The organism is Taibaiella koreensis (genome assembly GCF_003545715.1).
In the GTDB taxonomy this organism is placed as follows: domain Bacteria; phylum Bacteroidota; class Bacteroidia; order Chitinophagales; family Chitinophagaceae; genus Taibaiella; species Taibaiella koreensis.
Genome location: NZ_QVNU01000005.1, coordinates 288357 through 343835 on the forward strand (window position 1 = coordinate 288357; position 55479 = coordinate 343835).

Here is a 55479-nt window from a genome sequence, read left to right on the forward strand (position 1 = left end):
GCGGAAATCATGTGCAGGGAAAACCAGGGAGATCATAAGCAAGGATACGAAGATCAGGTCAAAGAAGCGCTCAATATACTACAACGGGCTAGGCCAGGGACTGCATCCGCAGCATATATTTGCCCAAAATATCAAATTCAAGATTGATATCGTCGCCTGCCTGCAGCGCCGCAAACGTAGTATGCGCCAGTGTATAGGGAATGATCGTTACAGAGAACGTATCGCGCCCTACCCCGAAAGCAGTGAGGCTGACACCATTAATGCAGATGGACCCCTTCTCGATCACGAGCGCGGTGAAGGCATCGGGAAAAGCAAACCGGAACAGATGGCTACCTTCCAATGCCTCCCTGCTGAGACAGGTTCCTTTGGTATCCACATGTCCCTGAACGATATGGCCGTCCAGCCGGTCGCCCAGCTTCATTGCCCTTTCCAGGTTGACGGTACGTCCTTCCTGCCATGAGGCGAGGTTGGTTTTTTTCAGCGTTTCTTCGACTGCCGTCACCGTATGTTCCTTATCATCACAGGCTACTACCGTGAGGCATACCCCATCGTGTGCCAAAGACTGGTCTATTTTCAGCTCTTTGCTGATATCGCTTGCTACGGTGAAATGAATATTGGTCCCCTCACGGCTTACCCGGGTTATGGTACCGAGCGTTTCTATTATTCCTGTGAACATCAGGATCGGTTATACTTAAACAGTGAACAATAAAGATCAGGGCCGCACTGCGACTCCCTTGTGATATAGTGTGCTTCCGGCATTGGTGATGGTAAAATCGATCAGTAACGTATCGTTACCCTGGCGCAGGCCTCCGCTCAGCGTATCGGTGTTGTTGCAGATATATTGGCCCGGCGAACCTACCAACAGTGTGTCGACAACAGCCTTCTTATACTTGTCGGCAGTGACCAGGAAGGGCATGGTATTGCCGCACCAGCCGGAAACCGACAGATGCCTCTTGACGGTATCTTCCGTGGATGTGAACACCAGGTTGCGGGTCTGTGATCCCTGAACCGTACCGTCAGGAAAGAATGCTGTATCGGTAAGCACCCAGGCGCCCAGGAAAGAATCTACCGGGTAAGTACAGATGGTACTATCGGGTGTACCCGGAAAGCCCCAGTTGTAATTGACGGCAAGCGGATCGTTGCAATAATGTCGCTTTTTCAGCTCATCGTTGGGCACTCCCGGAGGCGGGTCCTTATACTTGGAGCAGGCATAAAAGAAGGCGGCCATTCCCATAGCCAGCAGCAACAGCGTTCCTTTTACTTTTGTAGACATCATAATGATAACGCAAAGATCAATGTAAAATTTTGTTTGGCCATATAGTTTTTGTGATGCCCGCCCCTTAAGCTTATAGACAGATTTTATGGATGTAATAAAATGAGAATTAAAAAATATTTTTTAAGTGTTGTTGTCAACTTGGAGAATTTAAAAGTATAGTTAAATTTGCATTCTGTTAAGATAGTCTTAGAAATCCTGCTGTCTTTGCTTTAAAATCCACCTTATCCCATGAGAAAAACCTTTACGGTTATGTGTTCCCTATGCCTGGGAACTATGGCTGCGCGGGCACAAAGTATTGGCCCTAGCACAATAAATGCCACCGGAGGTAGCACTGCGATTGCCGGCAACACCTACGAATATGCTATAGGCGAATTGCTGCCCGCTACCCTGAGCGGCCCCGGTATCGTCATCACACCGGGCGTATTGCAACCCAATAAGAAGACAGTCGGCATCGACGATAAACAATTCTTTGCCGGCGCCCTCGACATTTATCCCAACCCTGCCGAAGAAACGATTTTCCTTCAGCCCCGTTTCACAACAGGCGGAACGCTTTCTTATGTCTTGTATGATGTGCTGGGCCGTATGATGCAGCGTAAGGATTGCCCCCTTTCATCCGGCAAGGAAAAACAGTCCATAAGCCTGAGGAGCCTTGCCTCCGGCACCTATTCGCTTGAGGTCAGCTTCAATCAGAAAGGAAAGCTGTATCGCAACGCTTATAAGGTCCAAAAAATCAATTAGTGGCGAACAACCGGTTCTCTAATGCTTTTGCCCTTGGCAGAAGGCGCATTTGTTTGTCTCAATCCCACATTATTTCAATTACTTATCCATTCTATCAAAATGAAAAAACTCCATATTCTCATCCCGCTGCTGGCCCTTTCGCTGCTTTCTACGCGAGGCGCTATGGCACAGGCTCCGGGCAAATTCAACTATCAGGGTATCGCCCGTAACGCCAGTGGCGAGCCACTTTCCGGCCAGGCTATCGCGCTGCGTATTTCAATTCTGGATGGTTCTGCCTCCGGTACCGTCGAATATAGTGAAACCCATTCGGTGAACACCAATACTTATGGCCTGTATAATGTAGCCATCGGTGGCGGCACCGCAGTTTCCGGCGCTATGACCGATGTCGATTGGAGCCTCGGTAATAAATATGTGAAAGTAGAGATCGACCCTGCCGGCGGCAGCAACTATACCGACCTGGGCGCTGCTCAGCTGCTCAGCGTTCCTTATGCCTTATATGCACAAACAGGGGCAACGGGTCCCCAGGGGCCTGCCGGCGCTACCGGTCCTGCTGGCGTCGATGGTGCCAATGGCGTTGATGGCGCTACGGGTCCTGCCGGACCTGCCGGTATAGCAGGTCCTGTTGGTCCCACCGGCCCCGCTGGTCCTGCGGGTACCGCAGGTACCATTGGTCTTACAGGTCCTGCCGGACCCATTGGCCCGGTGGGTGCAACAGGTGCTATTGGTCCCGTAGGTCCTGCGGGCGCTACCGGTGCTGCTGGTCCTGCCGGTGCTACCGGTGCCGCCGGCCCCATTGGCCCTGTGGGCCCAGCCGGTGTGCAAGGTGTAACCGGTCCAGCCGGTCCCGTTGGTCCCGCCGGTCCTCAGGGGCCTATAGGTCCTTCCGGCGGTCCTGTTGGTCCCCAAGGCCCTGCCGGTCCTGTAGGTCCTGCTGGTGTTGCGGGTCCGCAAGGCCCTGCAGGAGCTGTGGGTGCTGCGGGTACTACCGGCGCTATCGGTCCTATAGGCCCTGCCGGAGCACAAGGTCCAGCCGGACCTGTTGGTCCCGCCGGCGCTACGGGCGCCACTGGTTCTATTGGTTTGACAGGGGCTGCAGGTGCAGCCGGTCCCCAGGGTCCCGTTGGTCCCACTGGTGCTACCGGCCCGGCCGGGCCTACAGGTTTGACCGGAGCTTCTGGAGCTGCCGGACCTCAAGGGCCTGTTGGCCCCGCCGGTGCTACAGGTGGCCCAGGAGCTGCCGGACCGCAGGGTCCTGCCGGTCCTGTTGGTCCGCAAGGCCCCGTCGGTCCCGATGCACAGACGCTCAGCATCAGCGGCAATACCCTCACCATTTCCAATGGTAACAGCGTACCGCTACCCTCCGGTGGTGGTGGTAGCGTGAACGGTACTGCAAATTATATTCCGAAATTTACCAGCGCTACTGCTGTAGGAAACTCCAGCATGTATAACGTTAACAACAGTATAGGCATAGGCACTACTACCCCTGGCGCCAAACTGGATATCGTCGCCACCGACACCATCCCTGTTATGACAACATTTAACAGCAGTCTGTACTTTCCAAATGGTGTGATCAGGGCGTTTGACAATACCAATGGCGGTGTGGGGCTCTGGGCCCAGTCGGCTCCGGCGGCAACCAATACCACTACAGGTACCGGCATCATGGGTGTAGGCGGCAATATAGGCGTGCGTGCCTATGGCGAATCCAGCGCCACAGGTACCGTATTCGGTCTCTTTGGCAACTCCTTTTCCGCCGATACCGGCATTGCTGTTTGCGGTCTGGCTACTGTTTACGATCCTAGTTTCCCCGTGCTGGGTGGTGTCAAATATGGCGTCTATGGTCTTGCTGAAGGCGGCGATATCAACTATGGCGTTTATGGTGTGAGCGGTGCAACCAGTACCTTTGGAGTTGGTTATGCCGGTTACTTTGACGGCGATGTGCAGGTAAACGGCAGTCTGGCCAAATCGGCGGGTACCTTTAAGATCGACCACCCGCTCGATCCCGCCAACAAATACCTGTACCACTCCTTCGTGGAAAGCCCCGATATGATGAACGTATACAACGGCAATGTGACTACCGATGCCAGCGGTTATGTTACCGTAACCCTGCCCGACTATTTCGAAGCGTTGAATAAGGATTTCCGTTATCAGCTGACCGTAATCGGCGGCACCTTCGCACAAGCTATCATCAGCAAAAAAGTATCCGGCAATAAATTCCAGATCCGTACCAGCGAGCCCAATACCGAAGTAAGCTGGCAGGTAACTGGTATCCGCCACGATGCTTATGCCGATGCGCATCGCGTAAAGCCTGAAGTGGAAAAAGAAGCGAACAACAAAGGCAAGTACCTGAATCCGGTTGAACTGAAGAAAGACCCGGCGCTGAAGATCAACAAGGCGCCTGTGAATGTAAGAAAGGAAAACCTGTCGAAGACACCTGCGATGATGCGTCGATAAGCTATAGACAATACAAAAAGAGAAGTCAAGTTTTGAAAACTTGACTTCTCTTTTTGTATCAGGTTAATGCTTCTTGGGACATTTCTTACATCGCCTGCCCTCCTTGTACTTTTTACAGCATTTCTTGAATTCGCAAAGCCGGGCACACATCAGGAAAGGTTGCTGCTCCATCTCCCCTGTTTCCATCGCCGGCAGCTCCTTTTTGCTTTCTGCACGCATCGCTATTTATGTTTAAATGATCAATCCAAAACCGGCAACACCCTATGGCTTTTCCCGCTCACGGTTGCCGGATCTGTTCGGAATAATATGTTATTGTTGTCTTTCGACAAGCTCAGAGACCGGTTTAATGCGCATCCAGCCAGTTGCGCCCGGTACCCGATTCGGCCACTACCGGCACATCGTTGGGCAAGGCCAAAGCCGATTGCATATTTTCCAGCACGATGGTCTTCACCTGTTCGATCTCCTGCAAAGGTACGTCGAATACCAGCTCATCGTGCACCTGGAGGATCATACGGGATTTCACACCCGCATCTTTGAGCGCGCGGCCTATTTTGATCATCGCCAGCTTGATCATATCAGCGGCTGAACCCTGGATAGGGGCATTGATCGCTACCCTTTCGGCAAAGCCCCGCACCGTTTGATTGGAGGAATTGATATCGGCCAGCCGTATCCTGCGTCCCATAAGGGTTTTCACATAACCATGCTGCTTGGCGAAGGCTATGGAATTATCCATATACTGCTTAATGGAAGGGTACTCTTTGAAATAATTCTCGATGATCTCTTTCGCTTCAGAACGGCTGATGCCCAGGTTATCGGCCAGGCCGAAGGCAGATTGCCCGTAAATGATGCCGAAGTTGACCGCCTTCGCGTTGCGCCGCTGCTCAAAGGTCACTTCTTCTTCTGTTACGCCATAAACCTTAGCTGCTGTAGCCCGGTGAATATCTTTATTGTCACGGAAGGCTTGTATCATGCCTGTATCGCCGCTGATGGCAGCCACCACGCGCAGCTCGATCTGCGAATAGTCGGCCGAAAGCAATACATGGTCCTCATCACAGGAAATAAAAGCCTTGCGTATCTCACGGCCCCTGTCGGTACGGATGGGAATGTTCTGCAGGTTCGGATTGTTACTGCTCAGACGGCCCGTCACCACTACGGACTGGTTGAAAGAAGTATGGATGCGCCCCGTCTTCGGGTTGACCATCAGCGGCAGGGAATCGGCATAAGTCGACTTCAGCTTGCTGTATTCGCGGAATACCAGGATGCTGTCGACGATCTCGTGCCGGGCACGCAGCTTCTGCAGCACATCTTCGCCTGTTGCATATTGACCGGTCTTGGTCTTTTTCGCTTTCTCGTCGAGCTTCATTTTCTCAAACAGTACTTCGCCCAATTGCTTGGGCGAGGCCAGGTTGAATTCCACACCGGCCAACTGGTATACTTTCCTTTCCGCTTCCCCGATTTCCCGTCCCAGCTCTTTGGAATATTCTTCCAGGAAGCCGACGTCGATCCCCACACCTTCAAATTCCATATCGGCCAATACCGGCACCAGGGGATTTTCTACTTTTTCAAACAACTCCGTCGCACCTGATTGCTCCAGCAATGGTGCGAAAACACCCTTGAGCTGCCAGGTAATATCGGCATCCTCGGCGGCGTATTCCTTGATCAGTGGTAAGTCCACATCACGCATATTACCCTGCCCTTTTCCTTTTTTACCAATAAGCGTTTCGATGCTTACGGGTTGGTACTGCAGGTATTTCATACTGAGCAGATCCATACCCCGCTTACCTTCCGGCTCCAGGCTATAGTGTGCCAGCATGGTATCGAAATGCCGGCCTCTGAGGCCGAGGCCGTAATTTTTCAGCATCAGCAGATCGTATTTTACATTCTGGCCAATCCACAACACATCTTCCCGTTCCAGCAAAGGCCGCAGCTGCTCCAGCAAGTCCTTTAGCTGTTGCTCGTCGGCGCTGCAGGGGATATAATATCCTTCGCCCTTCTTCCAGCTGAAGCTAAAGCCTACCAGTTCGGCGCGCATAGCATCGGTACCGGTAGTCTCCGTATCAAAGCATATTTCATTTTGTTGCTGCGCCGCTGTCAGGAACTGTTGCAGCGCCTCCGGCGTATTGACCAGGTGGTATTCGTGCTCGGTATTCTCTATGGTATTAAAGCCCTCGAGGGAAGCAAACAGATCGCCCTGGCCGGGATCGGGCTGCGTGGCCGGCAATGTAGTCACATCATTACCAAAGAGATCTTTTTGCCCGCTGGCAATAGCCGGGTCGCCCATAGGACGGGCCTCTCCGAAGATACGCTTGCCAAGGGTACGGAATTCCAGCTCGTTGAATACCTCGGTCAACTCCGGTTCGTTCCATTCTTTCAGCCGGAAGTCTTCCTCATGGAATTCGATCGGCACATTAGTAATGATCGTAGCGAGTTTTTTGGACATGATAGCGCTTTCGCGGCCATTGCGGATCTTTTCGCCAAGGGCGCCTTTGATCTTATCGGCATTGTCAAGCACATTTTCCAGGGTATCGTACTCGGCCAGGAGCTTGGCAGCGGTCTTTTCACCAATACCGGCAATACCGGGAATATTATCCACCGCATCGCCCATCAGGCCCAGGATATCGATTACCTGCGCTACCCGGGAAATACCCCATTTCTCGCATACCTCTTTTTCACCTAGTATCTCGAAAGTGCCGCCTTTGTATCCCGGCTTATATATAAATACGTTTTCCCGCACCACCTGGCCATAATCCTTATCGGGTGTGACCATATAGACTGTGTAGTCCTTTTCTGCAGCTTCCAGCGCCAGCGTGCCTACGATATCGTCGGCCTCATAACCATCGAGCTCGAGGCAGGGAATATTAAACCCTTTGACGATACGTTTGATATCGGGAAGCGCGTCCAACAGGTCTTCCGGCGCTTCCTGGCGGTTGGCTTTATAATCGGTAAAATCGGTATGCCGCTCGGTAGGCGCATGCGTGTCCCATACCACAGCCATATGTGTGGGTCTTTCTTTCTGGATAAGATCGAACAGGGTATTGGTAAACCCGAACTGGGCATTGGTATTGCGGCCTTTGCTGGTGAGCCGCGGACTGCGGATCAGGGCATAGTAGGCCCGGTACACCAGGGCCATGGCATCCAGGAGAAAAAGTTTTTTAGGGTTATCCGGCATATGTAGTTGTCTTTTTTGAAGGCTTGCAAAAATACGAAGAAAAGGAACGCGCGGCCGGTTGCCGCTGCCATCATTCATGGTAATTAAGTTTAGCTTTGCGATCACACCAAAACAACCAGAATGATGAAAAGGCACCCTATGAAAACCTGGCTGATCCTGAGCTATATCGGCCTCGCTTCCTGCGCCAGCTACCAGCGCAGCGACCTCTACTTCGGCCGGGATATTCCCGGTGGCGGACAGGTGAGCGAGCAGGAATGGAAAGCATTCAGCGACAGTGTTATCAGCCATTACTTCCCTGAAGGCTATACCGAATGGGAGGCCAAAGGTCGCTGGAAAGACACGAAAACCGGCGAGACCATCACCGAACCAACCAAGGTAGTCACCTTTTTTGGCAAAGCCGGCAAGCAAAGGAGTAACGCCATCGACAGTATTGCGCAGCAATACCTGCGCCGTTTCCGGCAACAGAGCGTGTTGCGTTCAGACATGCGTTCAGGCGTACATTTCCTGAACCAGACACCTTAACACGATTAAAAACGAACAAGCATACGGAACCATACCGTATGCTTGTGTCTATTGAATAAATACCGGAAAGCGCAGGCGGAAGCAACGCTCCGCCGTGGCTACAGATCCAGTGTTGGCCTTATTTTTTCATTGTAATCATTCACTGCGTGCTGGAAGATCTTTTTGGCCAGCTTGGCGCCCTGGAATTCTTCGATCTTCACTACTTTTTTCTCGAGCACTTTATATTCTTCAAAGAACTGGCGTACTTCAGCCAGGAAGTGGGCGGGCAGTTCGTCGATGTCGTTAATGTGTGCTACGCTCATGTCGTTGGCGCACACGGCGATCAACTTATCGTCGGCCTCACCCTGGTCGAGCATCCGCATTACGCCGATGATCTTGGCCGGTACCATGCACAGTGGTTGTATCTCTATCTGCGACAGGATAAGGATATCCAGCGGATCGCCATCATCGCAATAAGTCTGAGGAATAAAGCCATAATTCGCCGGGTAGTATACAGAGGAGTACAGCACACGGTCGAGCATCAACATGCCCGTTTCCTTATTCAGCTCATATTTTGCGCGGGAGCCTTTGGGTATTTCGATGATACCATTGACAAGGTCGCCGGAGATATCACCATAACTAACTGTATGCCAAGGATTAAACTGCATATGAAGGGTATTCTGGGTCAAAGAATCTAGCATAGATGCGTAGAGGTATTTTTTTGAGGCTGCAAAGATAAGGTATGCGGGCAAAGGAAATGATAAAAAAGGCAAAAAATAACCGTTATCTCATTTTCAAAAGGTAAAAAGCCCCTAAACCTGAAGGCCAGAGGCTGTTGATTGTATTTACAGAAGCAAGCGGTATCACGGCTTCAGGGCAACAGGAGAATGGGCGTACCTACGGCGACATAGCGGTACAGCTCTTCCACCTCTTCGTTAGAAACGGCAATACAACCCCAGGTCCAGTCGTGGTAGAGATAGTCCTCAGTGCTGTAGCGTGGCTGATTGGGTAAGCCATGGATCTTGATATCGCCGCCGGTGTCGAGCCCGTGTGTGCGGGCATAGCGGCGGTCGGCAGCATTGGGATAGGAAATGCCCAGGTTGCGATGATAGCTGCTGGCACCGTTTTTGCCATCGATATAATAGAGCCCTTCGGGTGTTTTGTTATCGTTGCGCATACGCTTTGCCCCTTCCGGCGCCGATCCGAGCGATACGATATAGGTCTTTACTTTCTGTCCCCTGCGAAACGCAATCATTTCCCTGTTGCCTTTATAGACCACAAGGCTGTCGACCGGGCCGCGCAATGCCGGTTGGCTGCCTTTAAGCGCTTGCCGCTTCCGTTGCTGAAGCGTTGGTTTTTCATCGGCGCCGGAGGCCTGACAGGAATACAGGAAGCAGGCAGAAGCGAGGCTGCTGAAGAAAATTATTCTTTTGAATGCCTGGGAAAAAGTGGATTTTTGTACCATATCGCTGCTTGTTCTTTAAAGATTATGTACTCCCGTTCACGTATGCCCTTCAAAAAAACAGAGACGCCCGACCTGGATTTTTTCCATAAACTTTTATCGCCTGCACGTGTGCTGACGGACAAAGAGCATATCGACCGGTGTGCCTCCGACGAAACAGAAGACCTGTATTTTCCGCCCGAGATCGTACTGCAGCCCGAAACTACTGAGGAGGTCAGCCGTATTATGGCCTATTGCCACGAGCATCACATTGCCGTTACCCCCAGGGGCGCCGGAACCGGTCTCAGCGGCGGTGCCCTGCCCGTGCATGGCGGCGTGTGCCTGGATATGGGCCGGATGAACCGCATCACCCATATCGATACCGAAAATTTCCTGGTGACCACCGAACCCGGCGTCATTACAGAGGTGCTGCAAAATGCTGTGATGGAAAAAGGCCTGTTCTATCCGGTAGATCCTGCCAGCCGCGGCTCCTGCTTTATCGGCGGCAACGTAGCCGAGAACAGCGGCGGCCCCAGGGCCGTAAAATACGGCACCGTGAAAGATTATGTGCTTAACCTGGAGATCGTGCTGCCCAATGGCGAGATCTTATGGACAGGAGCCAATACGCTGAAAAATGCCACCGGCTACAACCTGACGCAGCTGATCGTGGGCAGCGAAGGCACGCTGGCCGTAGTAACCCGTATCGTGCTGAAGCTGCTGCCCTACCCTGCAGAGAACCTGCTGATGCTCATCCCTTTTCATAATGCAGGCGATGCAGCCAAAGCCGTAAATCAGATCATGCTGGCCGGCTACACACCCTCGGCGCTGGAGTTTATGGAGCGGGATGCGCTCACCTGCGCGCAGCGCTACCTGGACGACAGCAGCATTGTCATTCCCGAGGCCGTGCAGGCACACCTGCTGGTCGAGGTAGATGGCAAAGACAAAGCGGTATTGTTCCGGGAAATGGAGGGCATAGCGGCGCTTATGGAAGGGTTTGATACCGGCGAACTGCTGCTGGCTGAGGATAACAGTCAGAAGGCCGCGCTATGGCGCTTACGCCGGGTCGTAGGTGAGGCGGTGAAGAGCGGCTCGATCTATAAGGAGGAAGATACCGTAGTACCCCGGGCCTGCCTGCCAGAGTTGCTGAAGGTGGTGAAGGATACAGGCAATAAATATGGGTTTTCCTCCGTTTGCTATGGACATGCCGGGGACGGCAACCTGCATGTGAATATCGTAAAAGGAACGCTTTCCGATGATTTCTGGCACAATGGATTGCCGGCCGCCATCCGCGAGATCTTTACTTACGTACATTCAGTAAAGGGAACACTCTCGGGCGAGCACGGCATAGGCCTGGTACAGCGCCCGTATATGGATATCGTGTTCAACGAAGTACAAATGGCTCTGATGCGACAGATCAAGACGTTGTTTGACCCTACGGGCATCATGAACCCGGGAAAAGTAATCTAGGCGAATCCCGAATTCCTGTACCTTTGTACTGTATAACAGACCAAAATACGTTTATGAAAAAGATCGTTTTACTGGCGCTGCTGTTTACCGGCTGGATGACGGCACAAGCCCAGGAAATATACAACAGCACCGGTAAGTCCGGGCAGGCTAAGTACAAGGAAAACCAGCAGAAAAAAGGCTTCGACTTCAACCGTATGGTATTTGGCGGTGGGCTGGGATTGACCTTCGGTACCATTACCAATATTTATGTGGCGCCTTCAATAGGTTACCGCATTACGGATAAATTTGCCGCCGGCGTCACGCTCGGGTACAACTATTACCGCCAGAAAGATGCGTTCCTGACCCAGAACCTGTATACCAGCGAGACCAAATACCTGCCCCTGTCGCAGTCTATCTACAGCGGAAGCATATGGGGCAAATACATTATTATACCCAATATTATGGTGCAGGCCGAATTTGAGCTGAACAACCTCAGCTATTATGATCCGACCATGGGCTACCCGGCCGACAAGGACGGATGGCCTATGCCCGTGAAAAAAAGAGTGACCGTTCCCAGCCTGCTGCTGGGCGCCGGCTACCGCCAGCCGATCGGCGAATACTCCTCTATATTCATTATGGCATTCTATGATGTGTTGCAGGACCTGCCCGGTAATACCCGCACCGATCAGAATGGGGAAAAATACTCGATCAGCCCTTATGCCGATCGCGTCGATTTCAGGGTAGGCTTCACCATAGGTTTTTAAAAGACAATCTATTTTGTTTGGGTCCGCAGCTAACGGTTGCGGACTTTTTTATTAACGGTGCACAAAGCAGCACCGGGACCGGCAAAACCCAGTTGCCGTTCAAACACTTTACACGCCATCAGGCTTATCACACCTATGGTCCGAGTCTTCCGTTTAAAACTTAACCATTACATTTGCTGCTGTCAAGCATTAATTTTAATACGGAATGAACCATCAGCAGATCCTGCTCACGATTATTCTCGCCTATTTCCTGTTGTTGCTGGGCGTGGCCTTTTATACGGCCCGGGGCAGCAACAACGAATCCTTCTTTGTCGGCAACCGCAACAGCAAGTGGTGGCTGGTCGCCTTCGGTATGATCGGCACCTCGCTTTCCGGCATGACCTTTATCAGCGTACCAGGTACCGTGGGCGCGGGCGCCTTCGGCTACTTCCAGGTGGTGATCGGCTATTGGCTGGGCTATTTTATTGTCGCCTATGTGCTGCTGCCGGTATACTACAAAATGCAGCTGACTTCTATTTATACCTACCTGGAGAAACGGTTAGGCGTAAATGCGCATAAGACAGGGGCCTTCTTTTTTATCCTTTCACGCACATTGGGCGCTACCTTGCGGCTATACCTCGTGATCAAGGTGCTGGAACTCTTTGTACTCAAAGACCTGGGGATCTCTTTCGAAGTGACGGCTGTGGTGATCCTGGGACTGATCCTTCTGTATACCTTTAAAGGAGGCGTTAAAACCATTGTATGGACCGATACCCTGCAGACAACCTTTATGCTGCTGGCGCTTATCGTAAGCCTGTTTTACCTGGCCGGAAAGCTCGACTTTTCCCTGGGACAGGCCTGGGCTGCCGTATCGGCAAAAGGAATGACGAAGATTTTTGCCTCGGATCCCCTGCCCGGCAATTTCTTCCTGAAGCAGATCCTGGGCGGCGCTTTCATTACCATTGCCATGACCGGGCTTGACCAGGAAATGATGCAAAAGAATATTAGTGTCAGCAACCTGAAGGATTCGCAAAAGAATATAGTAGTGATGGGTACGTTACAGATGCTGGTCGTCTTTATTTTCCTCTTCCTGGGCGGCGTGCTGGTACTGTATGCATCGGCCAACGGCATCGCGGACAAGGGGGACAATCTTTTCCCTGCCATTGCCTTGCAAAGCCAGCTTCCCTTCTTCATTACAGTTTGCTTCGTGATCGGGCTCATCTCCGCCTTATTTCCCAGTGCCGACGGTGCACTCACGGCCCTAACCTCGTCGTTTTGCATCGATATATTGGGCATGCAGAAAAAGGGACAGGCCGGCAGTAAAGAGAGCCTGGAAAAGAGACAGACCCGGACCCGCCTGATCGTACATAATGTCTTTGCGTTGATTTTCCTCGTGTGCGTGTTTTTCTTCAGGGAAGTTGACAATGGGTCGCTCATAGACATCCTGCTGAAGCTGGCAGGCTTTACTTATGGTCCCCTGCTGGGCTTATTCGCCTTTGGAATCCTTACCCGCCGGACCGTAGCACCCAAATCGCCGCTGATCGTTTGCCTGCTGGCCCTGTGCCTGACCCTGGTGATCGATGTGGTGAATAATTACCAATGGTATGCTCCTAAAATAGGTTTGTCTGAAGAAAGCAAACTGGGCCTGCAGCACTTTTCCGAAAGCATTTTTGGCCAGTATAAGATTGGTGTGGAGCTGCTGATCGTCAATGCGGCCATCACCTTTTTGTTGCTGTTGGCGGCCTCACGTCGTACACAAGAGAAAGGAATTCATTCTCAGGCGGTGGTTGCCTGAGCGATGGAAAGAAAAGGATACGAATAAAAAAGACGCGGTCTGGTTCCGCGTCTTTTCAATTATCTATAGTGGAGTTGATCCCTCTGTCGATCATAGCCTCACACATTGGCCTCAGCGTATCAAAGTCGCCTCGTTTTACTGCGTATTTTCCCTGGTAATGGATCAGCAATGCGCATTGCTCGGCCTGCTCCTGCGTATGGGAACAGATGTCTATCAAGGACTCGATCACCCAGTCAAACGTATTCACCTCATCGTTCCATACGATAAGATGATGCAGCTGCGCATCCAGCACATCGGTATCGAACTCTTCCTGTTTCCAGGGGTTGAATTCCGACATGGTTTTTTGATACGGTTCCATAGTAACGGTCTTTTGCGTTAACGTAAATTGGTTTTTTACGATTTCCGGTACAAAATTAGCAAACAATATGTTTCCCCCGCAACATTTCTTTTCTTTGCAGGCTATGGATTTACCCGCTTTTGTTAAAAAGAGCATGACCGAGCTCAACCGGGCACAACCGGGCGACCCGGCAGCCGCTTCACGGTTCCCGGTACAGGTGGTGCTCGACGATGTGCGCAGCATGCATAATGTAGGCTCAACCTTCCGCAGCGGCGATGCCTTTCACGTACAAGGCATTACACTTTGCGGCTATACACCGCGACCGCCTCATCGTGATATTCATAAAACGGCGCTTGGCGCAACAGAAACAGTTCCCTGGATCTATGAGGAGCAAATAACCACAGCCCTTGAACGGCTGAAAGCCGATGGGTACCGGATATGGGCAGTAGAGCAGCTTCATAACAGTACCTCTCTGCAGGATATTGCTTTTGCAACAGATGAGAAAGTGGCACTGGTATTCGGCAATGAAGTCAGTGGTGTAAGCGAGGCAGCCCTTTCGCTTTGCGACGGCGGTATCGAGATCCCGCAATGGGGCGCCAAGCATTCCCTGAATATTTCGGTTACGGTAGGTATTGTACTATGGGAAATAGCGAGAAGGCGACTGGTGTAAGCTTAAATGTTGAGTTGGCAATTGGCAAAGAACAAGTTGGTATTTGCCTACTGCAAACTGCCAACTTTAAAACTCCTTGGAGCAATAGTTGGCAATGGGCAAAGAACAAGTCGATCATCGCCTACTGCAAACTGCCAACTTTCAACTCGTAGGGAGCAATAGTTGGCAATGGGTAAGTTGGCAATGGGCAGGGAACGGGCTGATCATGCCTACTGCAAACTGCAAACTTTCAACTCGTAGGGAGCAATAGTTGGCAATGATTAAAATTGGCAATGGGAAGGGAACGGGCCGATCATGCCTACTGTCAACTGCCAACTTTAAAATTCCAAAATCTCAATACCCAATACTCATATCTCACACCCCAAAATCACATCAATTCACCGGTACGACAAAATTCTCTATTGCCGGTGGCAGGCACATTTTATCGTTGCAGGTTTGGTATTGTACAGCGCCTTTGATCTTATCACCATGCTTCCCTTTGAAATCGCGGAAAAAGGTAATATTCTTTTCATGCCAGCGAATCGCGCCTTCGATAAACTCCAGCTTTTGGGTCTTCGGCTGCGCATTTTCTTTCCAGTCGCCTACCCATCCGCCCTGTACAGCTTCGGCTGTAAAGCTGGTGGGGATCAGCGAGCCATCTCCGCCCGGGTCTTGGGCCCAGATGTGGTAGCCCGCATCCAAGGTTGCTTTGGCTTCGAAACGATACAGGTCATTGTCCATTTTCTTTACGGAAAATTGCCAGTGAACAGGATTAGGGGTCGATTGCGCTTTCCCGGCAAATGGCATAAAAATCAGGGCAGCCAGCACCGATAAGATCAGTTTCATATCATTTTTTTTAGTCAAAAGATGTTTTTGATTTCTGCTATACCTATAGACGAAATTAGACGCCAATACCCCGGGGTCCGTTTAACACCGGCATAGAAAAAACCCGCCTGGAACAAGCGGGTTCGTCCTATAGCATATTTTGTTTGCAGTCTATTTGGCCGGAGCTTGCTGGCCTTCGCCCTGTTGCTGCTGCCCACCCTGCTGTTGCTGTTGGGTCTTTTGCTGCTCCTTGGCCGCTTTGGCAGGACTGATGATATCGAGTGAGAACACGGTAGCGATGCACAGCACAGCAATGATCGTCATGGTGTACCAGGTGCCTTTTTCCATCACATCGCCCGATTGCTTTACACCCATTACCTGTGTACCCAGGCTGCCGAAAGTGCCGGAGAGGCCACCGCCTTTGGGTTTCTGAACCAGTACGAAAAAGCCGAGCACCACACAGGCCAGGATGATCACAATAATTAATAAACTCGTCATTGTTTATATATCTTTTTGTAAATTTTCAATTTTGGCAGCAAAATAAGCATTTTTTTCAGGATTCTGCAAACTTAATTTTTGGTATATTTCAATGGCTTTCCCTTTCTTGCCCTGCTTTACATAAACTTCTGCCATCGATTCGCTTATCCATTCTTCTTTCCTGGAAATAGAATTTACAGCCATCTCAAATACCTGTTCCGGTATTTCTTCGCTTTCTTCCTCGATAGCCGCAGCCAGCTTTTGCTGCTGCCACATGGCTTTTAATGCCTTTTGCTCGGCTTCTTCTTCTTTTGCCTTTTGATTTTTGGAGCTGATGTGTTTCAACCACTCAGCAAAACTCATGACTACCATTAGCGATTTTTCTTTTTCGTCTTCATTTTCAGGGGTATCTGCGTGAGGTGTACGTACTTCGCTCAGTTCCGGCAAGTCGCCGGATATATGGATACCCTGCTGTAAAAAATAATCTTCGGCCGATACGGGCTGTACCAGCAATGTTTCGTCCGTTATCGACCCGCTGTCTACCCTGGGAAGGTTGTCGCCGGGCGCAGGAAGCGGCAGGGGTTCTGCTTGCGGCTCCGGCTGTGCGGCGGCGGCCAACAGGTTGCCCAGCAACACCGGATTTACAGGGTGCATTTGCTGCAAAATCCATAATTCCTCCGGCCCCTGCTGTGCGCCTATCCATTTCAGATAATGAGCCGGCGCAAAATAGGGATACTCTTTCGCCAGCTGCACCAGCGCCTTAGGCGCTACTTCCTGCAGCTGATGCGGCTCCTGAAGCCATGCCGATATTCTCTCTGTAGTGATCAATTTTTTTATTGTTTTTACTGTCGCAGCAACACTACCAGTTCACAAACGCTTTATTGAATATATCGTCGGCGATCTGGTTGCCGATATCCTCTATTGCCGCGGCTTCGATCGCCTGCAGCTGCTGCTGCGCGTTGAAATCGTAAAAGCGGCTGAAAGATTGCTTAAAGCTGGCCTTTTCGTCCAACCGGTTCTTAAAATCGACCTCAACTGTTATCGTCAACCGGTTTTGCGTCGCCTGAGGCACACCATTACCTACGGTTTGCACGCCGGTAAGGCTTACCGCATAGCCGGTTATCGTTCCTTTAAGATCGTAGTCCGCATTTTCCGCATTGACTGCAGCCAGGCCGGTTTGCGAAAGGATGCGGTTCCGGAGCTTGTCGGTAAGCGTTGTACTCAGCGTTGGCGCTACATTGAGCGCCCGGTTCTCCAGCGTTCTGACGTTGATGGTCTTGCCGCTGATGCTGGCGCCGGTCAGGCTGTAACAACCGCTCAGCAGCGGCAAGAGGCAAATGCTTATTCCCAACAGCCACAAACGGAAATATTTCATAAGGAGGCAAAATTAAGGCTTATTCTTCAATTAAGCCGGGGCATAGCGCAGGGCACTTGCAGAACACGGCATCAGCATATCATCAGGCCACAGGACGAAGCGAACGGTTGATGAGCAGCAGATCGGCCAGCACCAACGCTGTCATCGCCTCCACGATCACCGGTGCACGCAGGGCAACGCAGAGATCATGGCGGCCCTTAACAGAGAAATCTTCCTGCTGCCCTGTTTCCCAGTTCAGCGACCGCTGCGCCTTTGGTGTGGAGGCTGTAGGCTTTACTGCGATCCGGAACAGCAGCTCGTTACCGTTGGTGATCCCACCCACGATACCACCGGCATGATTGGTGCTGGTTTTGCCGCTGCTATCTTCCAGGGCATCGTTATGCTCGCTGCCCATCATGCGCGCCGCGCCAAATCCCGCACCAAATTCAACGCCTTTAACTGCCGGTATGGCAAACATCGCATGCGCAATGAGCGATTCCACGCTATCCCAGAAAGGTTCTCCCAGTCCTGCCGGTAATCCTGCTACACGGCAGCTGATGATCCCGCCAACGCTATCCTTTGCATCGATTGCCTTCTGAAGACCTTTATCGCTATCTTCTTCGCCACCGACCTCGGTCAGGGTCGCTTCAATTGTAATTCCCTGCAGTATCTTTTTGGCTACTACCCCCGCAGCCACTATGCCCACAGTAAGCCTGGCGCTGAAATGCCCGCTGCCCCGGTAATCTTCAAAGCCGCCGTATTTCTGGTGCGCGACCCAGTCGGCATGTCCCGGCCTGGGTATCGCCCGTTGCTTCTCGTAATCGGCGCTACGGACATTATTATTTTCAAATAGAACGGTCAATGGCGCTCCTGTGGTATGTCCATTGAACAGGCCGCTTTTCACCAGGGGGTAATCGTCTTCTTTACGGGGTGTCGTACCTTTTTGCAAGCCCCCTTTGCGCCGTTCCAGGTCGGGCAAAAAATCTTCTTCACGCAGTGCTATCCCGGGCAACACCCCATCAATGCTCACACCGGCACAGGGCCCGTGGGATTCGCCGAATATGCTGACCCTGAAAAGCCTTCCGAATGTATTCATATGGTCACATCATTTTTATAAGGCAAATAAACAATGGCTTGTTGTGTGAGCAGGGACAAGTGTTCCCAGAAGCCGGGATAGGACTTTTTCACGGCTTCGGCATGAATGATTGTTACCGGTCCACCGGCGCCTAAAGCCATTATAGCACAGGCCATCGCGATCCGGTGATCGTGATGTGATTGTACCATAGCGCCGGCAAGCGGGTTGCCACCTTTAATGATCATTTTATCGTCTTGCACGGTAATAGCAACGCCCAGCTTCTGTCCTTCCTGCTGCAGGCTATGTGCACGATTGCTCTCCTTGTGCTCCAGGCGGTGCACGCCTTCTATAACCGAAGTGCCTTTGCAATAAGCGGCCAGCGCCACCAACGGAGGGAAAAGATCGGGACATTCCGTAGCATCGAAATGAAAAGCATTCAGGCCATGCTGCGTTACCTCGATCTGATCGGCCTGTATGGACAGCCTGCAGCCGCAGTCCTGCAGGGCTTCCAATATCTTTTTATCGGCCTGCTCCGAGAACACATCCAGTCCTTCGACTACAACATTGCCAGCCAGCGCACCGGCGACGAACAAGAAGGCGGCGTTGCTCCAGTCGCCCTCCACCGTATAGGACAAAGGGGGTGGCTCGGGCAGCACATCCGTTTCCGGGAAATGAAAGGACGCATAATCTTCCTGTACCGGCAGGCGCATACCGAATTCAGCCATCACCTTCAGGCTGAGATCGATGTAGGGCCTGCTTTTCAGTTGTTCTACCCTTATCGTTGCACCCTGATGCGCTATCGCAGAAAAGGCAAACAGCAGGCCGGTAAGGAACTGCGAGGTAAGGGATCCATCCACGGTAATGTCCTGCGGCTGCATGGGTCCTGTAATATGTATGGGCAATGTATCCCCGGTGAGCTGTACGGTAGCGCCCAGCGCCTCCAGCACTTCCTTTAAAAAGGCCAGGGGTCGCGTCAGCAGACTACCACTACCAGTAAGGGTAATGGTACCGGGATATAGAGCAGCAATAGCGCTGAACATACGCATCGAAAGCCCACTTTCGCCACAGTCCAGCAATATACCGGCCGGCACCGCTACCCTCCCCGGCGATTCGATGCGCAGCCTTTGCTCATCGAGGTGGGTGACGGTGGCACCCAAGGCCTGTATGATGCGCAAAGCGGCCTTATCGTCGTCAGACCGGCCATAGTTGTGTATCTCGGTTTGCCCGCCACGGAGCAACGCAGCAGCACAAGCGCGTTGCATCACGCTCTTGGAAGCCGGTGCGGTCAATGTTCCCTTCACCGCTGAGGGATGAATGCGTACCTGCATTTATGAATTTAAGTAAGTTCTGATCTCGTCTATAGATAAAGGATGTACGACGGCCGAGCCAATGGTTTCAAGTAGCACATAGCCTATCTTCTCTCCTATCTTTTTCTTATCGGCCATCATATAATGTAATGCCTGCCTGCTGTCGAAAGGAAATTGGACCGGCAGCTCATATTTTTCCAGCAATGCGATCAACCTGCCGGTTTCTTTAAAGCCAATGCAGGATTCGGATACCCGGGCAGCAAAGACCATGCCGATACTGATCGCCTGTCCATGTGAGAGCTCATAGCTGTTCTCGATCGCATGCCCAAGCGTATGTCCGAAGTTCAGGAGCTTCCGGTCGCCGTTCTCCCATTCATCTTCCCGCACTACAGTAGCTTTCAATAATACGTTTTTATAGATCAGGTCGGCCAGCAGGGCCTTATCGTTCCGAAAATCGGCCAAAGTGTGCTGTTCCAGCAAAGCAAACATTTCTTTGTCTTTAATGGCCGCATGCTTGATCACCTCTGCAAAGCCGCAGATCCATTCTTCTTCGGGTAAAGTGTCCAGCAGGGCATAATCATAAAGAATAAATTCCGGCTGCCGCACCAGTCCCATCATATTCTTATACTCACCGATATCCAACCCGTTCTTTCCGCCAATGGCGGCATCGATCATACCCAGCACTGAGGAGGGCACAAAACCGCAGCGGATGCCACGCTTGTAGATACCTGCTGCAAAGCCGGCGATATCGGTCACCACGCCACCCCCGATACCGATGAGCGTCGCGTCGCGGCCGGCGTCCAACGCGATCAGCTGACGGATCACATCGTCCAGGGTATCCAGCGTCTTGGCGCTTTCGCCGGCTGGCACCGTAATCACCTGCCAGGGCTTGAAGGCCTGCTGGTAATGCATCATGAGGTTCTCATCGGTGAGTATGAAGCTGTTTGCCGTGGGCGCCAGCTCCTTAAGTTTTTCCAGCGATGCATCAAAGTAAAGGGCGGTGCTGGCGGAAGTATACGCAATGGTTTCTTGTATCATTGTTTTGTTTGGAAGGGTCTTACAAATATCCGGATAAAAAAATAAGCTGCGACAGTATCATCAAGGCTTTGCACAAAATTCACTCCGGCTTACAAATGATTGACCAGATAATGACCACCAAGAATAATGCCATAAATCCAGCAGTTGTACAGCACCGTATAATATAGTCCGTAAAGAAGGCTGCGCGGGAGATTACCCCTGCATAAGGGCCCCTTACGGAATACCAGCCGCAGGGCCCTGAAAAATATCCAGTACAGCATAGCCGCAAACACCAGGATCAGCAGCCAAAGTACACTACCCAGTATCCAGATCAATACAATGGCGGCTATCGCTGCTCCTATCCAGGCCAATATGCCCTCACCGTCGAAGCTACAGCCATCGCCCAGGTTGAGGCCGGAAGATAAGTCAACCGGCCGGTACCGGTCTAAGACCTTACCCATATCATCCTTTAGCTTAACCCCGCGATAAAGCCCCGATACCAGGAAAAGCAGGAAAAAGAAAGACAACAGGGAAACGGACAGGAGTGAATTCACAAACAAAGTACGATGGCTACCCAGCCCCAGCAGCCACACTGCCAGCGTAGTGACAACAGCGACAAAAATCGTGTTCAGGAACAAAGGCTTGGTGTACAGCCATCTCCTTCTTATGTGTTTCTGCTCCCGGTCAGCCATGTGCATTCATGATAGCATCCTGATGCTTGATGCTTTCCATATGGATCGCATCATAGTATTGTGTGATAAATTCCTTACTCAGTCCGGCCTTTTCACCATTGCGGCAAACCCGCTCCAGGATCTGGTTCCAGCGTTCTGTTTGCAGAATGGTGATGTTATGCGCCTTCTTATATTCTCCTATTTGTTCCGATATTTTCATGCGGTCGTGCAGCAGGCGCAGCAGCTCATCGTCGAGACGGTCGATCTGGTGCCGCAACTTTTCCAGGTGCATATGCATCTCTTCCGACAATACTTCTTCTTTCCGCCATACGATATCGCCAAGCATTGTAAGAAGTCTTTCGGGTGTGATCTGCTGGCTGGCATCGCTCCAGGCCTGATCCGGGTCCCGGTGGCTTTCGATAATGAGACCGTCGTAGTCGAGGTCCATGGCGTTCTGCGTTACTTCCTGGAGTAAGTGCCGGTTGCCACAGATGTGCGAAGGGTCGATAAGAAAAGGCAGACCGGGAAAACGGCGCTTCATCTCGATCGCCAGCTGCCACATGGGCGCATTCCTGAAATCGGTATGTCCATAAGCCGAAAAACCCCTGTGGATGAGGGCGACGGCTTCTATCCCGGCCTTCATCACTCTTTCCAGCGCGCCGGTCCACAGCTCCATATCCGGGTTCACCGGGTTTTTGATCATTACCGGCAGTTGCACGCCCTGCAGGGCATCTGCTACTTCCTGCACGCTAAAAGGATTGGCCGTGGTACGGGCGCCGATCCATACAAAATCTGCATCATGACGTAAGGCCTCCTCCAGCTGCTTTGCCGTAGCCACCTCAACGCCATAAGGCAGGCCGGTGAGCTCTTTGGCTTTTTGCAGCCAGGGAAGGCCCTGTGCGCCTACGCCTTCAAAATTGCCCGGCCGCGTACGGGGTTTCCATATTCCGGCCCGCAATGCGTGTACCTTACCGGTTGCCTTAAGGCGCAATGCCGTCTCCACTACCTGCTCCTCTGTTTCTGCGCTGCAGGGCCCTGCTATGATCAGCGGGCTCCGCTGCAATAAGGTTGCTGTTTCTCGTTGTTCTCCGGAAAACGTTTCCATGTCTATAGATAATTCATATGGACGTTGCATGCAACGCCAGGACATTCAAAGATAAAGCCTTTTGCGGAGCTTGCATGAGCGCTGCGCTTTGTCTTGACCTGGATCAAGCAACGCTCTGTTTTAGAAAAAAGAATGGACGAAGTCCCTGATCACGATTTCTCCTTTATCGGGATACTGCTGCAGTACCCTGATCAGCCCGCTGCCCACGATGGCGCCGTTAACATAGGCACAAGCCTGGTCAAAACCCGGCTTGTCGCGAATACCGAAGCCCGCCATAACGGGACGATTCAACCGCTGTTCTTTGATAAATGAAAAATACCGCTTTGTTGCTTCATCAGGGCCAATACTACCGCCGGTAGTTCCTGCGGTCGTCACCATGTAGAGAAATCCGCTGCTACATTCATCGATCTCCCGCAGACGCTCCTGCGGTGTAAATGGGGTTACAAGAAAGATCATATTCAGCCCGTAGGCCTCCATAGCATGCTGCCATTCCCGGCGGTACTCTTCCAGGGGCAGGTCCGGAATGATCAAGCCATCGATGCCACAGGCCGCTGCATCCCGGCAAAAGCGGGATACGCCGTATTGCAGCAAAGGGTTCAGGTAACCCATCAGGATAAGCGGGACGCTAACTTGCTCACGGACATCCTTCAACTGGCGAAACAGCTCCTGCAGGTTCATACCATTAGCCAGCGCAACCGCACTGCTCTCCTGTATCACAGGCCCGTCGGCCAGCGGATCGGAGAAGGGTATCCCTATCTCTATCATATCGGCGCCGGCAGCCTGTAAAGCTGTCAATACCGGCAAGGTATCCTGCAGGCGGGGATAGCCCGCGGTGCAGTAGAAGGAAAGCACCTTGTTTTCCTTTTGTTCAAATAGCGATTGGATACGGTTCATAGCTGATGATTTTTAAAAGAAGCCGGCGCCGCCCTGATATAGGCATCCATATCCTTGTCGCCGCGGCCCGAAAGGCAAACCACGACCGGACCGGTATTACTAAATGAAAGCTTTTCCAGCGCCGCCAGGGCGTGCGCCGATTCGATAGCAGGGATGATACCCTCCATGCGCATGAGCAGGAAAGCAGCCTGCAAGGCCTCTTCATCCGTGGCCTGCAGGAAGGAGGCCCGGCCGGTCTCATGCAGATGGGCATGCAGCGGACCAATACCCGGGTAATCCAGTCCGGCCGAAATGCTGTAGGGCTCTTTGATCTGCCCATCGCTATCCTGCATCAGCAAGGTCTTGCTGCCGTGGATCACGCCGGCGCTGCCTGTCGCGATCGTAGCTGCTGTATGACCGCTATCCACACCTTTCCCTGCTGCTTCCACGCCGATCAGCTGCACCTGCTCCTCTTCCAGGAAATGATAAAAAGCGCCGGCAGCATTGCTGCCACCGCCTACGCAGGCGATCACGGCATGTGGGCATGCGACGCCCTCCTCCGACAGTAGCTGCTGCCTGATCTCGCTGCTGATCACGCTTTGGAAATGTGCCACCATATCAGGATAGGGATCGGGACCGATAACAGACCCGATTACATAATGGGTATCGGCCGGATAATGGATCCAATACCGGATCGCCTCGTTAGCCGCGTCTTTCAAGGTCTTGCTACCACTGGTCACCGGTACTACAGTAGCGCCCAGCAGCCGCATTTTTTCAACATTGGGCTGCTGCCTGGCTATATCTGTTTCACCCATGAATACTGTGCATTGCATCTCCATTAAGGCTGCAACCGTGGCCGTAGCTACGCCATGCTGCCCTGCCCCCGTCTCGGCCAGTATATGTCGTTTACCCATGTGCCGTGCCAGCAATACCTGCCCTATCGTATTGTTGATCTTATGAGACCCTGTATGATTCAGGTCTTCCCGTTTCAGGTAGATCGTTGCCCCGTACCGTTCTGATAGCCGTGGGGCATAGTAAAGAGGAGAGGGTCTTCCTACATAGTCCCTGAGCAGGCGATCGTATGCAGCATTAAAATCGGGATCGTCGCGCAAAGCCAGGAACTGTTGTTTTAATGCAACGATGTTCGTGCGGAGTATCTCCGGAATGTAAGCGCCTCCGTAATGTCCGTAGTAACCATTTTCATCGATAGTGAAGTTCATATATTATCTGCGTAATTGGGTGATAAATGTGTTGAGTAATGCAATATCCTTGACACCGGGTGCGCTTTCAAAACGGCTGTTCAGATCGATACCTGCCCAGGCCGGATGTTTGAAAGCCTTTACTTTGGCGGTATCGCCGGGTCCTATACCACCTGCAAGCCAGAACGGAAGCGGGATATCCTTGTCCTGCAGCAAGCGCCAGTCGAAAGCACGGCCACTGCCGCCAAAGCCTGCATCGGGTGTATCGAAGAGAAAAGCGTTGCAGCAATGCCGGTATCTTTCCAACCGATCAAAGTCAAACTGCCCGTGTACAGCAAACGCTTTCACTACAGGTCTTAAAGCTCCTATGCGCTCACAAAATGCGGGTGGTTCGGCGCCATGCAGCTGGATATAGCTTAGCTTGAATGCCACCGTGATCTCCCGGATATATGCTTCATCCTGATCAACAAAAATGCCGGTAAGTCCGGGCAATGCCGCTGCTGCGCAACGGCGTTGCAGGTCGGTATTGTTACCGGCATAGCGCTGCGAGCCGGGATAAAAGATAAGACCGAGCCGATCTGTCCCCAACCCGGCTACGGCTTCCAGGTTGTACTTTTGGGTCAGTCCGCAAACTTTGATCTTCATGATTCCAGTGTTTTGACAAAATGAGCAAAAGCCTGCTCCGGCGCCGGTTCTTTCATGAATAAGCTGCCGATCAGGAAGCCATGATAGCCTACCTGGCGCAATAGCCTGACGTCGGCTGCGCTGCGGATACCGCTTTCAGATATCTTCAGGGCTTCCGGAGGCAGTTGAGGATATAAGGCGACCGAATGCTGCATATCGATTGTAAAGGCCTTCAGGTCCCGGTTGTTAACGCCCACTGCGGCAACATCGGGGCAATAGTGGCCCAGCTCTCCGGCGGCATGCACTTCCAGCAACACTTGCAGTCCCAGGGATACGGCCAGCCGGCTGAGGCCTTGCACCTGCCTGGGAGTTAGTATAGCGGCTATCAGCAAGAGCACGTCGGCCCCCATCGCCCTGGTCTCTACCACCTGGTACTCGTCAATAATAAAGTCTTTACGCAGGAGTGGAATGTGCTCATTGCGCCGCGCCCGGCTGAAATCATAGCTACCACCGCTGAAAAAATCTTCATCGGTAAGCACGGAAAGGGCGCTGGCGCCGTGCCGGGCATAGCCCGAAGTCACCTCGCTAACGTCGGCGGTGTCGTTGATCATTCCCTTTACCGGCGAGCGCCGCTTGAACTCGGCGATGATACCTGTCTTCTGCTCATCCCCGATAAAAGCATCAAAAGGGAGCGCCGGACGCTGCTGCAGGGCCATATGCTCCAGCCGGGAGACGGGGAACGCCCGCTTTTTGTACGCCACCTCCAGCTTCTTGTGCGCTGCTATCGTTTCCAGTATATTGTCCATAATTCAGTTGGTATTTATGATGTGGTTAAATGTCTCCAATGCCTTCCCCGAACGAAGCGCTTCGGCCGCCACGGCAAGGCAGTCAGAAAAAGGCTTTGCGGCATCAATTGTATGAATGGCCATGGCTGCATTGGCGATCACTACCTGTTGCTGTGCCGGCGTGGCCTCTTGCTGCAGCACCGCGCTGAAGATTGCGGCAGCGGTCTTTACATCTTTACCCGCATATAGTTCCTCCGCAGTAAGCTGCGGCAAACCCAAGGCAGCCGGCGTGATCACCTGTTGCGTCTCCGGCGTATAGAGGCGGGCCGGGCCGGTAAGGGAAAGCTCATCGTAGCCGTCGAGGCTATGCACGATCCGGTACTGCAGGGGGCTATCCTGCAACAGGTAATGAAACAGCCGCGCCGCCTCCAGCGTATTGACACCCAGCAGGAGGTAAGCGGGCTGGACCGGATTGGTCAGTGGACCCAGCAGGTTAAAGAAAGTGCGCAGGCCCAGGTTCTTTCTTATACCGGCCACACGCCGCATGGCAGGATGGAACAGTGGCGCATGCAAAAAACATATTCCCGCACGGTCCAGTTGCCGCATCAGTATATCGCGATCAGCGGTAAACCGGTAGCCCAGGTATTCCAGCACATTGGAAGAGCCGCTGACTGAAGTGGCCCCGTAATTGCCATGCTTGATAACGCGGTAGCCGCAGGCCGCGACCACAACAGCTGATAGCGTGGAAATATTGAAGGTATGCTTGCCATCGCCACCAGTACCTACAATATCGATAGCATCTGTAGCGGGCAGACCAGGCTTGACCGCCTGTTCCAGCAATGCATCCCTGAAGCCGGCCAGCTCGGGTAGTGTGACCGGCCGCATCATGAAGGCTGAGATAAATGCGGTCATCTGGCTTTCGTTGACCATGCCGCCGGTGATTCCCAGCAATACCTCTTTAGCCTCGGTATAAGAAAGCGTTTCGTAGCCATTCAGACGGTCAAGTACCTTTTTCATCATATAGGGTAAAGCGCCGTCGGGCAGAGATAATGTGTTCATAAGCTTAAATGGTTTGTTGAAGTGAGACTTGAAGCAATAGCACCGGGAGGCGCCAGCCAACGCTGCATCATGCGCCTGCCTTCCCGTGTAAGGATGCTTTCGGGATGAAACTGTAAGCCCTTTACATCGTAGTGCCTGTGCCGTAAGGCCATGATATCCCTCTGCTCATCTTCTGCAAGTACTTCAAGGCAGTCGGGTAACCTGTCCTTTGCTACGACCCAGGAATGGTAGCGGCCTACTTCGAATGGCTGTGGCAGGCCTTCAAGCATAACATCCTCCTTCAACCGGCGCACCGGTGTGGCAATGCCATGACAGACGGTCCCGAGCTGCCGCAGATCGGCGCCAAATACCTGTCCTATGGCTTGATGTCCCAAACATATGCCCAATATGCTTTTCGACGGAGCGTAACGGGCAATGAGATCGCATAGTATGCCCGCTTCACCGGGAAGGCCCGGGCCCGGCGACAGCAGTATCTTATCGTACCGGCCGGCTTCTGCAAGTGTAATGGCATCATTCCTCCTGACATCAGGTCGCTGGCCGCTAAGCTGGTATATCATCAGCGCCAGGTTGTATGTAAAGCTGTCGTAATTGTCCAGGATCAATATTTGCATATAGTTTATTTTAGATCATTATCAGGATTGTATACTCTTATTCCAAACCGATAGATTCCGCTGCATCGATGGCAGCGCGCAATCCCTTCAGCTTATGCGCCACCTCCTGCAGCTCCGTTTCCGGAACAGAGGCATTCACGATACCGGCGCCGGCGCGGTAATGCAGCCGGTTGCCCCGGCTCATAAAAGTGCGTATCATGATGGCCTGGTTCAGCTGCCCGTCAGGGCATAAAAACCCGATGGATCCGCCGTAGTAGCCACGACGGCTATGCTCATAGCGGTCAATCAGCTGCATAGCCCTATGTTTGGGTGCACCCGATAAGGTACCGGCAGGGAAAGTATCGGCGATCATCCCGATGGCGTTGCGATGTAAGGGGCGGCTACCCCTCACCTCGCTGACAATATGGGTCACATGAGCAAAACGCTGTGCCTTTTTGTAAAAGGCGACAGTAACCTCATCGTGGCTCTTGCCCAGGTCGTTGCGTGCGAGATCGACCAGCATAGTGTGCTCGGCCTGCTCTTTGGGATCGGCCATCAGGGCTGCGATCAGCTGCTCATCTTCTGCTTCGATGCCTGTACGGCGACAGGTGCCTGCAATGGGATGCATGATCGCCACTTCATCTTTCACTTTCAGTTGCGTTTCGGGAGAAGATCCAAATAGCCTGTAATCGCCATAGTCGAAATAAAAGAGGTACGGCGATGGATTGACCATACGCAAAGCCCGGTATACATTGAAATCGTCGCCCCGGAACGGACGTGAGAACGACCGCGACAGCACGACCTGAAATACATCGCCACGCAGGCAATGCTCCCTGGCCCGGTCAACCTTTTCCATAAACGATGCTTCGGTCTCCTCTGCTTCTTCGGGCCCGGCTACATGGAAACCAAAGCCTGCTATATACGGCCGCCGCAATGCCGCTTCCAGCGCTGTAAAGCAGGGCTCAGCCTCATTATCGGTAAAATGAGCGGTCAGGTAAACGGTATGGTTGAAGTGATCGAATACGATCATATAGCGGTATACATGAAGCCTTGCAAGCAGTTCCGGCGCATCTTCGCTACGCTCCCGGAAAGTAATTTGCTCAAAGAGGCTTACCGCATCATAATTGATATGACCAAACAGGCGCCCCCGGCAATATTCCTTTGCCACCGGCTCAAACGAGAACTGTTGCGGGAAGGCGGAAAGCGTTGCGCTTAAATCTGCACTCTGTTCTATCGTCCCGTCAGGGAAATGGCTTTCCGCCACGCCGGGGCTGATCTTAAGCCCGGCCACCGGCGTACAGCAGATGTAGGAATAGCTGTTTTCGTGCCCATTATAATCGACACTTTCAAGCAGCACAGTATCGGGAAAAAGGTCGCGCAACCTCAGGTAAGCGCTCACGGGCGTTAAGGTGTCTGCGGGCAGGGCACGCAGCCGCACACGAAAATGATACGACATGATCCAGTAATTTTTTTGAAAAAAGGGAATAAAAAAAACCGGCCTGCGAACAGCAGACCGGTCAGGGAGTATTCTGATACAACTTAGCGCATATCAGTGCTGTTCACGTGTTGCCATCGTGAAAGCCACCAATATTGATTTGTAGTTGTAAGAAAAGAAGTCATCATTTGAATAACAGGCATAACAGCCCGTAATGGGGGCAAAGGTAGCGATCGTTTTCATTTGTCCAAATTTTTTTTCAAAATTGTGCTATATTGCCATCCGGTTTTTTTGATTCATTAAAAAGTAAAAGCAGCTTCTGACGACCTGATAATGACGAATTTCATTCCCATAGTACCCCTGGATATTATAGTATACCCCGATGAGATATTAACACTACGGCTTACGGATCCGAAACATACGCAACTGATCCGGGATTGCTACGAAGAGCAAAAGCAATTTGGCATTCCCCTTTTTCACGAAGAACAAATACGGGAGTATGGCACGCTGGCCGGGATCCTTACCATAGGAAAAGAGCAGGCTGACGGTACCCTGGAAGTGCGCATCAAGGGACAGCAGGTATTCCGTATGCTGGAGGAGGTGAAAAATCTGCCGGAAAAACCTTACTCGGGCGCTATTGTAAGCTATCCCGAAAATGACAAGATGAAGGTACACCCCAACCTGTCGAAGCTGATCCACGATGAGGTCAAACGCCTGTATACCCTGCTGAACATAGAGAACCGCATGCCCGACGAAAAGCAGGAATGGTCGTCGTACGATATTGCTCATAAGCTGGGACTTACCCGTGAGCAGGAGTACGATCTGCTCAGTATTTTCAACGAGGTGCAGCGAATGGAATACCTGCGACGCTACTTTAATTCTATTATGCCCGAAGTGGATGACCTGGATATCCTGAAATCCAGGATCAACCTGAATTAAACCGTGTACTTTACCAAGGAGAACCAATTTTTCAATACCGTCTATTATTCATCCAAATCACTCGCTTTATGCAACTATGTATCGACTGGGGTAATACCCGCGTCAAAGCTGCGCTTTTCCAGGAAAACAAGCTGGTAAAGGATTATAACTTTTCAGAAGAAGAAGCGCTGACCGGCCTTATAGAAGCTATCGACACCGAGCAGCCGCAAGCGGCGATACTGGCCTCGGTAGCCAATCATCCTCCCGAACTGAAAGTGCTGCTGCAGGAAAGAACCCGGCTCCTGGTGCTCACGGCACAAACAGTCCTGCCAATCATGAATGCTTACCATAGTCCCGAAACGCTGGGCGTCGATCGTCTTGCTCTGGCTACAGGCGCCAATAGCGAATATCCCGACACCAACAATCTTGTAATCGGGATCGGCACCGCGATCACTTATAATTTTGTGCATAAAAACAGGGCGTTCAGGGGTGGCAACATTACTCCCGGACTGGCCATGCGCTTCAAGGCGCTGCACGAATACACGGATAAGCTACCCCTGGTGGACGAGCATGGCGACCTGGTCCTGCTGGGCTACGATACCGAAACCAGCATCCGCAGCGGGGTGATCATGGGCATTGCAGCCGAGCTGGATGGTATGATAAATTTATACCGGGAACAATATCCCGACCTGAATGTCGTTTTAACGGGTGGTAACGCCCCGGTTTTTGCAGGCAAGCTAAAAAATCGGATATTTGCAGATTCTCTGCTTCTATTGAAGGGACTTAACACAATTTTACGACATAATGTGCGCTAAACTAAAGACGCAATTTCTATTACTGACCGCTCTTTTAGCAACCGGTTCCGGGGTCAATGCCCAGTTGAATGACGCCACAGGACCTAAGTCCACCAAAGAGAACTCCCCTTATTCCCGTTATGGCATCGGTGATCTTGGCAATCCCCGCAATGCACTGCTCCGGGGCATGGGTGGAACAGCCACGGCTTATAACGATCTCTACTCCGTCAATTCCTTTAACCCGGCCACGTACAGCTTCCTGAAGGTGACCACGCTGGAATTTGCCCTGGAGGGACGTTCCCGCAGCATTTTCATGAACGATGTCAGCACCTCGTCTGGCACGGCCACTATATCTTATGTCACCCTGGGCATTCCCCTGGGCAAATACGCCGGTATGGCCGCAGGTATTGCGCCTATGGCCAATACCTATTATAAGGCTTCCGATACCACCACTATCGATGGCATCGGCAGAACCGCCCGCCAATATGTGGGCTCAGGCGGCCTTCAGTATGCTTACCTGGGTCTTGCCGGACAATATAAAGGATTCAGCATCGGCTTTAATGCCGGCTATGTCTTCGGCAATACCTCCTACACCAGCTCCCTGGAAAATCTGGATACGACATCGGTGCGCAATTCCTCCTTTTCCCGCTACAACAGCGTGGGCGGCTTGTATTGGAAAGGCGGCCTGTTCTACAAAGCCAAACTCAAAAAAGAGCAATACATCAATATCGGTGCTGCGATCACTCTGTCGCAAAAGCTGAACGGGTCGCAGGATGCCTATGACCTGGGCTACCGCTATACTTCCGATGGTACTGTAGTGGATACCCTATCGCAGTCCAAGCGTACCGGCATAAAAGGTAAGATCGAGCTCCCCGCCGAATATGCCTTCGGTGTACATTATGGCAAAAGCTTCAACTGGGACATAGGCGCCGATTTTGTCTACACCGACTGGAGCAGCTTCAGCAATTTTGGCGACCGTACCGGTGTAGGCAGCAATGCCTGGCGCGCAGCGGTCGGCGGCGAAATTACACCCGATCCGACCTCCCATAAACTCTTTGCACAAACCACCTACCGGCTTGGCGCCTATTATGGCAAAGACTATATCGAGCTCAACGGGACCAATGTTGACTATGTAGGCGGTACTGTGGGTGCTTCTTTTCCGCTGAAACGTAGCTTCAGCCAGTTTGGCCGTATCAATATGGCGCTGGATATCGGTAAACGTGGTACGATACAGAATGGTCTTGCCCGAGAATTCTATGTGCGCTTTACCCTGGGCATTTCGTTGAACGACATCTGGTTCCAGAAACCCAAGTACGATTAACCGGGCACATTAGCCGCTGATACATGAAGCCATCCCGTTCCGGATATTTATCTTTTTCCCATAATGGAGCGCTCCGCAGACCCGGAGCAGCTCCATTTCTTTTGTGCTGCATCATGGTGGTCGCCCTGCTATCATTGGCTTCCTGCGAAAATGACCTGAGTAAGCTACCCGGTAAGAATAACCTGAAAGACCTGGACAATGACCGCGCTTCAGATGTCACCTTCGTTTACAGCGAAGAAGGAAAAGTAAAAGCAAAGCTTTACACCAAGGAATTCATCGGTAACGAAAACGCCAGGCCGCCCTACATCGACTTTCTCAAAGGGGTAAAGATGGACATGTTCGACGATAAGCTGCAGGTTGAAAGTACCATTACGGCAAGGACAGCACGCTATTATACCCGCGACGAAAACGTGATCGCGCGCGATAGCGTTGTGGTCATCAACCGGAAGGGGGAAAAGCTGCAAACGGAGGAGCTGATCTGGAACAAAAAGCTTGAGCGCTTTTATACCGACAAGTTTGTGCGTATCACCAAGGACGACCAGATCTCCTACGGATCGGGCCTGGAAGCTACCCAGGATCTTACTTATGTAAAAATCAAGAATCAGCGCGGTACCATACCGGTGGCCAACAGCGATTTCCCGTCAGAATAGCCACATTCCCGGGCGCTACTTCTTATTCGCTATGCCAGTTGTCGAACAGTAACTGGAGATAGTGATTTTCCTCTACGGTGATTACCCCGTCGGCTTTGGTCAGATCCAGGGCAAATTGCAGCAGGTTGTTCCTTTCTTCGGGTGTGGCGTCGTCGTAAAAATCATCCATGTACTTCAGAAAATGCCGTTCCCACTCCTCAGGAGTAAGGCTGCTGATCTTTTCCATTTCCCGGTCCAGGTTGACATGAAATGGAAATTCCTGCTCCAGATAATCGCGTATCACCATATCTTCCGATGCCTTGAAGCGAAAATCGGCAGCGGCGAGGATCATCAGTAAATGGTAACCGGCAATGGTCTTGTTCGTTCTGTTATTCGGCATTTGGTTGGTTTTCTTTGATAGAGCTTATGATTCAGGTTCGGGATTCCCGGCAGGTATATAAACGGAACTGTAATGTTATATGGGATTGGCCATCAAGAGATTCAGGTCGGTGTACTTGATGTCGAAGCGTCGTGCGATAGGCGCATTGGTCACACAGCCGCGGTACAGGTAAACACCGTTGCGGATACCAGGCTTGGCTTGCAGCAGGTGCTCGACACCGCCCATATCGGCGCATTCCAGCACAATGGGCATCAACACATTGCTAATGGCTCTGGAGGCGGTACGGGATACTCCAGATGCGATATTGGGAACGCAATAGTGGATCACATCATATTTTTTGAAGGTAGGATGCTCATGAGACGTGGCCCTGGAGGTCTCAAAGCAGCCACCACGATCGATGCTTACATCGACCACGATAGAACCCGATTTCATGTGGCTTACCATTTCTTCGGTTACCACTACCGGTGTAACGCCGTTCACAGGCTTTAAGGCCCCCACCGCTACATCGGCATTTTTCAACTCGTTGCCCAGCTCTCTCGGATCGATAACGGAAGTGAACAACCGGCGGCCGATATTATTCTGCAGGCGCATCAGGCGGTAAATCGAATTGTCAAATACTTTGACGGAAGCGCCAAGCCCCAGGGCTGTACGGGAGGCAAATTCGCCTACTACACCGGCGCCGATGATGACTACCCTGGCCGGCGGCACACCCGATATACCGCCCAGCAGGATGCCTTTGCCATTATGCACATTGCCCAGGTATTTGGCTGCGGTCAAAATGGCGGAGCTGCCCGCGATCTCGCTCATCGAGCGTACGATGGGATAAATACCGGAATCGTCTTTGATAGAATCGAAGGCAATGCCGATGATCCTCTTTTTCATTAGGACCTCCACCATGCTCGCTTTCAGAAAAGGCAGGTGTATGGGGGAAATTACCACATGATTGGGCTGCAGCAGGGCGATCTCATCTTCCGATATCGGCGCCGACTTAATGATCATTTGCGCTTTGTACACTTCGGCCTTATCATAAACGATGCGCGCGCCTACTTCGCTGAAATCCGTATCGAAATAAAAAGAATGCTCCCCGGCATTGTGCTCCACTACGACTTCATGACCATTCTGCACCAAAATCGAAACGGCTTCCGGCGTCAGCGGCACCCTGTTCTCCTGGAAGGAAGTCTCTTTGGGGATACCAATAAACAAACGTTGCCTGCGCGGGACGATTTCCAGCGTCTCTTCCAGGGGTATATAGGAAAAAGAGGGCGAAATATGAGGTTTCGTAACCATATGAGAAAGGAGGAGTAAGGTAGTGCCTTTTTTTAGATAATAAAAGCAAGTTTCTTTAAAAAATTTCAAAATGTTGCAGCAAAAATTATTCCAAAGTATAAGCAGGAACATCACAAGCTGCAAAATATAACAGCCTTAGCCAAAATGAGCCGTCTCCCCAGGTGCAGTAAAGGATCGCCCACCAGCAAAACGCCTGCTTCCAGCTGTTAAAAACCTTGTGCTTTCTTAGCCAGGTAACGATCTACGGGCTGCTTTTTTTATGCTTCTCCACGACTACTTTTCCGCACTGCACATTTTCTGCAGTGGCAAACTGGATCTTTAGTCTTCATTTAAAAAACCAAAACCGAATGAAAAAGAAAGTATTAGGTGTAAAATTGTCTCTTAAAAAAATTACGATTGTTGCATTAGACAGTGAAAAAGGCGGCCGGGTTATCGGCGGTACCGGCGTTAATCTTTGTATCGAAACCTTAGACTGCCCTACAGCCAGGTTGTGCCCAACGAACGGTTGCCCTGTGGAAACAGCAGATGGCTGTGCTTTTACCCAAACATGCCAACCCACCTGGCAACGGTATTGCTCCGTTCAGCTGTGCCCTACCCCGACTACAATTAAGAACTGCCCCTCTTTTACGCAGATCTGTCCGCTATAAAAGCGTGAAAAGGCCACCTCCGGGTGGCTTTTTCCATATATACACATCTCTCCCGGATAGGGATTAGTCTCTTTCCCACCCACATCCGGAACGCCCTAAGTACAATTTTCCTAACTTGCTGCCCTGTACCATGCTTTAATCACCCGGCGGCAATGACCTTAAGCTATTTTATCCGTAAGATCCTGTATGGGCTTGCTGTCCTCTGGGGAGTGATCAGCCTCGTCTTCCTGCTGTTCAATGTACTGCCCGACGATCCGGCGCGACTTACGTTGGGACAGCGCAGCGATCTTGCCTCCGTAGCCCACGTGCGTAAGGAACTGAATCTCGACAAACCGGTATGGAAACGGTATGTGCTCTATCTCAACGATCTTTCACCTATAGGCTGGTATCATAAGAGTGAGGACATGGGCGACAAGTACAAGCCCTATACCATACTGTCGCTGGGTAAGCGGCAGGCGCTCCTGGTGAAAAAGCCGTACCTGGGCCGCTCTTATCAGAGCAAGCGGCTGGTATGGGAGGTATTGGCCGATGCGCTCCCCGGTACGGTGATCCTGGCCTTCAGCGCCGTGCTCTTCGCTACTGTGGCCGGTATTGCCCTGGGTGTGCTGGCTGCGCTCAGGAAAGGCACCTGGCTCGACACATCGGCAATTGTAGCCAGCGTGGCGGGCATATCGGCGCCCTCTTTTTTTGCGGGGCTTATTATGGCCTACGTTTTCGGGTACCTGCTCAGCGGCATTACCGGCCTCAGCATGGTCGGCAGCTTATGGGATTACGACACTTTTGGCGGCCGGTTCCTTTCGCTCAGGAACCTGGTACTGCCTGCCCTTACCCTGGGCATACGGCCACTGGCCATCATTGCCCAACTTACCCGCAGCTCGCTCCTTGATGTATTGTCACAGGACTATATCCGCACGGCTTATGCCAAGGGGCTGAAAAAACGCCAGGTCGTATGGCGGCATGCCTTACCCAATGCGCTCAACCCCGTAGTAACGGCCATTTCGGGCTGGCTCGCTGAGCTGCTGGCAGGCTCTTTCTTTGTAGAGTTTATTTTCAGTTGGAAGGGCATTGGCAAGCTCACCGTGGACTCGCTCGATAAGTTCGACTTCCCGGTGGTGATGGGGGCTATCCTGGTCACAGCGGCTATTTTTATTATCGTCAACCTGCTTACCGACCTGCTGTACACCCGCATCGACCCAAGGGTCAAGCTGCGCTGACCACTTATACAGTCTCATTACCGGCCGTAGCATCAGCGTTATGGTACTTCGGGACCATTCAGGACATACTACGCTCGACGTTGCTTCCCTGAAAGCAGGCATATACCTGCTCAGGCTTATTGCAGGGGAAGAGCAGGCTATCTTTAAGTTTGTGAAGCAATAAAGCTTTCCGGAATACTATGTAAAAACAATAGCCCGTCGCGACGAACGATGGGCTATTGTTTTTAAAGACATATTTACGATACCCTGTAAGGTTATATGGATAAAAACGAAAGTATTCTTATCGGGTTACCGTAAACTTGGCAACGGCCACCTGGTCGTCGGTATCGAATTGTAACATATACATGCCATTGCTCAAACCGGAAACATCCAGGCTGTATTCCCCGAGGCCGGTGGGTATGCTACCGAAGTTCCTGCTGGCAACGATCTTGCCGGTAATGTCCCGCACTACAGCCATAGCATGCGATGCCTTGGGAGCATCAAAGTTGAAGCTGATCTTACTGCCGGCAGGATTAGGATATACCGAGATAGCTGCCTTTTCTTTTTTGGCCAGCATTTCGCCGATGCTGTTGGCATTGGGGTTCCATATCACTTTTACGGCAGCCCGGTTGTTCCCGTTCCGCACATCGGCGCCCTGAACAGGGTCCTCGCGATACTCGTTCACGCCTGCGCCTTCAGGCTGAACACCCAATACCTTAAAGAAGAATCCATAAGCCTGACCGGCTACAAGATCGGCGCGGTTCACTGTAGTGAAAGCGTTCGTTTCCCAGTCGCTCCATTTACAAAGTGCTTTAATCGAATCGGCCGAAAGAGTAAAAGGTGAGATGTGCCCGGCTCCGAGTTTATTAGTATTGGGGAAAACAAATATCACACTGGATGCGGCTATCGACTGGTCGTCTACAAAACTGAAGCCGCTGGCATTTACCGCGTCAGGAGTAGGAAAATTGTTGAAAGAGGAATAGAAAATAACGGTCTGTGTATTCGGAATGATCGCATCCGTATTGCAGCGGATACCGCAGCGAATAGCATTGGTATCCAGGTTGCCCGTAGCAGCGAGATTACTATTTTCAGCGGGCAAAGCAATGATCGCTTCCAGATCGATAGGGTCGTTGGCGGTTTGCGCCTGGCTGGCAGTGCAAAAAATACCCAGGGATGCAAGTGTAAGTAAGATTTTATTCATAGTCTTATTATTTACAGAAAATTACAAAATAAATATTATTCCAAAAATAATTTTCCTCTGACACAAATGCTCATCCGGCATTATTTTTCCTCGTTTATTTTTTTGCTTTATCGCACATAACCGCACTTCCCGGTGATGATCGCCGGGAAGTGCGGTTATGTGCGATCAGAGTACCGGTCTTGCAAAGGCGATGCTTCATTCAACCTATCTGCCTGCCCGGGACAAGCCGGTGACCTTACTTTCTCACAAACTTGCTGATGTAGATAGCATTGTCGGTAATTACCTGTAATGTATAATTGCCTACGGGTAGCTGCTCCACATTGCAGAAATATTGCCGAGTACCGCTGCTGGCACCACCCAGGGCTTTTGCATGTAAAACGCGCCCGTTCACATCTATCACCCTGGCTACTGTCGACCGGTTTGCCTTGCTGAATGTAAGCGCGAAATTGAGCTTGTCTGTAGTGGGATTGGGATAGACTTCCAGGGGGGTGTAACGCGTGCGGGACAATAGCTCTCCGATACTGGTACCAGCCTGCCAGATAACAGGCGTGTAGGACCAGTTATTGGTTTGATCGGGGTCGGTAAAGGTGCCCTCATTCCAATTGGGATAAGGCCTCATATGTGCGTACCATCCATAGGTTTGGCCGGAAACCAGCTCAGAACGGCGGTACAACATATCCTCGAACGGATTACCAATCCCGTGCTCTTCGAAATACGGAATGTTCAATAAGCTCTCGATCGAATCGGTCGTAGGTACCCAACTGTTATCTAAATAAAAGATAGTCTTACCATTGGCCCCGGCATCGATATCGGAACCATCTAATGAAAATCCTCTATTGAAACTCATTTGCCCTTGTGCGTTCATCGTGCTCCAGGGTCCGAAAAAGGCAAAAGTATCTGCTGCCGTCAAAATGCCACCGGAAGAATCGATGGTAAAAATGATAGCGCCCTGTATACTGTCGGCAGGCGCAGGGAGATTATTGATAACGCCGGTCCCTGAAATCGGTTTGCCGGGTGTCAGCGCCTGGTTTTCCTGCATAATCGCAAAAGGCTTGAGATCGATCTCCTGTGCATAAACGCTTGTTCCTGCCATTCCTAAAAGAGTTAAACTCACTAAAAATTTCTTCATAGTTTCTTTGTTTACAACAAATTAAAAAATAATATCATCCAAATCTAATCATTTTTGGATTGCTACCATTTTTTTTCGAATTTTTTTAAGGTACTTTTTATCAATTATTTTCACATTTTAAAACACCGTATCTGAAGGTAATTTCATTGCCGCCTTAGCACAGCATAGTCGCCTTTATATTAATAACGCACTCTTACTTTCTACCTACCAGGCCAATGCTTAATTTTACCCTTAAAAGCCTCATCGATGAACTACCGTATATTATTGTTGCTGGCTGGTCTCGGTCCGCTGACCCTGCAGGCGCAGGAGGACGAATGGAAAGAGGCCAGTAAGGAAAGCCAGGCTTATCATGAATACCGCATGAAGATCACGAAGCCGCCATATGGCCTGGACAAAGTGCAAAGGATGATCGGCGCCATGCCTGAAGGCGCGGAAGACGATCCCAGGCGCCCGGCTGCAAAGACTTATCAGTCCCTTTCCTTAAGGGAAAAGTTCACCTATCACATGATCCTGGGAGAAAGCTATGCCCAGAATTGTGATGTGATGCCGCCTATACAGGAAGAGCAGAAAAAAATATTTGCCCAGCTTCCCGATCCTTTTGACGAGTATAGCTGGAGCGAGGGACAGGAGGCTTTTTTGCGAAAAAACCGCGACTCCGTCCTGGCATTCATCCGCGAATCGGTGATCCGCAGCAAGCATATGGGACTCAATTATAAAAAAGCAGTGCTGCTGGTCAATGGCTGGGAAATGATCCCTTTCCTGGTCAATACCTATAAAGCCGATCCAAAGGATCATGATATCCTGAGCCTGATGCTGTTGCTGATGAAAGATGGTCAATACCAACCCTTACTGGCATCGGCTTCCTGGAAAAAGCTCTACGGCCCTGACGCCAGCTACCAAAGCTGGATCGAATACAATAAAGCCAATGAAGCGCTGATCCTGAAAAGGGTAATGGAATACTACCAAACCCGCAAATAAAGAAAATGCGGCTGATCATTTTTGCATGGCTCCTGCTCACGGCATGGTATGCTCCGGCACAGACCGATACTACCTGGATCGCTGTCCCGCCGGGAAACTATACTATTGGCGGAAAAGGCCACTTGCTCAATCCACTGCGGCAGGTAACGACCAAAGGCTTCGCTATTGCGGCTACCGAACTCACCAATGCTGCTTTTGCCCGGTTTGTTGCCGCTACCGGCTATATTACCGACGCTGAGCGAAAAAAGGATGCGCTCGTGTTTGCGCCCGGCCTGGCAGAATTCAGGTGGCTGGCCGATAGTACGGCCTGCTGGCGCTACCCCAATGGTAAAAGCCGTGGCGGGATCGAACAAAAAATGGATCATCCCGTAACCACCATCAGCTACAGCGATGCTGTAGCCTATTGCCGCTGGGCCGGTCTGCGCCTGCCTACGCTGGAAGAATGGGAAATCGCCTGCCGGGCAGGTACCCTGACTACCTACTTTTGGGGAAACGCACAAAGGGCTATAGATCAATACGCCAACATATGGCACGGCCGCGATCACCTGCAGCCTGACAGCAGCGATGGCTACCAGTACACGGCGCCGGTGGCCCGTTTCAAGCCCAATCCCTGGGGTATATATGACCTGTATGGCAATGTGTTCGAATTCTGCACCGGCGCCCTGCCCACCGACAAGCCCGGCAGTAAAGTGGTCCATGCCCGCGGCGGCTCCTGGTGGTGCAGCAGGAATGCCTGCAATTTCTTCAACTCGGTCGATATCGGTACGGTCCATCTGCACGCCTCATTCAGCAACCAGGGATTCCGTACCGTTAAAGATGCCGCTTCTCTCCGCTAGCGATCACAGGAACGCCCAAGATAGCCAGCCAGCGCATTGTAGCAAGGGTTTTATTGAAATTGCTTACCTTTGTGGCCCTTTTCTATGCCTATATGGCAGGTGGGGCTTTTTTTGCACGGATTTTGCTTAAAATACAGAGTCAACTTTTTCTAAACCCATGATTGTCCGGAGGATCTCTTATTTCACGTTTATTGTTGCCATGACCACCATGGCGACCGTGAGCTCCTGTAACCGGGCCAGGGAAAAGGCCAAACAATCGGTCAATTATGCCGGAGCGGTGGTAGGCAAAGGCTCTTCCGAGTTTTTGGACGGTGTGGCCGATGGCGTGAGCCAGAGCTTTGACTGCACCCTTGAGCTGGCCAAAGTGCTGCAGAGCAAAGGGGTCAAGGGCGGCAAATTCAGGATCACAACCAGTAACAATGGCCATGAGAATGTGGTCAGTGTTTACCTGATCTTTGACAAAGACTATAAGGGGCCTGTTTCCGCAAGGATTTTTGACAGTAAAGACCAGGAATATGGCAGGGCTACTGCCAGCCTGGATGTGCGTGCCGGCAGCGCCGGCTTTACCGACCTGGTATTCGACGAGCGCACCAATATTGAGCGCAAAAGCCGTATCCTGCTGGAATAGAGATGGAATAAAGAGGCGCATCCCTGTGCCCGGTTTCCGGTTCCATATCTATTTTCCATTCTTTTTAAAATCCAAACAATGTTAGGTTTCATATCTAAAATATTCGGGGGTAGCAAGTCTGAAAAAGACGTCAAGAAGATCCTGCCCCTGGTTAAAGAGATCAATAGTCATTTCGAAAGCTATGCTTCGCTTTCCAATGACGCGCTTCGTCACAAAACGGTGGAATTCCGTGAACGTATTGCCCAGCATCTTTCCGATATCGACGCGCAGATCGCTGCCAAGAAAGCCGAAGCCGACGATAACGTCGAAGTAGACCTGCACCAGCGTGAAGCCATTTATGACGAAGTGGACAAGCTGGACAAAAAACGCAATGAGCACCTGGAAGAAGTGCTTGAGAACCTGCTTCCCGAAGCCTTTGCCGTGGTGAAGGAAACGGCCCGTCGCTTCAAGGAAAATAAAGAGGTTGTCTCTACGGCTACGCCCCGGGATCGCGACCTGGCGTCGATGCGTGATTACCTGCGTATCGAAGGCGATCAATCCATTTACAACAACTCCTGGTCTGCGGCCGGCGTAGAGGTAAGCTGGAATATGCTTCACTACGATGTACAGTTGATAGGCGGTTCGGTGCTGCACCAGGGTAAGATATCCGAAATGGCGACCGGTGAAGGTAAGACGCTGGTGTCTACCCTTCCCGCTTACCTCAATGCCCTTGCCGGACGTGGCGTACACGTAGTTACGGTGAACGACTACCTGGCCCGTCGTGACCAGGAATGGAATGGGCCCGTATTTGAGTGGCTGGGCCTTACAGTAGATTGTATCGATAAGCACCAGCCCAATTCGGAGCAACGCCGCAATGCTTACCTGGCCGATATTACCTATGGCACCAATAATGAATTTGGCTTCGACTACTTGCGCGACAACATGGTGCACAACCCCGAAGAAATGGTGCAACGTAAGCATCACTTTGCTATGGTCGATGAGGTCGACAGTGTATTGATCGACGATGCCCGTACGCCGCTGATCATTTCAGGTCCTGTGCCCAAAGGCGATGAACAGCAGTTCCATATCCTGAAGCCCCGGATCGAAAAGCTGCTGGAAGCCCAGCGCAGGATCGTGAACCAATCGCTGACCGAAGCGAAAAAAATGATCTCAGAAGGTAAGACCGACAAAGACAATGGCGGTCTGCACCTGTACCGCGCTTATCGCGGCCTGCCCAAAAACTCGGCGATCATTAAATACCTGAGCGAAGAAGGCAATAAGCAGATTCTGCAAAAAGCGGAGAATCACTTCATAGGCGAGCAGCAACGCAATATGCCCAAGGTCAACGAAGAGCTGTACTTCTACATTGACGAGAAGCAGAACAGCGTAGACCTTACGGAAAAAGGTATCGCGCTGATTACCGGCGCCGGCGAAGATGCCAGCTTCTTTATCCTTCCCGACATTGGTTCGGAGCTGGCAGACATCGAAAAACAAGGCCTCCCTGCCGAAGAAAAAGCGGCGAGAAAGGATACCGTATTGCAGGAATACGCGGCTAAGGCCGATCGTATCCACTCGGTGCAGCAATTGCTGAAAGCCTATACACTCTTTGAGAAAGATGTGGAGTATGTAGTGATGGACGAGAAAGTCAAGATCGTGGATGAGCAAACCGGCCGTATTATGGAAGGCCGCCGTTATAGCGATGGCCTGCACCAGGCCATTGAAGCGAAAGAGAATGTGACCGTGGAAGCGGCTACACAGACTTTTGCCACCGTTACCCTGCAGAACTACTTCCGTATGTACCATAAGCTGTGCGGTATGACCGGTACGGCCGAAACGGAAGCCGGTGAGTTCTGGCAGATCTATAAGCTGGATGTGGTATCGATACCCACCAACCTTACTATTTCGCGTAACGACCGCCAGGACCTTGTATACAAGACCAAAAGGGAAAAATACAAGGCTGTAATTGACGAGATCGAAGCCCTGCGCGGCGTAGGCCGCCCCGTGCTGGTAGGTACTACCTCGGTGGAAGTATCGGAGCTGCTGAGCCGTATGCTGCAGCAGAAAAAGATCCCTCACAATGTACTGAATGCAAAACAACACTCCCGCGAAGCCCAGGTAGTGGCGGAGGCCGGCCTTAGCGGCGCGGTGACTATTGCCACCAATATGGCGGGCCGTGGTACGGATATCAAGCTGGGCGCCGGCGTGAAAGAAGCAGGCGGCCTGGCCATTATTGGTACCGAGCGCCACGAAAGCCGCCGTGTGGACCGCCAGCTGCGTGGCCGTTCAGGCCGCCAGGGCGACCCCGGTACTTCCCAGTTCTTTGTATCGCTGGAAGACGATCTCATGCGCTTGTTCGGCTCCGAGCGTATTGCCGCCATGATGGACCGTATGGGCCATAAGGAAGGAGAAGTACTGCAGCACAGCATGATCACCCGTTCTATCGAAAGAGCGCAGAAGAAAGTAGAAGAAAATAACTTCGGCATCCGCAAGAACCTGCTTGAGTATGACGACGTCATGAACACCCAGCGTGATGCAATCTATAAGCGTCGCCGTCATGCCTTGTTTGGAGAGCGCCTGGCCATCGATCTCGACAATGCCCTGATCGATGTTTGCGCCAACCTGGCCGCAGAATTCGGCAACGATCCCGAAAACCTAAAGATCGAAGTGGTGCGCCAGCTGGCCATCGAGCCCGAATTTGCCGATGGAGACTTTAAGAATACCGATCTGCTGGGCGATAAGCTATACCATCAAGCCAAGGATTTCTATCAGCGTAAAATGGATGGCCTCTGCGAGCATATCCATCCCCAGTTTGCCCAGATACTGGAGCAGCAGGGCGATCGCGTGGAAAATATCGTAATCCCCTTCACCGACGGCGTACGTGGCATGCAGCTGTACATCAACCTGCGTGAAGCGGTAGACAAGAAAGCCCGCCCTGTAGTCGATACCCTGGAAAGGAACATTACCCTGGCCATGATCGACGAAACCTGGAAAGACCACCTGAGAGCGATGGACGATCTGCGCCAGTCGGTGCGCATGGCCTCTTACGAGCAGAAAGATCCGCTGCTGATCTATAAGTTTGAAGCCTTTGAGCTGTTCAAGAAGGCGCTACTTGAGATTAACCAGCACATCATTTCGTTCCTCTACCGCGCCGGTATCCCTATCCAGGAAGCGCCGCCCCAGGCTGCGCAAATGCCGCCGCAACGTACCGATATGAGCCAGCTGCATGATAACAAGGCACAGATCGAAGCCGCAGGCGAAGACTATGCCGCCGATGAGAACGACTACTACCAGGAACCCGGCGCGCCGCCTGCAGTGAAGCGCCAGCCCGTAAGTGTTGAGCCTAAGATCGGCCGCAACGATCCTTGTCCCTGTGGTAGCGGTAAGAAGTATAAGGCCTGCCACGGCAAGCATTTGTAAGACAAAAAGGTTTAAGCTATAGCAGGCAGCATCTTGAAGATGCTGCCTGCGCTTTTTATGGAAAAATCTGTGATGGCCATCTTATGCTAAACCAGGTCTTATGCGCCTCCTCTCCCTTTTCCTATTGTGCTGCAGCCTTGCTTATACCGCCGGAGCGCAGCAACCATCCGTAATACCGGCCGTTACCCTGTTTGGCGGTACCCGGCCAGAAACCTTACCAGCATTCCCCGGAGGTACGGCAGCGTTGCTCCGCTTCATTACTCAAAATTTGTACATCCCGGATGCATTGGAGGCATTTGCCGGCAGGATCATTATACGCTTCGATATCGACGAGCAGGGCCGTCCCGATGCGATAAGGATAATACGCTCGCCCGACCCGGCAATAGACAGCGCTGCTATAGCCATGGTCAAAAAAATGCCCCGCTGGGAGCCCGCTTTGCGGGACGGGAAACCAACAAGATACACTTATCATCTTCCGCTGGTCATCCATACCCTATAGCCCGGCTGATTGACAAGTACAGATGAGACTCTTTCCTTTTTCTGACTATCCGGATATCTATTCCTTTGTGTTTTCCGGCGCAATGAGCTTGTTCCATATTTACCACTAAGGTTTCTACTAGTAGTTTCTTAGTTTTGCAGAAATCAGTATAGAACCATGCAGATGACTCCCGAACATTTTTTCGAGCTTTTTCTTAAAGAACTGGAACAGCGCGAAGAGATGCATCGTTATTACAAATTTCTCGGCAAAGCTTCGTCTTTTCATTTCCGTAAAAACTACTTCCTGGAACGGCTGCGGTACATTGCCGCACGCATCAACGATCCATCCAAAAAGGTCTGGGACTGCGGCTCGGGCTATGGTACTACGGCTTTATTCCTGGCCATGAACGGCATCAGCACACATGGTACCACATTGGAATTTTATTTTGAAACAGTGGCAAAGCGCTACACTTACTGGAACCAATTTGGCAATGCCAACCTCTTTACCTGCTCTTATGAAAACCTCTTCGATAACCCACCGGCAGCTGTCAGCTACGATATGGTGATCGTACAGGATACATTGCATCACCTGGAGCCTATAGGCGATGCCCTCGCTATCTTTCATAAGGCGTTAAAGCCCGGCGGACAGCTGCTGGCCATTGAAGAAAATGGCAGCAATGTGATTCAGAACATCAAGCTATACAAATACAGGGGCAATAAGCGTATTATAAAGCAGTGGGATGAGAAGCTCCAGAAAGATATCCTGATCGGGAACGAGAATATCCGTAGCCTGGCTGCCTGGACAGCGCTGATGGATCGGGCGCATTTCCATATCGATCCGGCATCGGTACAATATGTGCGGTATTACCTGCCCTACCGCTACCGCAATACCGATCCCGAAGAACTATTGCGTAAAGAGGCGGAAATGCAGCGCAGGAGCCGGTTTCGCCGCGAATACTTTTTCTTCGGGCTCAACTTTGTAGCCGAACGTAAATAAAAGAGAAGTCAAGTTTTTAAAACTTGACTTCTCTTTTATCGGGCTTCCCTTGTTATTTAGGATTAATGATCTGCCGGAATTTTTCTTTCAGGAAAGAGGTCTTGAACAGGCTCTCGAGCCTGGGATAATTGCTCTGGTCGCTGGTTTGGGCATACAGCATCTTGACCACATCAAACCTTCCCGATTGCGTATCCAGGTTGTTGGCAATAATGCGTACCTGTTCTGTAGTGAAACAAAGACGGCCCTTGCTTTTGGATAGTACTTTGATGCGGGCATCGTCGTCTGATTTATCCAGGATCTTGAGCGCAAAATTTTCAAAATCGTCGCTGCTCATGGCTGTCTTACAATCGCTGTTGGGCACGCCGGGATCATTGGCTTCTGCTTTCGATGCTTTGCTATGTTCCGGAAAATCCGTTTCGTCGGTGATCGCTGCCAGATCACCCTCATCGGTCTTTACTTCTTTCTTCGGCGCCTTCTTTTTGGTCTTTGCCGGTTTGGGCACCGGAGGCAAAGGGTCGGATACAGCAACCGCCGGTGCGCTGCCAACGGCGGTCCCATCGCTGTTCAGCTCGACATTATCCAGAAAGCGATTGTCCTTTTTGGGTTCCTGCGCAACATCCGCTTCTTCCGTCTTTGCCGGCTTTGCTTTTGTCTTTTTCTTTTCGGGGCGGAAAGCCGGTATTTCGCCGTCGCCGGAAGCGGCTACCGGTGCGGTAGCAGCTATAGGAACTTCAGCTGCGGGCGCTGTATTGCTGGCCACAGGCGGCGCCTGCTGTTGTTCTGGTTCGGGTATATGATCTTCTTCCGGTTTGTTGCCCGATACGATATAGTTTTTTTGCTGGATATCGTAGAGCGCAAACTGCCGGTCATTTACCTTTTGCAGCACAAAGCCCCTGCTTCCCGATTCCGGAACATTGATCGCAAATTTCTGCGGCGGATAAGCATTCTGCTGGAACAATATCTCGATATAGCTTACGCCGGCCGCAAGGTTGGGAATAATACAGTAGTTCTTTCCCAGCCGGGGCTGCATCTGTCCTTCCAGCTTTACATAGAAGGGTGTTTGCTTATCGCCTTCGATATACACATAAGAATAATTACCGGCATAGACACTTTGTGCCAGCAGGCACATACCACATATAAGGCTGAGGATATACTTCATTTGCAATCGTGTTAAATCGTTCTTCTTAATCCTATCAGGCCAGCTCGATCAGGACCTCGCCTTTTTCCACGGCTTTGCGTTCGGTCACCTTGATCGCCTTTACCGTAGCATCGGCCGGCGCTTTGAATACATTCTCCATTTTCATGGCCTCCAGGATCAGTACGGGGTCGCCCTTTTTCAGCTGCTGTCCTTCTGTTACCATTACCTTCAGCACCAGGCCGGGCATAGGTGCTTTAATCGCCTCTACTTTACGGGCATTGCCTATGTTCAGGCCCATTTTCTGCAACAGCTGATCGATAGGCTCTCTGATGGCCATCTCATAGTTGTTACCGTTTACCTTTATCTTAAGCTGCTTGGCTGCACGGTCCACATGATCGACCACGGCAAGATAGCTTTTACCATTGGCCAGAATGCTGAAGGTACCGTTGGGCAGCTGTTTCATATCCCAGCCGATCTGCGTTTCATTTACGGTTACAACATCGTCAGATGCCGCTACTTCCAGCTCTGCGCGGTCGTTGATCTTGATTTTATTCATACCAGATGTAACAAATTACCTGCAAATGTAAGGTTTAAAAAGGGACCTTGATCCAGGCGGCTTTCATTATAACAAAACTGTTTGAACGCGGTAAATTTTGAGTAATTTCGCACCCAGTTTCAAATCAATTCCTTCCAAATTTTATGGGACGTATATTCGAAGTTCGTAAGTCCAAAATGTTTGCCCGCTACGATCGTATGGCAAAAGGCTTCACCAGGGTAGGCAAAGAGATCGCTATCGCAGTAAAGAAAGGTGGCGCCGACCCGGCAACCAACCCTGCCCTGCGTCGCTGCATGCAGAACGCCAAGAGCATTAACATGCCCAAAGACCGCGTGGAAGCGGCTATCAAGAATGCCCTGGGCAAAGATACCAGCAACTATGACGAAGTTTTATATGAGGGTTATGCGCCGCATGGCGTAGCCATACTGGTCGAAACAGCTACCGACAATACTACCCGTACTGTGGCCAATGTACGCTCCCACTTTAACAAGGGTGGCGGCACACTGGGCAATAGCGGTTCCGTAGCCTTCACCTTCCGCCACCTGGGTGTATTCAAGCTCAATCCTGAAGGATTGAATCCCGACGAGCTCGAGCTTGAGCTTATCGATGCCGGCCTCGACGAGCTGGGTGAGGACAGCGAAGGAAATATCATTGTCCATTGCGACTTTGCCGACTTCGGCAATATGCAGAAGGCGCTCGAAGAAAAAGGGATCACACCGGTTTCTTCGGAGTTGGAATGGCTCCCGCTCAATACTGTGGAAGTAACCGAAGAGCAGGCCGATGATGTGTTCAAGCTGATCGAGCGCGTAGAGCAGGATGACGATGTGCAACGCGTTTTCCATAACATGGCATAAAAGGATACCAGATCAGGATACAGGTTTCGAACAATGTATACTTCTACTACCCACATAAGAGTCCGCTACGGGGAAACCGACCAGATGGGCTACCTCTATTACGGGTTCTACGCGTTGTACTACGAGCAGGGTCGCGCCGAGGCCATAAGGCAGCTGGGCTTTACCTACCGCCAGCTGGAGGAAGCAGGTGTGATGATGCCGGTAATCGAAATGAATGCCAAATACTTTCGTCCGGCATTGTACGATGATCTGGTGACTGTGAAGACCAGCCTGAAACAGCTTGACAGGGAAAGTCCGCAGATACAGTTTCATTCGGAATTGTATAATGAAGCGGGGAAGCTGCTCAATGAAGGTGTGGTCACACTGGTCTTCTTTGACCCGAAAACCAGGAGAAAGATCCCGATGCCGGAAATACTCTATGAAAAACTGGCGTCTTATTTTTGATTGCTAATTCTAATCAATTCATATCAATGCAAAGAGATACGGAGATATTTGGCCTCATCGGGGAAGAGCTGGATCGCCAGCGCCGTGGCCTGGAGCTGATCGCTTCCGAAAACCTGACCAGCCTGCAGGTAATGCAGGCGATGGGCAACGTGATGACCAATAAGTATGCCGAGGGCTACCCCGGCAAACGGTATTATGGCGGTTGCGAGGTGGTAGATAAAAGTGAACAGCTGGCCATCGATCGTGCCAAGCAGATATTCAATGTGGACTATGTGAATGTGCAGCCGCATAGTGGCGCACAGGCCAATACCGCGGTGCAGTTTGCGGTGCTGAAGCATGGCGATGCCTTGCTCGGCCTTGACCTGAGCATGGGCGGGCACCTGACGCATGGCTCTCCCGTTACTTTTTCGGGCAAAATGTACCAGGCACATCATTACGGTGTGCGTAAGGAAGATGGCCTCGTCGACTACGATGCGCTGGAAGCCAAAGCAATGGAAGTAAAACCTAAGCTCATCATCTGTGGCGCATCGGCCTATAGCCGCGATTGGGACTATGCCCGCATCCGGGCCGTAGCCGATAAGATCGGTGCGCTGGTGCTGGCCGATATCGCCCACCCTGCCGGTCTTATCGCCGCAGGATTGCTGAACGATCCATTCGATCATTGCCATTTTGTAACCTCTACGACGCATAAAACCCTGCGTGGACCCCGCGGCGGCATCATTATGATGCGCAAGGACTTTGAAAATCCCTGGGGCATTACCGGCCCTAAGGGTGAGATCAGGATGATGAGCCAGCTGCTGGATCTTTCCGTATTTCCTGGCCTGCAAGGCGGTCCTTTGGAGCACGTGATCGCTGCCAAAGCCGTATCCTTTTTCGAGATACTGCAGGATGAATATAAGGCCTATGCCCGCCAGATGCAAAACAATGCGCAGGCAATGGCCAATGCCTTCCTGTCCAAAGGTTATGATATTATCTCGGGCGGCACCGACAACCACTTGCTGCTGATTGACCTGCGCAACAAGGGTATCTCGGGTAAGAAAGCAGAAAATACGTTGGTTAAGGCCGACATTACACTGAACAAGAATATGGTGCCTTTCGACGATAAGTCGCCCTTCGTTACTTCCGGTATCCGGGTAGGTGTGCCAGCCATTACTACCCGTGGCCTCAAAGAGCAGGATATGGTACAAGTGGTTACCTGGCTGGACAAGGTATTGATGTCGCCCGATGACGAGCAGGTAATCGCTGCTGTAAAAGGTGAAGTGAATGAATATATGAACGGGTTTGCCCTTTACCCTGAAATGGGATAAGGCACTTTTTCTGAAGATAAAGGAAGAGGTCCCAAAATGACGCCATTTTCGGACCTCTTTTCTTTTATAGTATCTGCTTTTGATCTAGCAGGAGAATGCTACATTTCTAAACAAAGAAAATTCTTCACAAAAAATATAATATATAAACAAAAATTACGTTTAGCAAATCTGTAGCAATAATTTTGACGATAATTAGTAATAATCTGCATTCTCATATGAAGAAAATAAGCTTCCCTTTGCTACTGACGCTATTCCTTGCTTCCGGCTATTGCAGCCATGCTCAAAATGGTCAGTATGACAAGGAAATGGTCTATGGTCAGGAACTGACGCTCGGTACCAATTCAACGATAAAGCCCGGCAAACTGAATAACCCCGGCGCCGACATGACGTACACCGTTGATACCAATGTAAATCATGTTGATTTTGGCCGGAAACAAAACAACCGGGGGCCTTTTAAAGTTCTTTTCCATTTCCTCCCCATCGCAGCCGACAATAAGTCTGCTTTTACCTTTAGAAAAAGGCAAATAACAGGGACCCATATTACCAAAAAAAGCAAAATTTCGGGCATTGAGCTCACTTCTAATGGTTTTGAGATTACCTACAAACCCAAGAAAGGCAAAACAGGGCTGGTAGATGATTATGTGATTGTACATACTACCAATGGAGACCTGATCCTGTGGCTTACCGGCGAGATCATCGATCCCAAAAAGAAAGAAGGGCAATAACCGATATATCATTTGAAATAAGAAACCCAAAATGCTCCTTCGCAGGGGCATTTTTTGTGTGCAGCGACCACCGGGCCATCCCGTCTGCCATTAAGCCGAGGAAATGGTTTCGTCAGGCCAAGGCCTGCAGGCGGGTATAGGTAAAGATCCCCGTTACTGTACCGAACCCTTTAAACGGCCCTTCAGGTATTCATAGATATCTTTTTCGCCAGGCCCATCGTTTTTGTACAGTTGCAGAAAGCGTTTATAATACTTCGTAGCCACAGCTGTATTGTCCAGGTTGGCTTCATAGATGCGCCCCATACTATACAGGCGCAGTATCCGGTGCGAAAGATAATAGGAGCTGTCGAGACAGGCCAATGCAGGTTTGTATTGCCTGAGGGATTCGTAATTGAGCGAGGCGCAGTGATAGTAGGTTTCCAGCATATCCGATTTTGCCATTGCAATACAGTCCTGCAGCAAGGCATTGCTTTTCTTAAACTCCTTTAACTCTGTGCAGGCCAGGGCTGCGTAGTAGGTTATATTTTCGGTCCCGACCTGGTTCTGCTTCAGGTAATCATAGATGGCAATGCAGTCCCTATAACGCTTCAGCTGGTAGCAGGCAGCGGTAATATAGCTGAATGAGGCCGGCGACACAACCTGCTGCTGCCGAAGCTGCGCTCCAATATCGACGGCACGTGCATAGCGTTTCAACGAATAGGCTGTCTTAGCAGCAAGCTCCAGTATTGCGGTATTCAGCGAGTCTGTTTGCAGGTAAGCATATATAATGGCATCCGCTATTTCATAATCCTTCTTTGCGATCCATTGTTCTGCAAGCGCTTCAGCTACCCACCCGTCTGTGGGATCCAGCTGATAGGCTCTGCTGAGCCAGGCAAATCCCGAATCGGCCTGACCCAGCGCATAAGCGGCCGTGCTCAGCTGCTTCCATAAAGACGCGTTACGGGGTCGCAACGGCAGCAGATGCTGATAGTGCAGCAAAGCCTGGCGGTATTGTTTTTGCTGCATCCGTATGCCCGCCAGGCTTTGCCGCGCCGGAACGGCATTGCTGTCCAGCAGCAAGATATGTTCATAGATTCCGGCGGCATCGTTGAGCTTGCCCGACTGTTGATACGCATAGGCCAGCAGGGAAAGGTCTTTCGGTTCGCTACCATCGGCAAGCGGTTGCAGATAGGCGATCATTTGATCATATTGCTGCTCCTGCAGGTATTCCATTACCTTGCTACGGTCTATTGGCGGCTGGGCTTTTGCTGCGAGGCCTGCCAACAGTATGCCCATGCTGTACATTAAATATCTCATTCCTGTTCTTTTCCTAAAACTATAAAATTAGTTTTAAAACTAAAAATTTAGTTTTTCCTTGAGAAAACTTGCTCTTCCCGTCTGCCGGTACCGGGAGAAAGGTAAAAATTTTCTTTTTAACCACTGATTAAACCTTTGGGTACGCAGGAAGTCCTATATTTGATATATCACAAACCACATATTCTAAAATATCATCACTATGAAAAAGATAATTTTTCTCTTTGCAATAGGCGGTTGTATGCTGACAGGCTTTCAATCAATGGCCCGGGTGGTAGCACTGAAGAACTACCCTGTCGCAGAAAAAAGCAGCGGGTCTTCCTACTTCAGCAAGGACAGATCGGCAGATTGGGGCAATAGCATGACCTATTCTTACCAGGTGGACCTGGGTTACCTGGCAGAAGGCCAGGTCTACGACTTCAAAATGCCGCTCAAGTCCGGCGCGACATATCCTAATCCGGGACCTAATTACTGGCTGAATGCCGGGGATGTGCTAGGCTACCTTATTCCCGAAGAAAGCGGCATTCAAACGCCCAATATGTTCAGGAATGTATTCTCCGCTTCGGTCGATACCAAAGACCAGAAAGGCAGCTTTGAACAGGTAGTTAAAGTATCGACCAAATACGGTATGTTTTACTTTACAATAAAGGCCTTTGTTGTGGACGGCGCTGTACTACAGGCCCTGGCACATACCTCTCAGCCTGCATTACCCAAAGATAAATAGGACCGGATCATTTGGTCTTGTGTATAGGAACGCCCGCTACGGAACGCCGCAGCGGGTGTTTTTTGGTTATGAGAGGCAACCATCTGCACAGGCAGCCGGGAACCGGAAACAATCGGCTGGTAATCTTTGAAACCTGGCTTGGGGAATCTGGATTTCAATTTCGTTTGGCAGGCATTTCTCAAGGGGAAAAAGCCGGACGCAGAGATTTATATCGGGGGAACACTATCCCGTTGAGAAATAGCTGGTAGCTGACAATGATTGAATCACGCTAAGTACGCGCCCTATCAATAGGTCTTGTTCCAGCCCCAGGCTTCGGTCTTTTTGCCGATATTGAAGAATTTATTCAGCTGGAAGCTTAAGCCCAGCTCGTTGTAAGCGCCGGCAGAAGCAAAATAGGACCGGGCGTAGTGCACCTGCAGCTTGTTGAGATTGACGCCGGCGCCGAAGGAAAAGCCGGCCAGTCCTTTGGCATCCTGCGCGGCCAGCTCGCCGCGGCGGATATGGTTATAAGCGGCAGATACCGTGATACGCTTACCGAGGATAAGCTCTACGCCGAAGTTGAGGTGCCTGAATATCTTATCGGCAATATACTTTTTATTGCTTGTGGTATCTTCGGCTGTCGGCAGCAGGCTGTTGCTTACTTTGTCGGCCGGGTTGTTGTACCGCACATCCCATTCGTAAAGGTTGTGCCCTACGATGAAAATACGTAGGGGCAGGTTGCGTAGCTGCTTGCTGATGCCTACCTGGAGGTCGAAGGGCATAGGCTCCGACTGGGTTTCGGGATTGTATTTTTTCACCATTACCCCCATGTTCTTGGCAACAACGCCGAAGGTCCACAAGTTGGCGGTATCTTCATAAACGATGCCCACGTCGGCCAGCACGCCTATCGCCGAGCGGTCGCCCAGAATGGATTGTGCCCATTTGATCGTAGCGCCGTAGCGCCAGCGTTCCAGGTATTTACGGGAAGCGGAGAGATTGATTGAATAATCGGCGGCACGGATGTCGCCCAGGTTATTGCCCTGTATATCGGTATTCTGGAAAGAACCGTAGTTGTAGTATTGCACGCCGAAGCCGAAATCGGTATTCAACGGCTCTACATGGTAAGCGTACTGAAGATTGGCAATACCGATGCCGGCGTAGTAAAGATTATAGTTCAACGCCAGCTGGTTGTGGTTGGCAGGGTTGAGCAGTGCCGGGTTTTGCAAGGTAAAGGTAACGTCGTTATCCGGGCTGGCAGGTACATAGCCGCCCAGGGCCGATACATGCGGGCTATTGCTCATGCGCAGGTATTCGAAAGCATGCTGCCCGCCTGTGATCTGGGCATAGCCCTGGAAGCCGGGTGATATGGTAAAAGCAAGAGCCGTAGCCAGCCGTATAAATTTACTCATAAACCTTAGAACGGAATTACAGTACTTATATTGTATAAAAAAGAAGCCCCTGCGGAACAGGGCTTCCCTTGTCACCTCAATGTATCAGCTAAGCCGGCCATGGGCTTAGCTATTTGCTTTTTCCATATCGTCCATGATCTGGTGGCTCACGCCGGTGAAGGAAAAGCCTCCATCGTGGAACAGGTTTTGCATGGTCACCATCCGGGTCAGGTCGCTGAACAGGGTTACGCAGTAGTTGGCGCAATCTTCCGCGCTGGCATTACCCAGGGGCGACATTTTTTCGGCATAATGATAAAAGCCATCAAAGCCGGTAACACCGGAACCGGCCGTGGTCGGTACGGGCGATTGCGAAACGGTATTGACCCTTACTTTCTTTTCCCTGCCGTAATAGTAACCGAAGCTGCGGGCAATGCTTTCCAGCAGCGCTTTGGCATCGGCCATATCGTTGTAGCCGGGGAAGGTACGCTGGGCGGCGATATAGCTGAGCGCTACCACCGATGCCCATTCATTGAGCGCATCCAGCTTCTTCGCGGTTTGCATAACCTTGTGAAAAGACAGGGCGGAGATATCAAGGGTCTTCAGAAAGTTGTCGTAATTGGTAGCGTCGTAGGTAAAGCCTTTACGCATATTGGGCGACATGCCGATGGAATGCAGTACAAAATCGATCTTACCGCCAAAATGATCGGTAGCCTGGTTGAACAGGCTCTCCAGGTCGGCGACAGACGTCGCATCGGCGCCAATGACAGGGGCATTATTACACAGGGCAGAAAGCTCTTTAATGCTACCCATACGCAACGCTACGGGAGCATTGGAAAGCACGATCTCCGCACCCTCTTCTACCGCACGCAATGCCACCTTCCAGGCAATAGAGCGCTCATCCAGCGCGCCGAAAACAATCCCTTTTTTACCAGATAATAATTGGTTAGCCATAACAGATCTAAAATAATTTGAGGGGGTAAAGGTAACGAAAAAAGAAAATGGTCAGCCAGTTTTATGAGGGTAAACTCCCGGGATATGGATCATTTCTCTTTGTAGTCAAAAACAGCCTGGCCATCTTCCGACAATTCAAACCTGCCGGATGCATCCTTTCTGAACGTTTCGAGGTAAAAGCAGCAGATGAGGATAAGAGCATTGATATTAAAAGCCCAGCCAATCCATAACCGATCTTCTCTATTATACAAGGCGCCTACACTCAGCAAGACCAATAATAAGATAACCCAGCTTAGCTTTAACCAGTCCAGGTATCGCTTCCTCCTTTTGCGCAGAAAATGGATGCC

59 protein-coding genes (2 of these 59 running past the window's edge) are annotated in these 55479 nt (G+C 51.2%); 25 read left to right on the forward strand and 34 right to left on the reverse strand.

The annotated features are described in order from the left end of the window. The 3 genes in view from DZK30_RS17545 to DZK30_RS17555 are tightly spaced (at most 52 nt apart) and all read right to left on the reverse strand, a layout consistent with a single transcriptional unit that may run on beyond the window. Positions 1 to 36 carry the beginning of a type I restriction enzyme HsdR N-terminal domain-containing protein gene (locus tag DZK30_RS17545; RefSeq protein WP_118975471.1) on the reverse strand. It extends 441 nt beyond the left edge of the window, so the window shows 36 of its 477 coding nt (coding positions 1–36); the start codon lies at positions 34 to 36; the stop codon falls past the left edge of the window. A gap of 52 nt (positions 37 to 88) precedes the next feature. Then, the gene (locus tag DZK30_RS17550; protein WP_118975472.1) at positions 89 to 676 is read right to left on the reverse strand and encodes a riboflavin synthase; all 588 of its coding nucleotides are present in this window, start codon (positions 674 to 676) and stop codon (positions 89 to 91) included. 36 nt (positions 677 to 712) lie between these two features. Then, positions 713 to 1276 carry a hypothetical protein gene (locus DZK30_RS17555; RefSeq protein WP_162903193.1) on the reverse strand — a complete coding sequence of 188 codons (564 nt, stop codon included), beginning with the start codon at positions 1274 to 1276 and terminating at the stop codon, positions 713 to 715. Positions 1277 to 1504: 228 nt separating this feature from the next. Between DZK30_RS17555 and DZK30_RS17560 the strand changes: the two genes are divergently transcribed. Then, on the forward strand, positions 1505 to 2014 hold the full coding sequence (locus tag DZK30_RS17560) for a T9SS type A sorting domain-containing protein (protein WP_118975474.1): 510 nt from the start codon (positions 1505 to 1507) through the stop codon (positions 2012 to 2014). Between the two features lie 99 nt (positions 2015 to 2113). After that, entirely contained in the window at positions 2114 to 4465 is a 2352-nt protein-coding gene (locus tag DZK30_RS25940) for a collagen-like protein (RefSeq protein ID WP_205529480.1), read from the forward strand. A 63-nt stretch (positions 4466 to 4528) separates the two neighbouring features. Here DZK30_RS25940 and DZK30_RS25945 read toward each other — a convergent pair whose 3' ends face one another. Next, positions 4529 to 4684 (reverse strand): hypothetical protein, encoded by a 156-nt coding sequence (locus tag DZK30_RS25945; RefSeq protein ID WP_162903195.1) that lies wholly within the window; start codon positions 4682 to 4684, stop codon positions 4529 to 4531. Positions 4685 to 4808: 124 nt separating this feature from the next. After that, positions 4809 to 7634 (reverse strand): DNA polymerase I, encoded by a 2826-nt coding sequence (gene polA, locus DZK30_RS17570; protein WP_118975475.1) that lies wholly within the window; start codon positions 7632 to 7634, stop codon positions 4809 to 4811. A 120-nt stretch (positions 7635 to 7754) separates the two neighbouring features. Between polA and DZK30_RS17575 the strand changes: the two genes are divergently transcribed. Beyond that, positions 7755 to 8156, forward strand: a complete 402-nt coding sequence (locus DZK30_RS17575; protein ID WP_240432946.1) for a DUF3574 domain-containing protein — start codon at positions 7755 to 7757, stop codon at positions 8154 to 8156. A 98-nt stretch (positions 8157 to 8254) separates the two neighbouring features. On the opposite strand, the gene DZK30_RS17580 is transcribed toward DZK30_RS17575, so the two are convergent. Further along, a complete protein-coding gene (locus tag DZK30_RS17580; RefSeq protein ID WP_118975632.1) occupies positions 8255 to 8803 on the reverse strand; it encodes an inorganic diphosphatase in 549 nt (182 codons plus the stop codon). A 203-nt stretch (positions 8804 to 9006) separates the two neighbouring features. Continuing rightward, positions 9007 to 9600 carry a L,D-transpeptidase family protein gene (locus DZK30_RS17585; protein ID WP_118975476.1) on the reverse strand — a complete coding sequence of 198 codons (594 nt, stop codon included), beginning with the start codon at positions 9598 to 9600 and terminating at the stop codon, positions 9007 to 9009. A 42-nt stretch (positions 9601 to 9642) separates the two neighbouring features. Between DZK30_RS17585 and DZK30_RS17590 the strand changes: the two genes are divergently transcribed. From DZK30_RS17590 to DZK30_RS17600, 3 genes are all read left to right on the forward strand, one after another. Continuing rightward, entirely contained in the window at positions 9643 to 11043 is a 1401-nt protein-coding gene (locus DZK30_RS17590) for an FAD-binding oxidoreductase (RefSeq protein WP_118975633.1), read from the forward strand. 53 nt (positions 11044 to 11096) lie between these two features. Further along, positions 11097 to 11786: a hypothetical protein gene (locus DZK30_RS17595; RefSeq protein WP_118975477.1), complete on the forward strand. Its 690-nt coding sequence runs from the start codon at positions 11097 to 11099 to the stop codon at positions 11784 to 11786. Positions 11787 to 11991: 205 nt separating this feature from the next. Beyond that, positions 11992 to 13560 (forward strand): sodium:solute symporter, encoded by a 1569-nt coding sequence (locus tag DZK30_RS17600; protein ID WP_118975478.1) that lies wholly within the window; start codon positions 11992 to 11994, stop codon positions 13558 to 13560. 55 nt (positions 13561 to 13615) lie between these two features. On the opposite strand, the gene DZK30_RS17605 is transcribed toward DZK30_RS17600, so the two are convergent. Then, on the reverse strand, positions 13616 to 13918 hold the full coding sequence (locus DZK30_RS17605) for an ATP-dependent Clp protease adaptor ClpS (protein ID WP_240432947.1): 303 nt from the start codon (positions 13916 to 13918) through the stop codon (positions 13616 to 13618). A 133-nt stretch (positions 13919 to 14051) separates the two neighbouring features. On the opposite strand from DZK30_RS17605, the gene DZK30_RS17610 reads away from it, so the two are divergent. Continuing rightward, positions 14052 to 14567: an RNA methyltransferase gene (locus DZK30_RS17610; RefSeq protein WP_118975635.1), complete on the forward strand. Its 516-nt coding sequence runs from the start codon at positions 14052 to 14054 to the stop codon at positions 14565 to 14567. Positions 14568 to 14939: 372 nt separating this feature from the next. Here the strand turns inward: DZK30_RS17610 and DZK30_RS17615 are convergent, their stop codons facing one another. The 16 genes from DZK30_RS17615 to DZK30_RS17690 form a co-directional block, all read right to left on the reverse strand. Continuing rightward, positions 14940 to 15392 (reverse strand): protein-disulfide reductase DsbD domain-containing protein, encoded by a 453-nt coding sequence (locus DZK30_RS17615; RefSeq protein ID WP_118975479.1) that lies wholly within the window; start codon positions 15390 to 15392, stop codon positions 14940 to 14942. 150 nt (positions 15393 to 15542) lie between these two features. After that, the gene (gene secG / locus DZK30_RS17620; RefSeq protein ID WP_118975480.1) at positions 15543 to 15869 is read right to left on the reverse strand and encodes a preprotein translocase subunit SecG; all 327 of its coding nucleotides are present in this window, start codon (positions 15867 to 15869) and stop codon (positions 15543 to 15545) included. Positions 15870 to 15872: 3 nt separating this feature from the next. Then, a complete protein-coding gene (locus DZK30_RS17625; RefSeq protein ID WP_118975481.1) occupies positions 15873 to 16676 on the reverse strand; it encodes a hypothetical protein in 804 nt (267 codons plus the stop codon). Positions 16677 to 16707: 31 nt separating this feature from the next. Further along, on the reverse strand, positions 16708 to 17223 hold the full coding sequence (locus tag DZK30_RS17630; RefSeq protein ID WP_118975482.1) for an LptE family protein: 516 nt from the start codon (positions 17221 to 17223) through the stop codon (positions 16708 to 16710). A gap of 82 nt (positions 17224 to 17305) precedes the next feature. Continuing rightward, the gene (locus DZK30_RS17635) at positions 17306 to 18298 is read right to left on the reverse strand and encodes a chorismate synthase (RefSeq protein ID WP_118975483.1); all 993 of its coding nucleotides are present in this window, start codon (positions 18296 to 18298) and stop codon (positions 17306 to 17308) included. After that, complete coding sequence (gene aroA / locus DZK30_RS17640; RefSeq protein WP_118975484.1) at positions 18295 to 19605, reverse strand: 3-phosphoshikimate 1-carboxyvinyltransferase; 1311 nt, start codon at positions 19603 to 19605, stop codon at positions 18295 to 18297. Before aroA ends, DZK30_RS17635 begins: the two co-directional genes overlap by 4 nt. Beyond that, positions 19606 to 20622: a 3-dehydroquinate synthase gene (gene aroB, locus DZK30_RS17645; RefSeq protein ID WP_118975485.1), complete on the reverse strand. Its 1017-nt coding sequence runs from the start codon at positions 20620 to 20622 to the stop codon at positions 19606 to 19608. It lies immediately after the preceding gene. A gap of 89 nt (positions 20623 to 20711) precedes the next feature. Next, positions 20712 to 21293, reverse strand: coding sequence for a hypothetical protein (locus DZK30_RS17650; protein ID WP_162903196.1), 582 nt, complete (start codon positions 21291 to 21293; stop codon positions 20712 to 20714). Beyond that, positions 21286 to 22377 (reverse strand): chorismate mutase, encoded by a 1092-nt coding sequence (locus DZK30_RS17655; protein ID WP_118975487.1) that lies wholly within the window; start codon positions 22375 to 22377, stop codon positions 21286 to 21288. The genes DZK30_RS17650 and DZK30_RS17655 overlap by 8 nt, the downstream gene beginning before the upstream one ends. A gap of 120 nt (positions 22378 to 22497) precedes the next feature. Then, a complete protein-coding gene (trpA, locus tag DZK30_RS17660) occupies positions 22498 to 23271 on the reverse strand; it encodes a tryptophan synthase subunit alpha (RefSeq protein ID WP_118975488.1) in 774 nt (257 codons plus the stop codon). Further along, the gene (gene trpB / locus DZK30_RS17665) at positions 23268 to 24470 is read right to left on the reverse strand and encodes a tryptophan synthase subunit beta (RefSeq protein ID WP_118975489.1); all 1203 of its coding nucleotides are present in this window, start codon (positions 24468 to 24470) and stop codon (positions 23268 to 23270) included. Before trpB ends, trpA begins: the two co-directional genes overlap by 4 nt. A gap of 3 nt (positions 24471 to 24473) precedes the next feature. Next, positions 24474 to 25094, reverse strand: a complete 621-nt coding sequence (locus DZK30_RS17670; RefSeq protein WP_118975490.1) for a phosphoribosylanthranilate isomerase — start codon at positions 25092 to 25094, stop codon at positions 24474 to 24476. Continuing rightward, positions 25091 to 25879, reverse strand: coding sequence for an indole-3-glycerol phosphate synthase TrpC (gene trpC / locus DZK30_RS17675; protein WP_118975491.1), 789 nt, complete (start codon positions 25877 to 25879; stop codon positions 25091 to 25093). The genes DZK30_RS17670 and trpC overlap by 4 nt, the downstream gene beginning before the upstream one ends. Positions 25880 to 25882: 3 nt before the next feature. Beyond that, complete coding sequence (gene trpD / locus DZK30_RS17680) at positions 25883 to 26917, reverse strand: anthranilate phosphoribosyltransferase (protein WP_240432948.1); 1035 nt, start codon at positions 26915 to 26917, stop codon at positions 25883 to 25885. Then, positions 26914 to 27528: an anthranilate synthase component II gene (locus tag DZK30_RS17685; RefSeq protein WP_118975492.1), complete on the reverse strand. Its 615-nt coding sequence runs from the start codon at positions 27526 to 27528 to the stop codon at positions 26914 to 26916. The genes trpD and DZK30_RS17685 overlap by 4 nt, the downstream gene beginning before the upstream one ends. Positions 27529 to 27565: 37 nt before the next feature. Next, positions 27566 to 28963, reverse strand: coding sequence for an anthranilate synthase component I family protein (locus DZK30_RS17690; RefSeq protein ID WP_118975493.1), 1398 nt, complete (start codon positions 28961 to 28963; stop codon positions 27566 to 27568). Positions 28964 to 29275: 312 nt separating this feature from the next. Between DZK30_RS17690 and DZK30_RS17695 the strand changes: the two genes are divergently transcribed. The 4 genes from DZK30_RS17695 to lptC all read left to right on the forward strand — a co-directional run bounded on the left by DZK30_RS17695 (position 29276) and on the right by lptC (position 32625). Further along, the gene (locus tag DZK30_RS17695; protein WP_118975494.1) at positions 29276 to 29881 is read left to right on the forward strand and encodes an LON peptidase substrate-binding domain-containing protein; all 606 of its coding nucleotides are present in this window, start codon (positions 29276 to 29278) and stop codon (positions 29879 to 29881) included. A 68-nt stretch (positions 29882 to 29949) separates the two neighbouring features. Continuing rightward, on the forward strand, positions 29950 to 30675 hold the full coding sequence (locus DZK30_RS17700; RefSeq protein WP_118975495.1) for a type III pantothenate kinase: 726 nt from the start codon (positions 29950 to 29952) through the stop codon (positions 30673 to 30675). Beyond that, positions 30665 to 31975, forward strand: a complete 1311-nt coding sequence (locus DZK30_RS17705) for a hypothetical protein (RefSeq protein WP_162903197.1) — start codon at positions 30665 to 30667, stop codon at positions 31973 to 31975. The genes DZK30_RS17700 and DZK30_RS17705 overlap by 11 nt, the downstream gene beginning before the upstream one ends. A gap of 23 nt (positions 31976 to 31998) precedes the next feature. Next, a complete protein-coding gene (gene lptC / locus DZK30_RS17710) occupies positions 31999 to 32625 on the forward strand; it encodes an LPS export ABC transporter periplasmic protein LptC (protein WP_118975497.1) in 627 nt (208 codons plus the stop codon). 22 nt (positions 32626 to 32647) lie between these two features. On the opposite strand, the gene DZK30_RS17715 is transcribed toward lptC, so the two are convergent. Continuing rightward, positions 32648 to 33004, reverse strand: coding sequence for a tellurite resistance TerB family protein (locus DZK30_RS17715; protein ID WP_118975498.1), 357 nt, complete (start codon positions 33002 to 33004; stop codon positions 32648 to 32650). Between the two features lie 75 nt (positions 33005 to 33079). After that, a complete protein-coding gene (locus DZK30_RS17720) occupies positions 33080 to 34291 on the reverse strand; it encodes an alanine dehydrogenase (protein WP_118975637.1) in 1212 nt (403 codons plus the stop codon). A 347-nt stretch (positions 34292 to 34638) separates the two neighbouring features. On the opposite strand from DZK30_RS17720, the gene DZK30_RS25950 reads away from it, so the two are divergent. The 3 genes from DZK30_RS25950 to DZK30_RS17730 all read left to right on the forward strand — a co-directional run bounded on the left by DZK30_RS25950 (position 34639) and on the right by DZK30_RS17730 (position 36315). Then, complete coding sequence (locus DZK30_RS25950; RefSeq protein ID WP_162903199.1) at positions 34639 to 34938, forward strand: class I lanthipeptide; 300 nt, start codon at positions 34639 to 34641, stop codon at positions 34936 to 34938. A 152-nt stretch (positions 34939 to 35090) separates the two neighbouring features. Beyond that, positions 35091 to 36152 carry an ABC transporter permease gene (locus DZK30_RS17725; RefSeq protein WP_118975499.1) on the forward strand — a complete coding sequence of 354 codons (1062 nt, stop codon included), beginning with the start codon at positions 35091 to 35093 and terminating at the stop codon, positions 36150 to 36152. Positions 36153 to 36183: 31 nt separating this feature from the next. Next, positions 36184 to 36315 carry a T9SS type A sorting domain-containing protein gene (locus tag DZK30_RS17730; RefSeq protein WP_262706915.1) on the forward strand — a complete coding sequence of 44 codons (132 nt, stop codon included), beginning with the start codon at positions 36184 to 36186 and terminating at the stop codon, positions 36313 to 36315. Positions 36316 to 36432: 117 nt separating this feature from the next. Here DZK30_RS17730 and DZK30_RS17735 read toward each other — a convergent pair whose 3' ends face one another. After that, positions 36433 to 37332, reverse strand: coding sequence for a T9SS type A sorting domain-containing protein (locus DZK30_RS17735; RefSeq protein WP_118975501.1), 900 nt, complete (start codon positions 37330 to 37332; stop codon positions 36433 to 36435). A gap of 235 nt (positions 37333 to 37567) precedes the next feature. Beyond that, entirely contained in the window at positions 37568 to 38461 is an 894-nt protein-coding gene (locus DZK30_RS17740; RefSeq protein ID WP_118975502.1) for a T9SS type A sorting domain-containing protein, read from the reverse strand. Positions 38462 to 38707: 246 nt separating this feature from the next. On the opposite strand from DZK30_RS17740, the gene DZK30_RS17745 reads away from it, so the two are divergent. From DZK30_RS17745 to DZK30_RS17770, 6 genes are all read left to right on the forward strand, one after another. Continuing rightward, entirely contained in the window at positions 38708 to 39439 is a 732-nt protein-coding gene (locus tag DZK30_RS17745; protein ID WP_118975503.1) for a hypothetical protein, read from the forward strand. A 5-nt stretch (positions 39440 to 39444) separates the two neighbouring features. Then, positions 39445 to 40275: a formylglycine-generating enzyme family protein gene (locus DZK30_RS17750; protein ID WP_240432949.1), complete on the forward strand. Its 831-nt coding sequence runs from the start codon at positions 39445 to 39447 to the stop codon at positions 40273 to 40275. A 157-nt stretch (positions 40276 to 40432) separates the two neighbouring features. Continuing rightward, complete coding sequence (locus DZK30_RS17755) at positions 40433 to 40903, forward strand: hypothetical protein (protein ID WP_118975504.1); 471 nt, start codon at positions 40433 to 40435, stop codon at positions 40901 to 40903. Positions 40904 to 40981: 78 nt separating this feature from the next. After that, a complete protein-coding gene (gene secA / locus DZK30_RS17760) occupies positions 40982 to 44299 on the forward strand; it encodes a preprotein translocase subunit SecA (RefSeq protein ID WP_118975505.1) in 3318 nt (1105 codons plus the stop codon). 100 nt (positions 44300 to 44399) lie between these two features. Then, positions 44400 to 44798: an energy transducer TonB gene (locus DZK30_RS17765; RefSeq protein ID WP_118975506.1), complete on the forward strand. Its 399-nt coding sequence runs from the start codon at positions 44400 to 44402 to the stop codon at positions 44796 to 44798. 162 nt (positions 44799 to 44960) lie between these two features. Beyond that, on the forward strand, positions 44961 to 45773 hold the full coding sequence (locus tag DZK30_RS17770; protein ID WP_205529481.1) for a class I SAM-dependent methyltransferase: 813 nt from the start codon (positions 44961 to 44963) through the stop codon (positions 45771 to 45773). Between the two features lie 52 nt (positions 45774 to 45825). Here the strand turns inward: DZK30_RS17770 and DZK30_RS17775 are convergent, their stop codons facing one another. Continuing rightward, positions 45826 to 46932 carry a DUF4476 domain-containing protein gene (locus DZK30_RS17775; RefSeq protein ID WP_118975508.1) on the reverse strand — a complete coding sequence of 369 codons (1107 nt, stop codon included), beginning with the start codon at positions 46930 to 46932 and terminating at the stop codon, positions 45826 to 45828. 34 nt (positions 46933 to 46966) lie between these two features. Then, positions 46967 to 47467, reverse strand: coding sequence for an acetyl-CoA carboxylase biotin carboxyl carrier protein subunit (locus DZK30_RS17780; protein WP_118975509.1), 501 nt, complete (start codon positions 47465 to 47467; stop codon positions 46967 to 46969). 143 nt (positions 47468 to 47610) lie between these two features. Between DZK30_RS17780 and DZK30_RS17785 the strand changes: the two genes are divergently transcribed. The 4 genes from DZK30_RS17785 to DZK30_RS17800 all read left to right on the forward strand — a co-directional run bounded on the left by DZK30_RS17785 (position 47611) and on the right by DZK30_RS17800 (position 50797). Continuing rightward, a complete protein-coding gene (locus DZK30_RS17785) occupies positions 47611 to 48321 on the forward strand; it encodes a YebC/PmpR family DNA-binding transcriptional regulator (RefSeq protein WP_118975510.1) in 711 nt (236 codons plus the stop codon). Between the two features lie 33 nt (positions 48322 to 48354). Continuing rightward, on the forward strand, positions 48355 to 48765 hold the full coding sequence (locus DZK30_RS17790) for an acyl-CoA thioesterase (protein WP_118975511.1): 411 nt from the start codon (positions 48355 to 48357) through the stop codon (positions 48763 to 48765). Positions 48766 to 48791: 26 nt separating this feature from the next. Next, the gene (locus DZK30_RS17795) at positions 48792 to 50072 is read left to right on the forward strand and encodes a serine hydroxymethyltransferase (protein WP_118975512.1); all 1281 of its coding nucleotides are present in this window, start codon (positions 48792 to 48794) and stop codon (positions 50070 to 50072) included. A 215-nt stretch (positions 50073 to 50287) separates the two neighbouring features. Continuing rightward, the gene (locus DZK30_RS17800; RefSeq protein WP_118975513.1) at positions 50288 to 50797 is read left to right on the forward strand and encodes a hypothetical protein; all 510 of its coding nucleotides are present in this window, start codon (positions 50288 to 50290) and stop codon (positions 50795 to 50797) included. 153 nt (positions 50798 to 50950) lie between these two features. On the opposite strand, the gene DZK30_RS17805 is transcribed toward DZK30_RS17800, so the two are convergent. Then, positions 50951 to 52093 (reverse strand): tetratricopeptide repeat protein, encoded by a 1143-nt coding sequence (locus tag DZK30_RS17805; RefSeq protein WP_162903200.1) that lies wholly within the window; start codon positions 52091 to 52093, stop codon positions 50951 to 50953. Between the two features lie 199 nt (positions 52094 to 52292). Here DZK30_RS17805 and DZK30_RS17810 point away from each other — a divergent pair, with 199 nt between their 5' ends. Next, positions 52293 to 52814: a hypothetical protein gene (locus DZK30_RS17810; protein ID WP_162903201.1), complete on the forward strand. Its 522-nt coding sequence runs from the start codon at positions 52293 to 52295 to the stop codon at positions 52812 to 52814. Positions 52815 to 53098: 284 nt separating this feature from the next. Here DZK30_RS17810 and porQ read toward each other — a convergent pair whose 3' ends face one another. From porQ to DZK30_RS17825, 3 genes are all read right to left on the reverse strand, one after another. Beyond that, positions 53099 to 54202 (reverse strand): type IX secretion system protein PorQ, encoded by a 1104-nt coding sequence (gene porQ / locus DZK30_RS17815; RefSeq protein WP_118975516.1) that lies wholly within the window; start codon positions 54200 to 54202, stop codon positions 53099 to 53101. A 105-nt stretch (positions 54203 to 54307) separates the two neighbouring features. Beyond that, entirely contained in the window at positions 54308 to 55132 is an 825-nt protein-coding gene (locus DZK30_RS17820) for an enoyl-ACP reductase FabI (RefSeq protein ID WP_118975517.1), read from the reverse strand. 89 nt (positions 55133 to 55221) lie between these two features. Continuing rightward, positions 55222 to 55479, reverse strand: partial view of a hypothetical protein gene (locus DZK30_RS17825; RefSeq protein WP_162903202.1) — the 3' end only. It continues 315 nt past the right edge of the window; the window shows 258 of its 573 coding nt (coding positions 316–573); the start codon falls outside the window, past its right edge — the gene reads right to left on this strand; its stop codon occupies positions 55222 to 55224.

What these genes read in the sequence shown, in the direction of transcription:
- DZK30_RS17550 (WP_118975472.1), bottom strand. Translation starts at nt 676, where the DNA reads ATGTTCACAGGAATAATAGAAACGCTCGGTACCATAACCCGGGTAAGC.
- DZK30_RS17555 (WP_162903193.1), bottom strand. Translation starts at nt 1,276, where the DNA reads ATGATGTCTACAAAAGTAAAAGGAACGCTGTTGCTGCTGGCTATGGGA.
- DZK30_RS17560 (WP_118975474.1), top strand. Translation starts at nt 1,505, where the DNA reads ATGAGAAAAACCTTTACGGTTATGTGTTCCCTATGCCTGGGAACTATG.
- DZK30_RS25940 (WP_205529480.1), top strand. Translation starts at nt 2,114, where the DNA reads ATGAAAAAACTCCATATTCTCATCCCGCTGCTGGCCCTTTCGCTGCTT.
- DZK30_RS25945 (WP_162903195.1), bottom strand. Translation starts at nt 4,684, where the DNA reads ATGCGTGCAGAAAGCAAAAAGGAGCTGCCGGCGATGGAAACAGGGGAG.
- polA (WP_118975475.1), bottom strand. Translation starts at nt 7,634, where the DNA reads ATGCCGGATAACCCTAAAAAACTTTTTCTCCTGGATGCCATGGCCCTG.
- DZK30_RS17575 (WP_240432946.1), top strand. Translation starts at nt 7,755, where the DNA reads ATGATGAAAAGGCACCCTATGAAAACCTGGCTGATCCTGAGCTATATC.
- DZK30_RS17580 (WP_118975632.1), bottom strand. Translation starts at nt 8,803, where the DNA reads ATGCAGTTTAATCCTTGGCATACAGTTAGTTATGGTGATATCTCCGGC.
- DZK30_RS17585 (WP_118975476.1), bottom strand. Translation starts at nt 9,600, where the DNA reads ATGGTACAAAAATCCACTTTTTCCCAGGCATTCAAAAGAATAATTTTC.
- DZK30_RS17590 (WP_118975633.1), top strand. Translation starts at nt 9,643, where the DNA reads ATGCCCTTCAAAAAAACAGAGACGCCCGACCTGGATTTTTTCCATAAA.
- DZK30_RS17595 (WP_118975477.1), top strand. Translation starts at nt 11,097, where the DNA reads ATGAAAAAGATCGTTTTACTGGCGCTGCTGTTTACCGGCTGGATGACG.
- DZK30_RS17600 (WP_118975478.1), top strand. Translation starts at nt 11,992, where the DNA reads ATGAACCATCAGCAGATCCTGCTCACGATTATTCTCGCCTATTTCCTG.
- DZK30_RS17605 (WP_240432947.1), bottom strand. Translation starts at nt 13,918, where the DNA reads ATGGAACCGTATCAAAAAACCATGTCGGAATTCAACCCCTGGAAACAG.
- DZK30_RS17610 (WP_118975635.1), top strand. Translation starts at nt 14,052, where the DNA reads ATGACCGAGCTCAACCGGGCACAACCGGGCGACCCGGCAGCCGCTTCA.
- DZK30_RS17615 (WP_118975479.1), bottom strand. Translation starts at nt 15,392, where the DNA reads ATGAAACTGATCTTATCGGTGCTGGCTGCCCTGATTTTTATGCCATTT.
- secG (WP_118975480.1), bottom strand. Translation starts at nt 15,869, where the DNA reads ATGACGAGTTTATTAATTATTGTGATCATCCTGGCCTGTGTGGTGCTC.
- DZK30_RS17630 (WP_118975482.1), bottom strand. Translation starts at nt 17,223, where the DNA reads ATGAAATATTTCCGTTTGTGGCTGTTGGGAATAAGCATTTGCCTCTTG.
- DZK30_RS17635 (WP_118975483.1), bottom strand. Translation starts at nt 18,298, where the DNA reads ATGAATACATTCGGAAGGCTTTTCAGGGTCAGCATATTCGGCGAATCC.
- aroA (WP_118975484.1), bottom strand. Translation starts at nt 19,605, where the DNA reads ATGCAGGTACGCATTCATCCCTCAGCGGTGAAGGGAACATTGACCGCA.
- aroB (WP_118975485.1), bottom strand. Translation starts at nt 20,622, where the DNA reads ATGATACAAGAAACCATTGCGTATACTTCCGCCAGCACCGCCCTTTAC.
- DZK30_RS17650 (WP_162903196.1), bottom strand. Translation starts at nt 21,293, where the DNA reads ATGGCTGACCGGGAGCAGAAACACATAAGAAGGAGATGGCTGTACACC.
- DZK30_RS17655 (WP_118975487.1), bottom strand. Translation starts at nt 22,377, where the DNA reads ATGGAAACGTTTTCCGGAGAACAACGAGAAACAGCAACCTTATTGCAG.
- trpA (WP_118975488.1), bottom strand. Translation starts at nt 23,271, where the DNA reads ATGAACCGTATCCAATCGCTATTTGAACAAAAGGAAAACAAGGTGCTT.
- trpB (WP_118975489.1), bottom strand. Translation starts at nt 24,470, where the DNA reads ATGAACTTCACTATCGATGAAAATGGTTACTACGGACATTACGGAGGC.
- DZK30_RS17670 (WP_118975490.1), bottom strand. Translation starts at nt 25,094, where the DNA reads ATGAAGATCAAAGTTTGCGGACTGACCCAAAAGTACAACCTGGAAGCC.
- trpC (WP_118975491.1), bottom strand. Translation starts at nt 25,879, where the DNA reads ATGGACAATATACTGGAAACGATAGCAGCGCACAAGAAGCTGGAGGTG.
- trpD (WP_240432948.1), bottom strand. Translation starts at nt 26,917, where the DNA reads ATGAACACATTATCTCTGCCCGACGGCGCTTTACCCTATATGATGAAA.
- DZK30_RS17685 (WP_118975492.1), bottom strand. Translation starts at nt 27,528, where the DNA reads ATGCAAATATTGATCCTGGACAATTACGACAGCTTTACATACAACCTG.
- DZK30_RS17690 (WP_118975493.1), bottom strand. Translation starts at nt 28,963, where the DNA reads ATGTCGTATCATTTTCGTGTGCGGCTGCGTGCCCTGCCCGCAGACACC.
- DZK30_RS17695 (WP_118975494.1), top strand. Translation starts at nt 29,276, where the DNA reads ATGACGAATTTCATTCCCATAGTACCCCTGGATATTATAGTATACCCC.
- DZK30_RS17700 (WP_118975495.1), top strand. Translation starts at nt 29,950, where the DNA reads ATGCAACTATGTATCGACTGGGGTAATACCCGCGTCAAAGCTGCGCTT.
- DZK30_RS17705 (WP_162903197.1), top strand. Translation starts at nt 30,665, where the DNA reads ATGTGCGCTAAACTAAAGACGCAATTTCTATTACTGACCGCTCTTTTA.
- lptC (WP_118975497.1), top strand. Translation starts at nt 31,999, where the DNA reads ATGAAGCCATCCCGTTCCGGATATTTATCTTTTTCCCATAATGGAGCG.
- DZK30_RS17715 (WP_118975498.1), bottom strand. Translation starts at nt 33,004, where the DNA reads ATGCCGAATAACAGAACGAACAAGACCATTGCCGGTTACCATTTACTG.
- DZK30_RS17720 (WP_118975637.1), bottom strand. Translation starts at nt 34,291, where the DNA reads ATGGTTACGAAACCTCATATTTCGCCCTCTTTTTCCTATATACCCCTG.
- DZK30_RS25950 (WP_162903199.1), top strand. Translation starts at nt 34,639, where the DNA reads ATGAAAAAGAAAGTATTAGGTGTAAAATTGTCTCTTAAAAAAATTACG.
- DZK30_RS17725 (WP_118975499.1), top strand. Translation starts at nt 35,091, where the DNA reads ATGACCTTAAGCTATTTTATCCGTAAGATCCTGTATGGGCTTGCTGTC.
- DZK30_RS17735 (WP_118975501.1), bottom strand. Translation starts at nt 37,332, where the DNA reads ATGAATAAAATCTTACTTACACTTGCATCCCTGGGTATTTTTTGCACT.
- DZK30_RS17740 (WP_118975502.1), bottom strand. Translation starts at nt 38,461, where the DNA reads ATGAAGAAATTTTTAGTGAGTTTAACTCTTTTAGGAATGGCAGGAACA.
- DZK30_RS17745 (WP_118975503.1), top strand. Translation starts at nt 38,708, where the DNA reads ATGAACTACCGTATATTATTGTTGCTGGCTGGTCTCGGTCCGCTGACC.
- DZK30_RS17750 (WP_240432949.1), top strand. Translation starts at nt 39,445, where the DNA reads ATGCGGCTGATCATTTTTGCATGGCTCCTGCTCACGGCATGGTATGCT.
- DZK30_RS17755 (WP_118975504.1), top strand. Translation starts at nt 40,433, where the DNA reads ATGATTGTCCGGAGGATCTCTTATTTCACGTTTATTGTTGCCATGACC.
- secA (WP_118975505.1), top strand. Translation starts at nt 40,982, where the DNA reads ATGTTAGGTTTCATATCTAAAATATTCGGGGGTAGCAAGTCTGAAAAA.
- DZK30_RS17765 (WP_118975506.1), top strand. Translation starts at nt 44,400, where the DNA reads ATGCGCCTCCTCTCCCTTTTCCTATTGTGCTGCAGCCTTGCTTATACC.
- DZK30_RS17770 (WP_205529481.1), top strand. Translation starts at nt 44,961, where the DNA reads ATGACTCCCGAACATTTTTTCGAGCTTTTTCTTAAAGAACTGGAACAG.
- DZK30_RS17775 (WP_118975508.1), bottom strand. Translation starts at nt 46,932, where the DNA reads ATGAAGTATATCCTCAGCCTTATATGTGGTATGTGCCTGCTGGCACAA.
- DZK30_RS17780 (WP_118975509.1), bottom strand. Translation starts at nt 47,467, where the DNA reads ATGAATAAAATCAAGATCAACGACCGCGCAGAGCTGGAAGTAGCGGCA.
- DZK30_RS17785 (WP_118975510.1), top strand. Translation starts at nt 47,611, where the DNA reads ATGGGACGTATATTCGAAGTTCGTAAGTCCAAAATGTTTGCCCGCTAC.
- DZK30_RS17790 (WP_118975511.1), top strand. Translation starts at nt 48,355, where the DNA reads ATGTATACTTCTACTACCCACATAAGAGTCCGCTACGGGGAAACCGAC.
- DZK30_RS17795 (WP_118975512.1), top strand. Translation starts at nt 48,792, where the DNA reads ATGCAAAGAGATACGGAGATATTTGGCCTCATCGGGGAAGAGCTGGAT.
- DZK30_RS17800 (WP_118975513.1), top strand. Translation starts at nt 50,288, where the DNA reads ATGAAGAAAATAAGCTTCCCTTTGCTACTGACGCTATTCCTTGCTTCC.
- DZK30_RS17805 (WP_162903200.1), bottom strand. Translation starts at nt 52,093, where the DNA reads ATGAGATATTTAATGTACAGCATGGGCATACTGTTGGCAGGCCTCGCA.
- DZK30_RS17810 (WP_162903201.1), top strand. Translation starts at nt 52,293, where the DNA reads ATGAAAAAGATAATTTTTCTCTTTGCAATAGGCGGTTGTATGCTGACA.
- porQ (WP_118975516.1), bottom strand. Translation starts at nt 54,202, where the DNA reads ATGAGTAAATTTATACGGCTGGCTACGGCTCTTGCTTTTACCATATCA.
- DZK30_RS17820 (WP_118975517.1), bottom strand. Translation starts at nt 55,132, where the DNA reads ATGGCTAACCAATTATTATCTGGTAAAAAAGGGATTGTTTTCGGCGCG.